Origin of the sequence: Microbacterium sp. 22296, from assembly GCF_052045385.1 — a bacterium.
Lineage (GTDB): Bacteria > Actinomycetota > Actinomycetes > Actinomycetales > Microbacteriaceae > Microbacterium.
In genome coordinates this window covers 1-56,963 of sequence record NZ_JBQEOS010000001.1, presented here as the reverse complement: position 1 = coordinate 56,963, position 56,963 = coordinate 1, and the positions used below count along the sequence as shown (strand labels likewise).

Annotated in this window: 53 protein-coding genes, 1 tRNA gene and 3 rRNA genes (1 of these 57 running past the window's edge); 21 read left to right on the top strand and 36 right to left on the bottom strand. The window is 68.6% G+C overall.

All coding sequences use genetic code 11. The features are described 5' to 3' along the window. Positions 1-328: the 5' portion of an RNA polymerase sigma factor gene (locus ACTJJP_RS00285; RefSeq protein WP_440773072.1), read on the bottom strand. Its footprint begins 206 nt before the window's first position; only the first 328 of its 534 coding nucleotides appear in the window; its start codon is at positions 326-328; the stop codon falls past the left edge of the window. 211 nt (positions 329-539) lie between these two features. Here ACTJJP_RS00285 and ACTJJP_RS00280 point away from each other — a divergent pair, with 211 nt between their 5' ends. Then, entirely contained in the window at positions 540-1,250 is a 711-nt protein-coding gene (locus tag ACTJJP_RS00280) for a CHRD domain-containing protein (RefSeq protein WP_440773071.1), read from the top strand. Positions 1,251-1,444: 194 nt separating this feature from the next. Then, on the top strand, positions 1,445-1,903 hold the full coding sequence (locus tag ACTJJP_RS00275) for a class F sortase (protein WP_440773070.1): 459 nt from the start codon (positions 1,445-1,447) through the stop codon (positions 1,901-1,903). A 15-nt stretch (positions 1,904-1,918) separates the two neighbouring features. Here the strand turns inward: ACTJJP_RS00275 and ACTJJP_RS00270 are convergent, their stop codons facing one another. From ACTJJP_RS00270 to ACTJJP_RS00260, 3 genes are read right to left on the bottom strand one after another with little or no spacing between them, the layout of a single operon-like run. Beyond that, the gene (locus ACTJJP_RS00270) at positions 1,919-2,533 is read right to left on the bottom strand and encodes a response regulator transcription factor (protein WP_440773069.1); all 615 of its coding nucleotides are present in this window, start codon (positions 2,531-2,533) and stop codon (positions 1,919-1,921) included. Then, positions 2,530-3,918, bottom strand: a complete 1,389-nt coding sequence (locus ACTJJP_RS00265) for a sensor histidine kinase (RefSeq protein WP_440773068.1) — start codon at positions 3,916-3,918, stop codon at positions 2,530-2,532. The genes ACTJJP_RS00270 and ACTJJP_RS00265 overlap by 4 nt, the downstream gene beginning before the upstream one ends. Then, positions 3,919-4,443 carry a hypothetical protein gene (locus tag ACTJJP_RS00260; protein WP_440773067.1) on the bottom strand — a complete coding sequence of 175 codons (525 nt, stop codon included), beginning with the start codon at positions 4,441-4,443 and terminating at the stop codon, positions 3,919-3,921. It abuts the gene before it with no gap. Positions 4,444-4,616: 173 nt separating this feature from the next. On the opposite strand from ACTJJP_RS00260, the gene ACTJJP_RS00255 reads away from it, so the two are divergent. The 3 genes from ACTJJP_RS00255 (at position 4,617) to ACTJJP_RS00245 (ending at position 6,178) form a co-directional block, all read left to right on the top strand. Next, entirely contained in the window at positions 4,617-5,471 is an 855-nt protein-coding gene (locus tag ACTJJP_RS00255) for a hypothetical protein (protein ID WP_440773066.1), read from the top strand. Between the two features lie 164 nt (positions 5,472-5,635). After that, positions 5,636-5,869, top strand: coding sequence for a hypothetical protein (locus ACTJJP_RS00250; RefSeq protein WP_440773065.1), 234 nt, complete (start codon positions 5,636-5,638; stop codon positions 5,867-5,869). A gap of 30 nt (positions 5,870-5,899) precedes the next feature. Further along, entirely contained in the window at positions 5,900-6,178 is a 279-nt protein-coding gene (locus tag ACTJJP_RS00245) for a hypothetical protein (protein ID WP_440773064.1), read from the top strand. A gap of 270 nt (positions 6,179-6,448) precedes the next feature. Here ACTJJP_RS00245 and ACTJJP_RS00240 read toward each other — a convergent pair whose 3' ends face one another. The 3 genes from ACTJJP_RS00240 to ychF all read right to left on the bottom strand — a co-directional run bounded on the left by ACTJJP_RS00240 (position 6,449) and on the right by ychF (position 8,891). Beyond that, on the bottom strand, positions 6,449-6,715 hold the full coding sequence (locus ACTJJP_RS00240; RefSeq protein ID WP_440773063.1) for a hypothetical protein: 267 nt from the start codon (positions 6,713-6,715) through the stop codon (positions 6,449-6,451). A 376-nt stretch (positions 6,716-7,091) separates the two neighbouring features. Further along, a complete protein-coding gene (locus tag ACTJJP_RS00235) occupies positions 7,092-7,796 on the bottom strand; it encodes a hypothetical protein (RefSeq protein WP_440773062.1) in 705 nt (234 codons plus the stop codon). Positions 7,797-7,817: 21 nt separating this feature from the next. Continuing rightward, the gene (ychF, locus tag ACTJJP_RS00230) at positions 7,818-8,891 is read right to left on the bottom strand and encodes a redox-regulated ATPase YchF (protein ID WP_440773061.1); all 1,074 of its coding nucleotides are present in this window, start codon (positions 8,889-8,891) and stop codon (positions 7,818-7,820) included. Between the two features lie 371 nt (positions 8,892-9,262). On the opposite strand from ychF, the gene ACTJJP_RS00225 reads away from it, so the two are divergent. After that, positions 9,263-9,856, top strand: coding sequence for a 3'-5' exonuclease (locus ACTJJP_RS00225; RefSeq protein ID WP_440773060.1), 594 nt, complete (start codon positions 9,263-9,265; stop codon positions 9,854-9,856). A gap of 55 nt (positions 9,857-9,911) precedes the next feature. Further along, the gene (locus ACTJJP_RS00220; RefSeq protein ID WP_440773059.1) at positions 9,912-11,249 is read left to right on the top strand and encodes a DNA recombination protein RmuC; all 1,338 of its coding nucleotides are present in this window, start codon (positions 9,912-9,914) and stop codon (positions 11,247-11,249) included. 24 nt (positions 11,250-11,273) lie between these two features. On the opposite strand, the gene ACTJJP_RS00215 is transcribed toward ACTJJP_RS00220, so the two are convergent. Together ACTJJP_RS00215 and glpX are read right to left on the bottom strand one after the other, a co-directional pair. Next, on the bottom strand, positions 11,274-11,486 hold the full coding sequence (locus ACTJJP_RS00215; protein ID WP_055953550.1) for a hypothetical protein: 213 nt from the start codon (positions 11,484-11,486) through the stop codon (positions 11,274-11,276). Positions 11,487-11,884: 398 nt separating this feature from the next. Next, positions 11,885-12,874 carry a class II fructose-bisphosphatase gene (glpX, locus tag ACTJJP_RS00210; protein ID WP_440773058.1) on the bottom strand — a complete coding sequence of 330 codons (990 nt, stop codon included), beginning with the start codon at positions 12,872-12,874 and terminating at the stop codon, positions 11,885-11,887. Between the two features lie 177 nt (positions 12,875-13,051). On the opposite strand from glpX, the gene fbaA reads away from it, so the two are divergent. Further along, positions 13,052-14,080, top strand: a complete 1,029-nt coding sequence (fbaA, locus tag ACTJJP_RS00205) for a class II fructose-bisphosphate aldolase (RefSeq protein WP_440773057.1) — start codon at positions 13,052-13,054, stop codon at positions 14,078-14,080. A 295-nt stretch (positions 14,081-14,375) separates the two neighbouring features. Here the strand turns inward: fbaA and ACTJJP_RS00200 are convergent, their stop codons facing one another. From ACTJJP_RS00200 to ACTJJP_RS00180, 5 genes are read right to left on the bottom strand one after another with little or no spacing between them, the layout of a single operon-like run. Continuing rightward, the gene (locus ACTJJP_RS00200) at positions 14,376-14,921 is read right to left on the bottom strand and encodes an MOSC domain-containing protein (protein ID WP_440773056.1); all 546 of its coding nucleotides are present in this window, start codon (positions 14,919-14,921) and stop codon (positions 14,376-14,378) included. 53 nt (positions 14,922-14,974) lie between these two features. Further along, positions 14,975-15,676 (bottom strand): zf-HC2 domain-containing protein, encoded by a 702-nt coding sequence (locus ACTJJP_RS00195; protein ID WP_440773055.1) that lies wholly within the window; start codon positions 15,674-15,676, stop codon positions 14,975-14,977. Continuing rightward, entirely contained in the window at positions 15,673-16,185 is a 513-nt protein-coding gene (locus ACTJJP_RS00190; RefSeq protein WP_440773054.1) for a sigma-70 family RNA polymerase sigma factor, read from the bottom strand. The genes ACTJJP_RS00195 and ACTJJP_RS00190 overlap by 4 nt, the downstream gene beginning before the upstream one ends. 59 nt (positions 16,186-16,244) lie before the next feature. Continuing rightward, entirely contained in the window at positions 16,245-16,817 is a 573-nt protein-coding gene (locus ACTJJP_RS00185) for a DUF6264 family protein (RefSeq protein ID WP_440773053.1), read from the bottom strand. Then, positions 16,814-17,875 (bottom strand): 4-hydroxy-3-methylbut-2-enyl diphosphate reductase, encoded by a 1,062-nt coding sequence (locus ACTJJP_RS00180; RefSeq protein ID WP_440773052.1) that lies wholly within the window; start codon positions 17,873-17,875, stop codon positions 16,814-16,816. The genes ACTJJP_RS00185 and ACTJJP_RS00180 overlap by 4 nt, the downstream gene beginning before the upstream one ends. A 141-nt stretch (positions 17,876-18,016) precedes the next feature. On the opposite strand from ACTJJP_RS00180, the gene xseA reads away from it, so the two are divergent. From xseA to ACTJJP_RS00145, 7 genes are read left to right on the top strand one after another with little or no spacing between them, the layout of a single operon-like run. Continuing rightward, positions 18,017-19,429, top strand: coding sequence for an exodeoxyribonuclease VII large subunit (xseA, locus tag ACTJJP_RS00175; RefSeq protein ID WP_440773051.1), 1,413 nt, complete (start codon positions 18,017-18,019; stop codon positions 19,427-19,429). Positions 19,430-19,439: 10 nt separating this feature from the next. Then, positions 19,440-19,667, top strand: a complete 228-nt coding sequence (locus ACTJJP_RS00170) for an exodeoxyribonuclease VII small subunit (RefSeq protein WP_183420116.1) — start codon at positions 19,440-19,442, stop codon at positions 19,665-19,667. Further along, the gene (locus ACTJJP_RS00165) at positions 19,667-20,299 is read left to right on the top strand and encodes a DUF4245 family protein (protein ID WP_440773050.1); all 633 of its coding nucleotides are present in this window, start codon (positions 19,667-19,669) and stop codon (positions 20,297-20,299) included. Before ACTJJP_RS00170 ends, ACTJJP_RS00165 begins: the two co-directional genes overlap by 1 nt. Further along, complete coding sequence (locus ACTJJP_RS00160) at positions 20,296-20,967, top strand: carbonic anhydrase (protein WP_440773049.1); 672 nt, start codon at positions 20,296-20,298, stop codon at positions 20,965-20,967. Before ACTJJP_RS00165 ends, ACTJJP_RS00160 begins: the two co-directional genes overlap by 4 nt. Positions 20,968-21,001: 34 nt before the next feature. Next, entirely contained in the window at positions 21,002-22,396 is a 1,395-nt protein-coding gene (locus tag ACTJJP_RS00155; protein ID WP_440773048.1) for a class II fumarate hydratase, read from the top strand. Positions 22,397-22,442: 46 nt separating this feature from the next. Further along, on the top strand, positions 22,443-23,858 hold the full coding sequence (locus ACTJJP_RS00150) for a sensor histidine kinase (protein ID WP_440773047.1): 1,416 nt from the start codon (positions 22,443-22,445) through the stop codon (positions 23,856-23,858). After that, a complete protein-coding gene (locus tag ACTJJP_RS00145) occupies positions 23,855-24,511 on the top strand; it encodes a response regulator transcription factor (protein ID WP_440773046.1) in 657 nt (218 codons plus the stop codon). Before ACTJJP_RS00150 ends, ACTJJP_RS00145 begins: the two co-directional genes overlap by 4 nt. Positions 24,512-24,827: 316 nt before the next feature. On the opposite strand, the gene ACTJJP_RS00140 is transcribed toward ACTJJP_RS00145, so the two are convergent. Beyond that, on the bottom strand, positions 24,828-26,189 hold the full coding sequence (locus tag ACTJJP_RS00140; protein ID WP_440773045.1) for a PhoH family protein: 1,362 nt from the start codon (positions 26,187-26,189) through the stop codon (positions 24,828-24,830). 389 nt (positions 26,190-26,578) lie between these two features. Continuing rightward, positions 26,579-27,361, bottom strand: coding sequence for an isoprenyl transferase (locus ACTJJP_RS00135; RefSeq protein WP_440773044.1), 783 nt, complete (start codon positions 27,359-27,361; stop codon positions 26,579-26,581). A 157-nt stretch (positions 27,362-27,518) separates the two neighbouring features. Here ACTJJP_RS00135 and trhA point away from each other — a divergent pair, with 157 nt between their 5' ends. Beyond that, positions 27,519-28,211 carry a PAQR family membrane homeostasis protein TrhA gene (trhA, locus tag ACTJJP_RS00130; RefSeq protein WP_440773661.1) on the top strand — a complete coding sequence of 231 codons (693 nt, stop codon included), beginning with the start codon at positions 27,519-27,521 and terminating at the stop codon, positions 28,209-28,211. 27 nt (positions 28,212-28,238) lie between these two features. Here the strand turns inward: trhA and ACTJJP_RS00125 are convergent, their stop codons facing one another. Further along, positions 28,239-28,514 carry a hypothetical protein gene (locus ACTJJP_RS00125; RefSeq protein ID WP_440773043.1) on the bottom strand — a complete coding sequence of 92 codons (276 nt, stop codon included), beginning with the start codon at positions 28,512-28,514 and terminating at the stop codon, positions 28,239-28,241. Between the two features lie 59 nt (positions 28,515-28,573). On the opposite strand from ACTJJP_RS00125, the gene ACTJJP_RS00120 reads away from it, so the two are divergent. Together ACTJJP_RS00120 and greA are read left to right on the top strand one after the other, a co-directional pair. Then, complete coding sequence (locus tag ACTJJP_RS00120; protein ID WP_440773042.1) at positions 28,574-28,969, top strand: DUF4307 domain-containing protein; 396 nt, start codon at positions 28,574-28,576, stop codon at positions 28,967-28,969. Positions 28,970-29,070: 101 nt separating this feature from the next. After that, positions 29,071-29,562: a transcription elongation factor GreA gene (gene greA, locus ACTJJP_RS00115; protein ID WP_440773041.1), complete on the top strand. Its 492-nt coding sequence runs from the start codon at positions 29,071-29,073 to the stop codon at positions 29,560-29,562. A 317-nt stretch (positions 29,563-29,879) separates the two neighbouring features. Here greA and ilvA read toward each other — a convergent pair whose 3' ends face one another. Both ilvA and ACTJJP_RS00105 read right to left on the bottom strand, forming a co-directional pair. Continuing rightward, the gene (ilvA, locus tag ACTJJP_RS00110) at positions 29,880-31,109 is read right to left on the bottom strand and encodes a threonine ammonia-lyase (RefSeq protein WP_440773040.1); all 1,230 of its coding nucleotides are present in this window, start codon (positions 31,107-31,109) and stop codon (positions 29,880-29,882) included. After that, positions 31,106-32,296: an AI-2E family transporter gene (locus tag ACTJJP_RS00105; protein WP_440773039.1), complete on the bottom strand. Its 1,191-nt coding sequence runs from the start codon at positions 32,294-32,296 to the stop codon at positions 31,106-31,108. Before ACTJJP_RS00105 ends, ilvA begins: the two co-directional genes overlap by 4 nt. A 71-nt stretch (positions 32,297-32,367) precedes the next feature. On the opposite strand from ACTJJP_RS00105, the gene ACTJJP_RS00100 reads away from it, so the two are divergent. After that, on the top strand, positions 32,368-33,609 hold the full coding sequence (locus tag ACTJJP_RS00100) for a winged helix-turn-helix domain-containing protein (RefSeq protein WP_440773038.1): 1,242 nt from the start codon (positions 32,368-32,370) through the stop codon (positions 33,607-33,609). Between the two features lie 37 nt (positions 33,610-33,646). Here the strand turns inward: ACTJJP_RS00100 and ACTJJP_RS00095 are convergent, their stop codons facing one another. The 11 genes from ACTJJP_RS00095 to ACTJJP_RS00045 form a co-directional block, all read right to left on the bottom strand. Then, positions 33,647-34,216, bottom strand: coding sequence for a LemA family protein (locus tag ACTJJP_RS00095; RefSeq protein WP_440773037.1), 570 nt, complete (start codon positions 34,214-34,216; stop codon positions 33,647-33,649). A 132-nt stretch (positions 34,217-34,348) separates the two neighbouring features. After that, positions 34,349-34,421 (bottom strand) — tRNA-Leu (locus tag ACTJJP_RS00090). A gap of 212 nt (positions 34,422-34,633) precedes the next feature. Beyond that, on the bottom strand, positions 34,634-36,034 hold the full coding sequence (locus ACTJJP_RS00085; RefSeq protein ID WP_440773036.1) for an NAD(P)/FAD-dependent oxidoreductase: 1,401 nt from the start codon (positions 36,032-36,034) through the stop codon (positions 34,634-34,636). After that, a complete protein-coding gene (locus tag ACTJJP_RS00080) occupies positions 36,031-37,380 on the bottom strand; it encodes a S8 family serine peptidase (protein WP_440773035.1) in 1,350 nt (449 codons plus the stop codon). Before ACTJJP_RS00080 ends, ACTJJP_RS00085 begins: the two co-directional genes overlap by 4 nt. Further along, positions 37,377-37,895, bottom strand: a complete 519-nt coding sequence (locus ACTJJP_RS00075) for a DUF501 domain-containing protein (RefSeq protein ID WP_440773034.1) — start codon at positions 37,893-37,895, stop codon at positions 37,377-37,379. Before ACTJJP_RS00075 ends, ACTJJP_RS00080 begins: the two co-directional genes overlap by 4 nt. Before the next feature lie 56 nt (positions 37,896-37,951). Continuing rightward, the gene (locus ACTJJP_RS00070) at positions 37,952-38,548 is read right to left on the bottom strand and encodes an FtsB family cell division protein (RefSeq protein ID WP_440773033.1); all 597 of its coding nucleotides are present in this window, start codon (positions 38,546-38,548) and stop codon (positions 37,952-37,954) included. Between the two features lie 238 nt (positions 38,549-38,786). After that, positions 38,787-40,067, bottom strand: a complete 1,281-nt coding sequence (eno, locus tag ACTJJP_RS00065) for a phosphopyruvate hydratase (protein WP_285136926.1) — start codon at positions 40,065-40,067, stop codon at positions 38,787-38,789. Positions 40,068-40,359: 292 nt separating this feature from the next. Next, complete coding sequence (locus ACTJJP_RS00060) at positions 40,360-41,037, bottom strand: O-methyltransferase (protein ID WP_440773032.1); 678 nt, start codon at positions 41,035-41,037, stop codon at positions 40,360-40,362. A 31-nt stretch (positions 41,038-41,068) separates the two neighbouring features. Further along, positions 41,069-42,022 (bottom strand): cytochrome c oxidase assembly protein, encoded by a 954-nt coding sequence (locus ACTJJP_RS00055; RefSeq protein ID WP_440773031.1) that lies wholly within the window; start codon positions 42,020-42,022, stop codon positions 41,069-41,071. Further along, on the bottom strand, positions 41,961-42,875 hold the full coding sequence (locus ACTJJP_RS00050) for an SGNH/GDSL hydrolase family protein (protein ID WP_440773030.1): 915 nt from the start codon (positions 42,873-42,875) through the stop codon (positions 41,961-41,963). The genes ACTJJP_RS00055 and ACTJJP_RS00050 overlap by 62 nt, the downstream gene beginning before the upstream one ends. Positions 42,876-43,010: 135 nt before the next feature. Beyond that, entirely contained in the window at positions 43,011-44,453 is a 1,443-nt protein-coding gene (locus ACTJJP_RS00045) for an MFS transporter (RefSeq protein ID WP_440773029.1), read from the bottom strand. Between the two features lie 126 nt (positions 44,454-44,579). Here ACTJJP_RS00045 and ACTJJP_RS00040 point away from each other — a divergent pair, with 126 nt between their 5' ends. Continuing rightward, positions 44,580-45,437 carry a helix-turn-helix transcriptional regulator gene (locus tag ACTJJP_RS00040; protein ID WP_440773028.1) on the top strand — a complete coding sequence of 286 codons (858 nt, stop codon included), beginning with the start codon at positions 44,580-44,582 and terminating at the stop codon, positions 45,435-45,437. 24 nt (positions 45,438-45,461) lie between these two features. Here ACTJJP_RS00040 and hisS read toward each other — a convergent pair whose 3' ends face one another. Further along, positions 45,462-46,709 (bottom strand): histidine--tRNA ligase, encoded by a 1,248-nt coding sequence (hisS, locus tag ACTJJP_RS00035; protein WP_440773660.1) that lies wholly within the window; start codon positions 46,707-46,709, stop codon positions 45,462-45,464. A 161-nt stretch (positions 46,710-46,870) separates the two neighbouring features. Further along, entirely contained in the window at positions 46,871-47,488 is a 618-nt protein-coding gene (locus ACTJJP_RS00030) for a MazG family protein (RefSeq protein WP_440773659.1), read from the bottom strand. Positions 47,489-47,963: 475 nt separating this feature from the next. Between ACTJJP_RS00030 and ACTJJP_RS00025 the strand changes: the two genes are divergently transcribed. After that, entirely contained in the window at positions 47,964-50,636 is a 2,673-nt protein-coding gene (locus tag ACTJJP_RS00025; RefSeq protein ID WP_440773027.1) for a phosphoenolpyruvate carboxylase, read from the top strand. Between the two features lie 92 nt (positions 50,637-50,728). Here the strand turns inward: ACTJJP_RS00025 and ACTJJP_RS00020 are convergent, their stop codons facing one another. The 4 genes from ACTJJP_RS00020 to ACTJJP_RS00005 all read right to left on the bottom strand — a co-directional run bounded on the left by ACTJJP_RS00020 (position 50,729) and on the right by ACTJJP_RS00005 (position 56,800). Next, on the bottom strand, positions 50,729-51,328 hold the full coding sequence (locus ACTJJP_RS00020; protein WP_440773026.1) for a gamma carbonic anhydrase family protein: 600 nt from the start codon (positions 51,326-51,328) through the stop codon (positions 50,729-50,731). 192 nt (positions 51,329-51,520) lie between these two features. After that, positions 51,521-51,637: ribosomal RNA gene (gene rrf, locus ACTJJP_RS00015) — 5S ribosomal RNA — on the bottom strand. A gap of 104 nt (positions 51,638-51,741) precedes the next feature. Then, positions 51,742-54,852, bottom strand: a 23S ribosomal RNA gene (locus ACTJJP_RS00010). Positions 54,853-55,278: 426 nt separating this feature from the next. Then, positions 55,279-56,800: ribosomal RNA gene (locus ACTJJP_RS00005) — 16S ribosomal RNA — on the bottom strand. The 16S, 23S and 5S rRNA genes sit together here, the layout of an rRNA operon. Positions 56,801-56,963 lie beyond the last annotated feature (163 nt).

Below are 56,963 nucleotides of genomic sequence, written 5' to 3'. Positions count from 1 at the left end.
GGCGCTCGAGCGGGTCGATGGCCTCGGCCGCCCGGCTTTCGAGCTCGGCGTTGTCGCCGATGAGGGGAAGGCGGGCGCGTGTGCGGAGCGCGTCGACCACGACGTTGCGTGCGATCGAGAACAGCCAGGTTCGTTCGGATGCCGTGCGGGGATCGAAACGATCGCGCGCTCGCCACGCCCGGAGAAACGTCTCCTGCACGCAGTCCTCGGCGAGAGGACGGTCTCGGAGGGCGTTGACGGCGTAGCCCAGGAGGGCGGTGCCGTTGTCGTCGAATGCGCGGCGCAGGTCGAACCCGGCTGCGGCGCCCGGTCCTCGAGACGCGCGCATCCGCATCTCCCTGCTCTGGCCGGTGGACCCCGTCACGTGCGTCGTCCTCTCCGAGGGTAACCGTCGCGGTCGACGGTCTGTGGGTGTGTACGTCCCCGACGGCGCCGGTGTTCACCGTCGCGGAAAATCCGCGTGGATGTGAACGCACGCCCCCTCGCGGTCGTACACACCCGCAACCGGACGTTCCGCGTCCCGATCGAAAGGCACGACGATGACGAAGAAGACGTACGCCCGCCCACTGACGATCGGCGCCCTCGCCGGTGTCGCCCTGTTGACCGTCGGGCTCCCCGCCCACGCCGAGACGGAGGTGGCCGAGCCCTCGGAGTTCACGAGCGCGTTCACGGTCATGGCGACACCGGATCAGGTGATCAACAACGACGGTGTCGCAACCCCCGGCCAGAGCGGCGCCACCGGGACGTTCACGTTCCGCATCAACTCCGACCAGGAGATCATCTGCTACGACATCCGTCTCGAAGGCGTCACCGGCGACTACCAGAGCCCCGCGAAGACGGCGACGCACATCCACCAGGCGGCTGTGGGTCAGCCCGGGCCGCCGCGCATCGCCTTCCCCAACCCCGCGCCGGTCGGAGACGGCCCTCGTACCTCGTCGGGATGCCTGCAGGGACCTTTCACCACCGGCGTCGTCGCGAACGGAGCCGACACCGGCGACGGGTTCTCGCTGAAGCAGATCGAGGCGAACCCCTCCGGCTTCACCGGAGACTCCCACACCGTCACGTCACCCGCGGGCGTCGTGCGCGGTCAACTCTCCGCGATCCCGGTCGGCGGCGTCGACACGGGCGCGGGCGGTGCGGCCGCATCCGGCATCCACCCCCTCGCCGCGACGGCCGCCGTCGGCGGGGTCGGACTGCTCGCCGCCGGCGCCGTGATGCTGCGTCGTCGACACGGATCCGCGACCCGGTGAGTTCGACACCGCGCGGTGCGCGACCGTCCACCCCGCGCGGGTGGTCGTCGCGCGCCGCGTGCGTGCTGATGGTGGTCGCAGGGGTCTGTGCCGGGTGCGCGAGTCCGCCCGCTCCGGCAGCATCCCCTCCCGCCGCAGGCACAGCGACCTCCGTGCCCGCCCCGCCGCCGGTCTCGGTGCCACCGACCGCCGCTGTGCCCGACGCCGCCCCGGTATCCCCGCCCGTTCGCGTGGTCATCCCCGGACTGGACCTCGACGAATCGCTGATCGAACTCGGCCTCGCGCGCGACGGCTCCATGGAGGTCCCGGCCGATTACGACGAGGTCGGTTGGTTCACCGGTGGGGGGCGGCCCGGGGGGTCCGGTCCCACCGTGATCGCCGCGCACGTCGATTCCCCCACGGGCCCCGCGGTGTTCCAGCGGCTGGACGAGGTCGCCGTGGGAGACGTCATCCAGGTGCACGATGCCGAGGGCGAGATGCATGTCTATCGCGTCGTCGAGACCGCGGATTATCCCAAGGCGGCCTTCCCGACAGCGCGCGTGTTCGGGGCGACGGCGCGCGATGAATTGCGCGTCATCACGTGCGGCGGTGTCTTCGACCGCGATGCCGGGTCGTATCTCGACAACCGGGTGGTCTTCGCCGAGCGGGAGTGACCGGGTGTCGCGGCATCACCCGGGGAGGTGATCACGCGCCCAGAGTGCCGCGCTCGTGCGGTCGGCGACGCCGATCTGACGGAAGATGCTCCCGAGGTGGGCCTTGACCGTGCGCTCGGTGATCCCCAGCGCCGCACCCACGTGCTTGTTCGCCATCCCGCTGGCCACGAGACGCAGCACCTCCTCTTCGCGGACGCTCAGGCCCGTGCCCTCCTCGACCGCATCGGGCAGCAGGGCTCCCGCGACGCGTGCGTCGAACGGCGCGTGCCCCTCGTGGACCGCGCGAACCGCTCGACGCAGTTCCGCCGGTTCGGCGTCTTTCAGTTGATAACCCGTCGCCCCCGCCGCGATGGCCCGTCGCACGTGGTCCCGATCGCCGAACGACGTCAGAACCAGCACCCGGATGCCGGCGGAGGCGGCGCGCACCGATCGGGTCGCCGTGACGCCGTCCATGACGGGCATCGAGAGGTCCATGACGACGACGTCGATGTCGGTCTCGCCGACGGCGGCGATCGCCTCCGCGCCATTCGCCGCCGTCGCCACGACCGCGATGTCTCCGTCGGCGCGGAGGACCGAGGCCAGTCCCTCGCGCACCATGGAGTGGTCGTCGACGACGAGGACGCGGATCATGCGATCTCCTGCTGGGATTCTCGGGCGGGGACGCGCAAACGCCACCGCGTCCCCCTTCCCGGGGCGGTCGCGAGGGCGAGTTGGGCCCCCGCGTCGGCGGCGAGGTCTCTCAACACGCGCGTGCCGAGATGACCCTCCACCGGCGGGTGCCGGACGACGGCCCGATCGAACCCCGGGCCGTCGTCGCCGACGCACAACTCGACGGCGTCCGCATCGCGGATGATCGAGATCGTCACCGCGCAGGGCGCAGCGTGCGCGACGGCGTTTCGCAGGGCCTCCTGCGCGACTCGGTACAGGAGCCGTTCCTGCGTCTCGGTCAGATCGTCCAGCGGGGTGTGGACATCCAGGGCGACGGCCACCCCCCGAGAGCGCGCGGTGGCCGCGAGGTCGTGCAGGGCGGACGCCAAGCCCGCCGTCCCGAGGCTCTCGGGGTAGATGTCCACGAGCAGCGATCGCAGCACCCGCACGTTCCCTCGCACCGCCGCCGCGACCTCGCGCATCCGCGTCGCCGCGTCGGGTTCGCCGCGGCGGTCCGCCTCGACCGCCGCGCTCTCCGCGCCGTAGCTCGTTGCCACGAGCTCTTGGACCGGCCCGTCGTGCAGCGTGCCCGCGATGCGTCGCCTTTCGGCATCCGACGCCTCGACCGCCCGTTCGAGCAACTCGGCACGGCGGGACTCCGCACCGCGGAGCTGGCGCAGCAGCGTCCACACGATCGGGGCCGTGAGCACGACGAGCAGGAGCAGGCTGCTCGTCGTGACACCCGCGAATCCGCGCCACAGTTCCGCCGACCGCGCGGCGACGGGCTCGTAGGGGTAGTACGCCTCGAAAAGCACCTGCTGGCCGTTCGGCGACCACATCGGCCGATACACCTCGAGCAGACGCGCGCCGCTTTCGAACTCGTTCTCGTCCTCCGATAGATCCGACACGGCCGCCCGTGTGGACGGCGTCGACAGGGCCTTGCGCTGGGCGTCTTCGAGAGCGAAAGTACGCCCGATCAGTCGCGGATCGTCGGCGTAGAGCACTCGACCGTCGGGGCTCCAGACCTTCACACGGATCACGTCGTCACGCAGGATCTGGGCGCGCACGATCGCGTCGAACGACTCGACCGCGGCGGGTTCGCCCGCGGCGAGCGCGTCGGACAGCATCGGCCGCACGACCGCTTCGGCAAGGACGTTCGTCACCTGCGCGGCGTCGTTGACGGCTTCGCGCTCGGCGAGCCACTGTGCGGCGAACCCCGCGAGCACCGCCACCGCCACCACCACGGCCGCGAGTCCCGCGATCAGACGCGCGAGAACCGCCCTCGTCGACAGGCGAGGCGTGGCCGGCTGTGCGGGGCGGGCCGCGACGAGCACCTCCCACGACGCAGGTGCGGTATCGGACGCCACTCAGTCGTCTCCCCCGTGGCCGCCGTCGTCGCCGCCGCTGTGCGAGGCGTCGTCACGACCACCGTGACCGCTGTCGTCGGCCGCTCGGCTGTCGGGGCTGCCGTCGTCGGCGCTGGCATCATCGGTGCCCCCGTGTGCACCGCTCCCGCCGGATCGTTCGTCGGTCGAGGAGGTGTCGTCCGCTGAATCGGCGCCGTCGGTGGGGGCCACGGCCGGATCGCGACGGTCATCTCCGGGCTCCACACGGTGGTCACGCAGTACCTGGCCGCCGGCGTCGTCGCCGGAGGTAACGGCATCCGCTCCATCGTCCGTACGACCGTTCTCGACACGCTCGCCGCCGCCGTCGTCGTTCGCGCCGGGGGTCGCAGGAGCGGTCGGATCGGTCACGACGACGCTCGTCGACGCCGGAGTCGGCGCCGGGAGGGGCACTGATTCGGCGAAGGACGCGTTGCCCCACAGCCCCAGGACCGCGGGCAGCGCAGCGACCAGCAGAGCACCCGCCCCGATGAGATAACGCTTCTTCATGTCAACCGTCCTTGCGCCCATTGTCACCCGCGAGCCGCGCGGGATCTCTCCACTGTGCGCGAACCGTCGCACACGGTCCATCGGACCTTGGTCGTAGTACCAAGGTCGCATTGCCCCGGCCACGGGCGCGGCCCGACGGTGGGATCAGCTCACTCCGACGAAACGAGGCACTCATGAGCAGCAGCACTCTGACCCGCACGACGGCGATCGTCGCGGCCGCCCTGGTCGCGGCATCCGGTGTCCTCTTCCCGGCCGCCGCGCAGGCGAAGACGACCTCGACGGGCGGCGATTACGCCGTCACCGTCAACGGCACGACCTACAACCCTGAACCCGGCAAGGACGCGAAGGTGAAGGGCCTCGCGGTCTCAGGCTCCATAATCGTGTCGGGGCGCAACAACCGCTTCACGATCGATCCCGCGACCCTCGGCGTGTACGACTACACCCTCACCGGCGCGGCCGACACGCAGCGCATGGTGACGACCCCCACCGTCGTCTTCGCCTCGAAGGTGCCGACCCTCACGGCTGCACAGCGGTCGGGAACGCGTCTGTCGAGCCTGGAAGTGCGCGACGACGCCGTCGTCGCCATCTTCACCACCGCCGCCGGCAAGCTCAAGATCCAGGCGAAAGACGGCGCTCAGGGCGGCATCTTCCAGATGGAGCCCGAGTTCGCGGCCCCCGTCGAGCTCGTCCACACCCTCGGACCGGGCCTGTACTACTTCGTGAACCAGTACACCGGCAAGATCAACTTCGGCAACGGAGTGGATGCGGTCGCCTCCGGTCCCGACGCCCACCAGATGCTCCTCGGCAAGGACAGCCCGCAGGTCGCGACCAAGACCTTTCAGGATGCGACGGTCACCAAATGGACGGTCGCGTCGGGCGGTCGCATGGGCGGTGTCCTCGGGGAGGATGCCATCGAGCTCTCCGCCGGCGCGACCAACTGCACGAGCCAGTGCCAGGCGCAGAACCGTATCAACGGCTCGCTCCCCGTGCCCCCGAACCCGTCGAACCCGACGCCCATCGGCGGCTGACCTCTCGCGACGAACCCCCGGTCGAGCGGCCGGGGGTTCGTCGTGTGCGGGCGCCGACGGGCCTCTCCGGTCTCTGCACAACGCCGACAGATCGCGGCTGCTCTTTCGCGAGTCGGCGCGCGATCCGAGTCCGTCGTGAGACGCGGGCGGTAGTCTCACTCGCTGTGACGAAGACTCGCTCGAGGCGATCCCCTGCGTATCATCTGGCGTTCGCGATCGTCTTCACCGCGCTGTTCGTCGGCGGAGCGATCCTCACCTTCGTCGCCGCGCCGCTGTTCGCCCTGACCCCGCTGCAGTGGGGCTTCGCGCTCGTCCTCACGGTGGCGGTGGGACTGTCCGCGGCCTGGGAGCTGCGCTCCCTGGTTCTCGCGCGGAGGTCCCGTAGGCGGCGGCCCTGACGCTCGGCGGCCTCGCCCTACCTTTGAGGCATGACCATGCCAGTGCGCCGAGTGCTGAGCGTCCTTCGTCGGATCTTGACCTGCGCGGTGATCGCGTGTGCCGCGGGCGCGATTATGGGCATCCTGATCGTTCTGATCGGGTGGTTTCCTGGCGCGATGGCGACCTACTCCGCGAACCCGGACTTCATCGACCCACGCGCATCTCTCTTGGCGTGGTGCATCGCGTGGGCAACGGTTTGCGGATCGGCGGGCTTCGTGGTCGGCGTCATCGTCGGTAGTCTTCGGGCCACAGCGTCCCGCTCGGACTGATCCGGCACATCATTCACAGCGACTGCCAAACTCCACCCCGACGCTCCCGTCACCTTCTCGTGAGCTGACCCCCGGTGAGGCGCCATCCCTAGAATGCGAGGCGACTGCGCGTTCCCGCTCTCGACACCGCGAGCAAGCGAACACCCTGACCGATCCATTCCACGTCACCGGTGCCTCCGCTGGACGACTCGCCGTCACTGTAACCATCAGCCCAGGCTGTCTCCTCGGCAGTGAGACCAACCGAGAGGCCTCGTCGTTCATCGCTGGGGTTCAGGGCCCCTCGCGAAAGACAATCCGGCCCGTCGTGGTCGCGAACGCGAAGAACCATGTTCGATGCTCCTGCGTACCCTGCTCGAACTTGCGACGCTTCGCCCGCGTCGGCGTACCTCGCAACACCTCATCGGGCAAAACGTGACCACGACCCTCGGTGGGAGCCATTCGAGAGCCCGAACACCACTCCACCGTCCACGCCACCGTGTCGTCGAGGAGTTCCGCAACATCCTCCCTCGTCAGCGCGCCCTCGGGCCAGTTGTTCATCTCGTGGATTCTCCCCCGACTGTGCGGCCGCGCCGAAACTTCGCAGCAAGCCGTGCCAACGTCACTAGCCTGTCGAAGTACTCGCGAGCGTTCTCGGGCAGGGCAGGAATCGCGCCCTCCAGGCAATCTGCGATCGAGGAGAGTTTCGCGCGTTCCGCGTCCGTCACCTCTCCTCGAAGCGAGGCCACGGCCCACCCGTAGATGTCCGCGTCGGCCATGACAAGATCAAGCCCGTCCACTTCGGCGCCACGCTCGACGGATTCCGGCCAATCTGCCCAGAAGTGAGCGCGCATCGCTCTGCGGAGAACACGAACTTGCGGAGATGCCATTGTCACGTCACATCTGGTCGCTGAAGCGGAACTTCTCCGCATTGTTGTCAAGTGTCAACTGGGAACCGCAAACCGGCCATGCTCACCGCGTCGAATTCGGGCCAGTGACTTCGAATGAACGCAACAAGCTCATTGGGCTCTACCCATTCGATGGCCCACTTCGACCACTCGGTTGCGGTCTCGGCATCCTGCATCCAATAGGAGTCGTCGCACTGGTCCTCATCGGACGTGTTCCACGGCTTGTCGTGGAACTCCCATACCCGGTCTTTCATCGGAACCACCAACACTGCGCGTCCGGCTATTTCGCCGGCCGTCGCCACACCGCCTCCGGTCGAAAGCGTTCGAAGAGGAGTCAGCGGTGTTGTCGAATGACCATCGACCGCGAGTCGCTCACGCGTCGAGGTCGCTTCCGAAGCTTCCATCCAATGGAAGTCGTACCTCCCCCTGTGGGAGTCCGAGCCAGTCCAGTGGAAGAATCCGTTCTGCATCTCTGTCACCGCAGACCACGGCGGGTAGTCCTCAGCGGATCTTTCTCGCGTCCCGTCCGCCCAGACGACGATGTACCACACACACCACTGCTGCCTGAGGGGAGTGAACGGCGACCAGAACCACGAGCGGTCCGTCGCGATGTGCCCCGCAAAGATGCCGTCGCGCGTCAGAACACCCATTCCTTCGTCGAAGACGTCGAGCGATGGGTCCGGGTGAGGCGACTTGACGAACCTCATGAGAATCTGTGCCTTGAAGATGAACAATCGATAGCGGGGCCAGCCCCATCAGTTGTTGAACCGGAACTCCACGACGTCGCCGTCCTGCATGACGTAGTCCTTGCCCTCGAGGCGGGCCTTGCCCTTCGCGCGGGCCTCGGCGACCGAGCCGAGCTCGACGAGGTCGGCGAACGAGATGACCTCGGCCTTGATGAAGCCCTTCTCGAAGTCGGTGTGGATCACACCGGCCGCCTGCGGAGCCTTCGCGCCCTGCGGGATGGTCCACGCGCGCGCTTCCTTCGGTCCCGCGGTGAGGTAGGTCTGCAGGCCAAGGGTGGCGAAGCCGATGCGCGCGAGCTGGTCGAGGCCGGACTCGTCTTGACCGGTGGATGCCAGCAGCTCGGCGGCGTCCTCGGGGTCGAGGTCGATCAGTTCGGACTCGATCTTGGCATCCAGGAAGACGGCCTTCGCGGGCGCGACGAGCGCCGACAGTTCGTCCTTGCGCGCCGGATCGGTCAGCACGGCCTCATCGACGTTAAAGACGAAGATGAACGGCTTCGCGGTGAGCAGGCCGAGCTCGCGGATCGGTGAGAGGTCGATCTTGGATGCCGACAGCAGCACGCCGCGCTGCAGTGCATCTTGCGCGGCCTTGGCGGCGTCGAGCACCGAGGGGTCGAGCTTCTTGCCCTTGACCTCTTTCTCGTACCGCGTGATCGCCTTCTCGAGCGTCTGGAGGTCGGCCAGCTGGAGCTCGGCGTTGATGGTCTCCATGTCGCCGGCCGGGTTTACCTTGCCGTCGACGTGCACCACGTCGTCGTCGGCGAAGCCGCGGACGACCTGAGCGATGGCATCCGCCTCACGGATGTTCGCGAGGAACTGGTTGCCGAGGCCTTCGCCCTCGCTCGCGCCGCGCACGATGCCGGCGATGTCGACGAACGACACCGCTGCCGGCACGAGACGCTCGCTGCCGAACACGTCGGCGAGCTGCTGCAGCCGCGCATCGGGAAGGTTCACGACCCCGACATTGGGCTCGATGGTGGCGAACGGGTAGTTCGCTGCCAGCACCGAGTTCTTGGTCAGGGCGTTGAAGAGAGTGGACTTTCCCACATTGGGAAGGCCGACGATTCCGATGGTAAGAGCCACGGGAGTCCAGGTTACCCGGCTGTCGCCCGCTCGACCGCCCCCGGCTCCTCTCGCTGACGCGCAACGCGCCCCGCGCCGACGCGCCGACATCCTCGTCGCGGCCGATCCGCTGCGGGCTCACGCGACGCACACCCGCCACCGCCGTCGCTTTCCCGCGCTGCGCCGAGCGACGGGCGGACGTACGCGGGACATGACGCAGGAGATCCGACCGGTCCGGGGCGCCGATCCGGCCTCCGTCGCGCGGTGCGACAAGCATCTCCTGCGTTGTGTCCGCCCCGCATCCGCAAACCACTCGCGTCGCCCCGAAACCGGATGCCGCCGACCCCGGCGCGCCTCACCCCCACGACGCGGCGGCGGGTGAGGGTGGATCCGTGGCTCTGGACTTCACCGCGATCGACTTCGAGACGGCGAACTCCAGCGGTGCGTCGGCGTGTGCGGTGGGCCTCGCCCGAGTGCGGGGCGGTCGGGTTGTCGCGACCGCCGCCTGGTTGATCAAGCCCCCGGCGGGACACGACGAATTCGCCCCCGTCAACGTCGGGATCCACGGCATCCAGCCCGCTCACGTGGCGAACGCGCCGTCGTGGAGCGATCAGCTCGCACGCCTCACCGCCTTCGCCGGCGCGGACGTGCTCGTCGCGCACAACGCGGGCTTCGACATGTCGGTGCTGCGGCGGGCCTGCGCCGCGACGGGCGACGAGTGCCCGCCCTACCGTTACCTCTGCAGCGTGCAGATGTCGCGCAAGACGTACGCCCTCGCGTCCTACCGCCTGCCGCTCGTCGCCGCCGAGGCCGGATGCTCCCCCTTCGCGCATCACGACGCGCTCGCCGACGCCGTCGCCTGCGCTGAGATCACCATCGACTGCGCGCGCCGCGCGGGCGTCGACGACGTGCACGCACTGGCCGCGCACCTCGGCGTGCGGGTCTCGCAGATCGCGGTCGAAACGACGGAACGCGCCGTTGCCTGAGTCCTACCGGCGGTGTCTCTCCGGCGATGTCGGAGGTCTGGTGCATTCTCGGAACATGGATGCCAGCACCCCCCTCTTCGTGATCCTCGCCCTCGCCCTCGGCGTCGCCGCCGGATGGTTCGTGGGGTCGTCCCGGGCCTCCGCCCGGGCCGCGGAGGAGCGGCAGTCCCTGGGCTCGCGAGCCGCCGCGGCCGAGACGGCTCGGGCGGGCCTCCAGGCCCAACTCGACCACCAGGTCGCGCTGTACCGAGAACTGGTCGGCCAGTCCCGCGCCGACCAAGCCGCGCGGGAGGAACGGGAGCGACGCGAGCAGACGGTTCTGCGCGCGCTCGACCCGGTGCGCGACACGCTCGATGCGATGCAGCGCAAAGTCGACGGCCTGGAGCGCGACCGCGTGGAGCAGTACTCCGCGCTCGGTGAGCAGTTGCGGCTCTCACGCGAAGCCGACGAAGCGCTCCGCGCCACCACCGAGTCCCTGGCCTCCGCGATGCGCTCCGGCACGACCCGCGGCGTCTGGGGCGAGACGCAGTTGCGGCGGGTCGTCGAGGCGGCCGGCCTGACACGTTACGTCGACTTCGACCTTCAGACGACGATCGCCAGCGACGCCGGCGCGGGCCGCCCCGACATGGTGGTGCGCCTCCCCGGGGGCAAGGCCCTCGCGGTCGATGCCAAGGTCCCCCTCGACGCCTACCTGCAGGCGAGCGCCATCGCCGTCACGGCCGCTGGCGAAGAAGGAGCGCGGCGCGCGGCTCTCCTCACGAAGCACGCGCGCGCCGTGCGCGCCCACGTCGACGCCCTCGCCAAGAAGGCCTACTGGGCGGGACTTCCGACGAGCCCGGAGTTCGTCGTCTGCTTCCTGCCGAGCGAGTCGTTGCTGGCATCCGCGCTCGACGAAGATCCCGCCCTGCTCGACTACGCGTTCACGCGTCGAGTCGCCCTCGCCTCTCCCGTCAACCTCTGGGCGGTGCTGAAGACCGTCGCCTTCACCTGGACACAGCAAGACGTCTCAGACGAGGCGCGCACGCTCTTCGCGCTGGGCACCGAGTTGTACGACCGGGTGGGTGTCCTCGCGAGCCACGCGGGCGACCTGCGCCGCGCCATCGAGCGCACCGTCGACAGTTACAACAAGTTCGCGGGGTCACTCGAGACGCGAGTGCTCGTCACCGCGCGCAAGTTCCCCGGGATCGACGAGACGAAGCTCGATGTGGTCACGGCCCCGGGCGCTCTCGATGCCGTCCCCCGACGGTGGACAGCGCCAGAGATGCTCGATCTGGAGTCCGACCCGCCACGCACGTCGGTCACGGCGACGGAGCAAGCCGCCCCGTTGCCGCAGCTTCCGGGAGCAGACCTCGGCCACGTACGCGAAAGGGCCGGTCTGGCGGATGACGCCTGACCGGTACGACGGCGAGCCCGCGGCTCAGGCGCCGCCGGGCACCCAGCTGAGCAGGCTGATGACCGCGGCGGAAACGCCGACGAAAGCGCCGACCATCCACCATGCGCTGACTTCATGGCCCTCGGCGCGGCGCACGCGCAGCAGCACGTCGGGGCGGCGGGCCGGGTCGACGGCGCTGGCGATGACCGCCTGAGCACCTGTCTGAGGTGCGGTCTGATTCGTCGGAGCTGTAGTCACGGACGATCCCCCTTCGGGTCTCGGAAGCACACAGCGTCGCCGTTGACACCACTGATGATTCTGCCAGAGTCCTCGCGACGTACCGGTCACGCTTGCGTCACGACACGCCCGGCTCTCCCTGCAGGCCGCATCCGTCCTCGCGCCGGCTTAACAGTCGGAGCCGCACCGGCTCAACAGTCGGAGCCGCGCCGGCTCAACAGTCGGAGCCGCACTGGCGCATTACAGCCCCTCGCACCGACCCGCCGCACCCGCTCCCTCACCTCGTCCGCCGCTCCGCTCGGCGCCCGCCACGTCACGGCGAAACGGCACCCCGCCGACGCCCGGCTGCCCGTGGGCTACCGACGTGTCGGCGTGATGCCGTCTCGCGAGATCCCTCGCTCAGCCCGGAGGGGCGAGCGTCACAGCCACTTCGACGTGAGGTGCTCCGAGGTGATGCGGCGAAGCGTTCCCGAGGCACCGCGAAGCACGACACTCTCGGTGTAGATGAAGTCGCCCTCGCGACGGACGCCCGCGACGAGCTGGCCGTCGGTCACGCCGGTCGCGACGAAGATCGTGTTCTTGCCCTTCACCAGACCGTCGGCCTCGTAGACCTCGCCGTCGACCTGGAGTCCGGCGTCCCGGCCCTTCTGCTTCTCGTCGTCGGTGCCCGGCCGCAGGACGCCCTGGATGTGACCGCCGAGCGCCTTGATCGCGCAGGCGGTGACGATCCCCTCGGGGCTGCCGCCGATACCGACGCACATGTCGGTGCGGGCGTTGTGACGGGCGGCGTTGATACCGCCGGCCACGTCGCCGTCGCTCATCAGACGGGTGCCGGCTCCGGCCTCGCGGATGTCGGCGATGAGCTGCTCGTGCCGCGGACGGTTCAGCACCGACACGACGATCTCGTCGACGGGCTTGCCGAGCGCCTTGGCCAGAAGACGGATGTTCTCCCCGATGGGGAGGCGGATGTCGACGACGCCCACGCCCGCGGGACCGGTCACGAGTTTGTCCATGTAGAACACGCTCGAGGCGTCCAGCATGGTCCCCTGGTCGGACACCGCGATGACCGACAGCGCGTTCTGGCGACCGGCGGCGGTCAGCGAGGTTCCGTCGATCGGATCCACGGCCACGTCGCACTGGGGGCCGCGGCCGCTGCCCACACGCTCCCCGTTGTAGAGCATGGGGGCGTTGTCTTTCTCGCCCTCGCCGATGACGATCGTTCCGTCGAAGTCGACGGTGCTGAAGAAGGCGCGCATCGCGTCGACGGCCGCACCGTCGGCGGCCTCCTTGTCGCCTCGACCGATGAAGGGCACGGCGCGGATGGATGCCGCTTCCGTCGCCCTCACCAACTCCAGAGCCAGGTTGCGGTCGGGGTGCAAAGGGCTCATATCGGCAGTCAGGCTCACCATGGGGCCACTGTATCCAGCGGAGCGGCGACAATCGCGGGATTTCACCGCTTCGAAGGCGAAGGAATCGCGCTTCTTAACGATTCGGCAGAAGTGGCTGGTTCCTGTCGCGCACACCACGTCACGATCCGACGCCTTCGCTAGGCTGACGGTGTCCCGACAACACCAAGGAGCACCTCCATGCCCGTCGCTACCCCTGAGCAGTACGCCGACATGCTCGACCGCGCCAAGGCCGGCAGCTTCGCGTACCCCGCGATAAACGTCTCGAGCTCGCAGACCATCAACTCGGTGCTCCAGGGCCTGACCGAGGCCGGCTCCGACGGCATCCTGCAGGTCACCACCGGTGGCGCCGACTACTTCGCCGGCCACACCGTCAAGGCCCGCGCCACCGGCGCCCTCGCCTTCGCCCGGTACGTGACCGAGGTCGCCAAGAACTACCCGATCACCGTGGCCCTGCACACCGACCACTGCCCCAAAGACGCGCTGCCCGGCTTCGTCCTCCCCCTTCTCGAGGCCTCCGAAGAAGAGGTCAAGGCCGGCCGCAACCCGATCTTCCAGTCGCACATGTGGGACGGCTCGGCCGTTCCCCTCGATGAGAACATCGACATCGCCGCTGACCTGCTCCCCCGCATGAAGAACATCAACGCCATCCTCGAGATCGAGGTCGGCGTGGTCGGCGGCGAAGAGGACGGCGTCCAGCACGAGGGCTCGAACGACGCCCTGTACACCACGGTCGCCGATGTCACGAAGGCCGTCGAGCGCCTCGGCCTCGGCGAGAACGGCCGCTACATCTCGGCCCTCACCTTCGGCAACGTGCACGGCGTGTACAAGCCCGGTGGCGTGAAGCTCCGCCCCGAGCTGCTCGGCGAGATCCAGGAGGGCATCGCCGCGCACTTCGGCACCGGCCCCAAGCCGCTCGACCTGGTGTTCCACGGCGGCAGTGGCTCGACCGACGACGAGATCGCGCTGGCCGTCGCCAACGGCGTCGTGAAGATGAACATCGACACCGACACGCAGTACGCCTTCACGCGCTCGATCGCGGGCTACATGTTCTCGAACTACGAGGGCGTGCTGAAGCTCGACGGCGAGGTCGGCAATAAGAAGCAGTACGACCCCCGCGCCTGGGGCAAGGTCGCCGAATCGGCGATGGCCGTGCGCGTGGTCGAGGCCACCAAGCAGCTGGGCTCGTACGGTCACTCGCAGAGCTGATCGACCCCGCTCCCTCGAACGCCCCGGTCTCCGTGCCGGGGCGTTCGTCGTTTCCGGATGCCGCGGCCCGAGCCCGGGCCGCGCGACGCACCCGCCGTGCACAATGGCGGCTCGGCTCGGGGACACGCCGGTGCCGCGCCGCCGCGAACGACGTGTCCCCGAAACACCCCGCCGCCGTGCCCGGCACCCCGCCTCGGGCGACCGGATCCGGCGCCGCCCGAACGGCGTCTTCCCGAAACACCCCGCCGTTGGGCTCCGTACCGACTCGGACAGCGGGATGCCGAGACCCGGCGCCTCAGCTCCGGTACATCTCGAGCACCGTCTGCGCCCTCTCGGGCACCGACACCACCTCGATGGCATCCCCTGCCCGGACGTCACCGGCGCGGCGCACGCGCAGATAGGCGCCGAGGCGACCCTCGTCGGAGAACCGCTTGCCCCACCCGCGCGCCGCGGAGCCGCCGACCCACCGCGCGAACGTCGCGCAGGGGGTGCGGGGCATCGTCACCTCCACCTCGACGGTGTCGCCGATGCGCCAGATCTCGCCGATGCGGGCGCCGTTGACGTCGAGCCCCTCGACGCGGAGGTTCTCCCCGAACCACCCCGCGTCGAGGTCGCGACCGAGCTCGCCCTCCCAGAAGGCGGCATCCTCCTGGGCGTAGGCGTACACGGCCTTGTCGGGACCGCCGTGGTGTTTCCGGCTCGCCTGCACGTCGGCGCGGACGCCCAGCTTCCCCACGCGGACGGCGCCCTCGATCGGGCGCTTGTCGATGGCGGTGACGCCGACGGATCCGGCATCCGGATGCAGGGTGCGGACGGCGCAGACGGCGACGAGACGTGGCATGCGTCGATGCTAATCGTCCGCGTGAGGGACCTTCTCCGCGCCGCGGCCGCGACTCAGGGCGTGTCGAACGTCCGCCGCATCACGACCCGATCGCCGTCGACCGTGCGGATTTCGACAGCGTCGATGTCCGCCGTGGCGAGGTCGGTGCCGGCGCTCAGCTCGGTCGTCGAACCCGGGCCGGCACGCCAGGTCGACAGCAGGCTCGTCGAGCCCGCGTCGTCGGTGACCGCGAGGGCGTAGGGCCAGCCCCCGGGCGGTGCGTCGAGCACCTGTCCCGTGTACTGGCACACCAGGTCGATGCGTGTGCCCCAGGGCACGGAGGTGAGCTTGACCGACGCTTCGAGCGGTGCGCCGCCGACGTCGTCGAGGGCGTAGACCGCCCCCGACGGCTGCACCGCTCCGGTCACCGCCATGACACTCGGCACGGCGATCGCGAGCAGGGCGACGGATGCCGCCAGCGTCCACGCCGTGATACGGCGCGCGCGCCGCCGACGCGCGGTTTGCACGAAGCGGCCCCGCAACGACGGGTGGGGCACCGCAATCGGCACCGGGTCGGTCGACTCCCCCACGGCGCGCGCCCGCTCGACGGACAGCCGCGACAGCAAGCCGGCGGTCGGCGCGAGTTCGGCGACGGCCGCGCGGCACTCGGCGCACACGGCGAGGTGCGCTTCGAACTCCGCTCGATCCGAAGCGCTCAACGCTCCGAGGACGTACGCGCCGTCCGAGGCGGACAGGCGCTCGTGATCGGGGGTCATCGGGTCACCCCTCTCTCCTGCAGTGCGAGCCGCAGCGCGCGCACCGCGTAGTGCAGACGCGACTTCACGGTCCCGGCGGGGATGCCGAGTTCCTCGGCCGCCTGGGCGACGCTCCGGCCGCCGTAATAGGCGCTGACGATGACGGCGCGGTGGTCGGGGGTGAGGGTGGCCAGCGCTTCCTCGACGAGCAGCGCGTCGAACATGGCATCCGTGTCGTCGTCACGCACTCGTTCGGGCAACTCGTCGACCGGCAGTTCGTGACGACGCCGGGCGCTGCGCGCCTCGTCGATGACGATGTTGCGTGCGACGGTGTACATCCACGATCGCAACGACGAGGGATCGTCGCTCATCACCCGCGGCGTGCGCCAGGCGCGCAGGAGCGTTTCCTGCACCACGTCGTCGGCGCCTGCATGATCGCCGGTCAGGCTGACGACGTAGCGCCACACGGGAACGGCGTGCGCGTCGTACAGTGCCGTCAGCTGAGCGTGATCGTCCCGCACCACTGCCATCCCCTCTCCGCGTCTCGAGTGACCCTCACCGGAGAACACGGGATGCCGGCCCGCGCGGTTCAGTCCGGGACGCTGCCCATGATGGCGGTCATGAACTGCGGGTCGCCGACGAGGGCGAGGGTGACGCAGACACCGGCGATCAGCGCGGTGGCGACGAAGCCCGCGATCGGGATCCAGAACGCGATGCGCCCACGCCGCAACCGGCGCCAGGTGAGCAGGGCGGTGAGCAGCCATCCGATGCCGTAGACGAGGGCTGCGGCCGCACCCCAGACGTAGCCCGCCTGCAGGTTCGTATAGGTGGCGTCGACGCCCAGCACGCCGGCGGCCGACTCGGCGTAGCGCGGGAAGTCAAGGAGTTGCACGATGGTCGACACCGTGGAGACGAGCCCGTACGCCAGAAGGCCACCCGTGATGATGCGGTCCCACAGCGGTCCGCGCAGAGCCCCGGGTCGGGGACCGGCGGCGGGTGCGGGCGTCGGCTCAGGCTGCTCGGGCTGCGGGGCGACGCCGGCGTCGAGCGCCTCCGTCACCTCGGGCCGCTGAATGCGCGCGCGCTGCTCCTCGGGCGTGGCGTACTCGCCGTACTGCGGGCGCGGCCGGGCTGCAGGGTTCTCGGACGACGCGTCGCTCACGCGCTGCTCCGACCGCCGAGCGCGCGGCTGTCGCGCTGGCCGTTGGCATCCTGACGCAGCTCTTTGGGCAACGAGAAGATCAGGTCCTCCTCGGCGGTTCGCACCTCTTCGACGTCGCGGTAGCCGGCGCCGGCGAGTTCTTCGAGCACCTCGGTGACGAGCACCTCGGGCACGGAGGCGCCGCTGGTCACGCCGACGGTCTGGACGCCCTCGAGCCACTCCTGCTTGACCTCGTCGACGTAGTCGACCCGGTAGGCCGCCTTCGCGCCGTACTCGAGCGCGACCTCGACGAGGCGGACGCTGTTCGAGGAGTTGGCGGAGCCCACCACGATCACCAGATCCGCGCCGACGGCGACCTTCTTGATCGCGACCTGGCGGTTCTGCGTGGCGTAGCAGATGTCGTCGGAGGGCGGGTCCTGGAGCTGCGGGAAGCGCTCGCGGAGGCGGCGCACGGTTTCCATCGTCTCGTCGACCGACAGGGTGGTCTGCGACAGCCACACCACCTTCGACGGGTCGCGCACCTCGATCTCGTCGGCGTGCTCGGGCGAGTTCACGACGGTGACGTGCTCGGGGGCCTCGCCGGCCGTCCCCTCGACTTCTTCGTGGCCCTCGTGACCGATCAGGAGGATCTCAAAGTCGTCGCGCGCGAAGCGCACGGCCTCGCGGTGCACCTTGGTCACGAGGGGGCAGGTGGCGTCGATCGCCTGGAGTCCTCGATCGGATGCCGCGGACACCACGGCGGGCGACACGCCGTGGGCGCTGAAGACGACGTGGGAACCCGCGGGCACCTCGTCGACCTCTTCGACGAAGATGGCGCCCTTCTTCTCGAGCTCGGTGACGACGTGGATGTTGTGCACGATCTGCTTGCGCACGTACACCGGGGCGCCGTAACGCTCGAGGGCCTTCTCGACGGCGATGACCGCGCGATCGACGCCGGCGCAGTATCCACGGGGTGCAGCCAGCAGCACCTTCTTGCGCCCGTCGACGGGGATATCCTGGAGCCGCCCGCGTCGACCCGGGATGCGGGGAACGGGCAGGTGCACGGCAGGTGAGCTCACCCCGCGATTCTACCGGGGTGCCCCTGGGCGCCGGCCGAACCTCCCCCACCGAGAGCCGCATGGATACGATGAGCCCCCTTCCGCCCGAGACCCTCCCGTCTCACGCGCCTTCCGCCGACGACGCGCATCCGAGCGAGTGACATGACCTCCTTCCAGCCCGAGACCGTCGCGGGGCAGGCACCGCCCGCAGACAGCGTGCACCCGCGCGATTCCCGCACCGACGCCCCCACCTCGGTCTCCCGCCTGAACGACACGATCCGCGGCTTCATCGAGCGCTGGGGGTCGGTGTGGGTCGAGGGCGAGATCACCTCCTTCAACCGCCGCGGCGGCAATGTGTTCGGGCGTCTGAAAGACCTCGGGACCGAGTCGACGGTGGCGTTCCGCATCTGGTCGAGCACGCTGAACCGCCTCCCGAAAGACCTCAAGGTGGGCGACCACGTCGTCGCGTGCGTCAAGGCCGACTATTTCCCCCGCACCGGCGACTTCTCCTTCTCGATCTCGGCGATGCGCCACGTCGGTCTCGGCGAGCAGCTCGAGCGCCTCGAGGCCCTGCGTGTGCAGCTGCGCTCAGAGGGCCTCTTCGACCCGGTCCGCAAGAAGAAGCTGCCCTTCCTCCCCCATTGCATCGGCCTGATCACGGGCGAGAACTCGGACGCCGAGAAAGACGTGCACCGCAACGCCGAGCTGCGGTGGCCGCGGGTGCGTTTCCGCACGACGCACGCCGCCGTGCAGGGTGAGCGGTGCGTACCGGAGACGATCGCGGCTCTGAAAGCGTTGGACGCCGACCCCGACGTCGACGTCATCGTGATCGCCCGCGGCGGCGGCGACCCGCAGACGCTGCTCGGTTTCAGCGACGAGCGGCTGCTGCGCGCGGTGGCCGCGGCATCCACTCCGATCGTCAGCGCGATCGGACACGAGAACGACCGCCCCCTGCTCGACGACGTCGCCGACGTCCGCGCCTCGACACCCACGGATGCCGCGAAGCGCGTCGTCCCCGACGTCAGCGAGCAGCGGGCGCTGGTGGCGCAGCTGCGCGCGCGATTGACGGGCCGCCTGACCCAGCGCGTGCTGCACGACATCGCGCAGCTCGAGCAGGTGCGCTCGCGTCCCGCACTGCGAACGCCCCACTCGATGCTCACCGCGCGGGTGCAGGAGCTGTGGATGCTGTCCAACCGCGGCCGCGACATCGTCGACCGCCGCATCGAGGGTGAACGGCGCCGCACGAGCGAGCTCGGCGCCGGGCTCCGCGCGCTCTCGCCCCTGGCCACGCTGGCACGCGGATACGCGATCGCGCAGCTCGCCGACGGTTCGGTCCTGCGTGACGCGGCCGACGCCCCGGTAGGCACGGTTCTGCGCCTCACGGTCGAACAGGGCAGCGTCGCCGCCCGTTCGGACGGTGCCGTCCCCGACGTCGTCGCACACGGCGCGGCGCGTGCGACCAGCGTCGGCGATACGCTCCCGGATGCCGCCCGGGACCCCGACGCCCCGGCATCCTCCGACCGACCCCTCGACGCCGAGGCAACCGGCGACGGGGTGTCGGCGGGTCCCGCCTAGAATGGATGCCATGACCGCGACGACCCCCGGCTCCGCCGCCGACGTCGCGTCCCTCTCGTTCGAGCAGGCTCGCGACGAGCTCGTGCGCGTCGTCGCCGAGCTCGAGCAGGGCGCACCGACGCTCGAAGAATCGCTGGCCCTCTGGGAGCGCGGCGAGAAGCTGTACGCCCGGTGCGAAGAGTGGTTGCTCGGGGCGAAACGCCGACTCGACGCCGCCCGCGGCGAAGGTGACGAGTGATGGCCCGCGTCGTCGCGCACCTCGGTCGCCCCGAGACCCCGCAGGAGACGGCCGACCGCAAGGCCGAGTCCTCGCGCCGGTACCGCTCGAGCAAGACGTTCCGCAATCTCATCGCGGCGCTGCTCGTGATCGTCGCGGTCGTCATCGTCGTCATCGCCGCAGTCCCCCGGGGCGAACCGGCACCGCGGCCCGCGCCCGACGTGCCGGCACTGGCCGCCGATCTCGAAGTCGAACGCGGGCGGCCCGTGCTGTCGCCCTCCCTGGGCGAGGGGTGGCGTGTCAATCAGGCCACCGTCGAGGGCGTCGGAGGAACCGAGGCGTGGACCATGGTCTACGTCCGCTCGGGAGAGTCGGGCTTCCTCCGCGTCGCGCAGGGGTTCGACGCCGATGAGGCGTGGGTCGGTCAGGTGCTCGACGGCACCCGCAGCACCGAGACCACCGAGATCGACGGCATCACCTGGAACGTGTACCGGCCCGCCAACCCGTCGGGCACGGGGAACATCGATTACGCCCTGGCCGCGCCGGCCGGCCCCGACTACGTGCTCGTCTACGGCGACGCAGCCCCCGAGACGGCGGCCCTGGCGGCCGCATCCGTCACCGACCAGATCGAGCAGTTGAGAGAGGTCCCGTGAGCGAGCGCATGACCCCCCGTCAGGTGTGGCAGCAGATGGTGGAGGGGAACCAGCGTTTCGTCGCGGGTGCCCCCGCCCACCCCCGGCAAGACGTGGAGCGTCGCGCCGAGCTCGCCAGCTCCCAGCACCCGACCGCGGCACTGTTCGGCTGTTCGGACTCGCGTCTGGCCGCCGAGATCATCTTCGACGAGGGGCTCGGCGACCTGTTCGTGGTGCGCAACGCCGGCCAGGTCATCTCCGACTCGGTCATCGGCAGCCTCGAGTACGCCGTGGGCGTGCTCGAGGTCCCGCTCATCGTGGTGCTCGCGCACGACGCCTGCGGCGCTGTCGGCGCGGCCATCGACAGCACCGGCCTCGACGCCCCGACCCTGCCGGCCTACATCTGGCGCCAGATCGCCCCCATCGTGCCGGCCGTGCGTCGCGTGCAGCGGGCGAGCGCGGTCGACGGGCGCCTTCCCGAGCACGTCGACCCCGAGCAGGTCGGCCGGGAGCATCTGCGCCACACCGTGGCCGAGTTGCTGCGCGCCTCCGAACTCATCAGCGAGGCCGTGGCCGAGGGCCGCACCGCCGTCGTGGGCGCCAACTACCGACTCGACGAGGGAGAAGCGTTCCCCGTCGTCATCGTGGGCGACGTGGTCGACGAACGCGTCGAAACCGCCCGCAGCTGAGAACCACCGAACACCGACCTGGAGGAACGACGACGTGACCGACATCGAGTACCGCATCGAACACGACACCATGGGCGAGGTGCGGGTACCCAAGGAAGCCCTCTACGCCGCGCAGACGCAGCGCGCCGTCGAGAACTTCCCCATCTCCGGGTCCGGACTCGAGTCGACGCAGATCGCCGCCCTCGCGCGCATCAAGAAAGCTGCCGCCCTCGCCAACAAAGAGCTCGGCACTCTCGACGGGCAGATCGCGGATGCCATCGCCCAGGCCGCCGACGAGGTCGTCACCGGTCGCCACGACGCGCAGTTCCCCGTCGACACCTACCAGACCGGCAGCGGCACCTCGTCGAACATGAACATGAACGAGGTGCTCGCGACGCTGGCGACCGGCATCCTCGGTTCGACCGTTCACCCCAACGACCACGTGAACGCCTCGCAGTCCTCCAACGACGTCTTCCCCACCTCGGTGCACATCGCCGTCACCCAGGCCCTCATCACCGACCTCATCCCCGCTCTCGAGCACCTCTCGGTGGCCCTGGAGACCAAGGCCCAGGCGTGGAAGGGCATCGTGAAGTCGGGTCGCACCCACCTGATGGATGCCACCCCCGTCACCCTCGGCCAGGAGTTCGGCGGCTACGCACGGCAGATGCGTCTCGGCATCGAGCGCGTGCGGGCCGTGCTCCCCCGCGTCGGCGAGGTCCCCCTCGGCGGCACCGCGGTCGGCACCGGCATCAACACCCCCCTCGGCTTCCCCCAGAAGGTCATCGAGCTGCTCGCGGCCGAGACCGAGCTGCCCATCACCGAGGCGCAGGACCACTTCGAGGCGCAGGCCAACCGTGACGGCCTCGTCGAGGCATCCGGAGCGCTCCGCACCATCGCGGTCTCACTCACCAAGATCAACAACGACATCCGCTGGATGGGGTCAGGACCGAACACCGGTCTCGGCGAGTTGCACATCCCCGACCTGCAGCCCGGATCCTCGATCATGCCCGGCAAGGTCAATCCGGTCGTCCCCGAGGCGACGCTCATGGTCTGCGCCCGCGTCATCGGCAACGACGCCACGGTCGCGTGGGCCGGCGCGTCGGGCTCGTTCGAGCTCAACGTCGCCATCCCGGTCATGGGGACGGCGCTGCTGGAGTCGATCCGCCTGCTCTCGAACGCCATGCGGGTGCTCGCCGACAAGACCATCGACGGCCTCGAGGCCAACGTCGCCCGCGCCGAGGCCTTCGCCGGCATGTCGCCGTCGATCGTGACGCCGCTGAACAAGGTCATCGGCTACGAGGCCGCCGCGAAGATCGCCAAGCACTCGGTCGCCAAGGGCATCACCGTACGCGAGGCCGTCATCGACCTCGGTTACGTCGAGCGAGGCGAGATCACCGAAGAGGTGCTCGACGCCAAGCTCGACCTGCTGTCGATGACGCACCCCGGCTGAGCACTCCACGCACGTCCACGACGCCGAGGCGCGCCATAATCGGAGGATGAGCCCCGCGACGAGACCCGTCTCGACGCGCGTGCGACTTCTCGGCGCGATCCTCGGCGTCGTGCTGCTCGGCATGATCCTCGCCGGTGGCGTCACCTTCCTCGTGCAGAGCGATCGCGTGATCGCCAACGCCGAGCGCCAGCTCGACGGCTTCGTCTCGACGGTCTCCGCGAGTAGTCAGGATGCCGCCGACCTCGTCGCCGCGGCAATCCCCGGCCGCACCGACGGCACGCTCGCCCTCGCCGAGACGCAGGTGCTCGCCGCGACGCCGTCGCCCCCGGGCCTCCGCCTGGCCGATGACGCCGAGCTGGTGGCATCCCTCGCCGGGGTCGTGGCCGAGGGGCGTCTCACGGGTCGCCTCGACAGCGATCAGGGCCCCCTCCTCTACGCCGCCGTGCCCGCACGCGGCGGGACCGTCGTGCAGGTCATCTCGGTCGACCAGCGGATGGAGCTCGTCACCCTCTCCACCACCACGTACGGCATCACGGCGCTGGCGGTGCTGATCCTCATCGGCGTCGCGGGGTACTTCGTCACCGGCCGCCTGTTCTCGCCGTTGCGGCGTCTGCGCGCCACCGCCGACGCGATCACGATCGACGACCTGGGCACGCGCCTGCGCGCCCGCGGCAACGACGAGATCTCGGATCTCACGACCTCGGTCAACTCCATGCTCGACCGCCTCGCGATGTCGGTCGATGCCCAGCGCCAGCTGCTCGACGATGTGCGGCACGAGCTGAAGACGCCGATCACCATCGTGCGCGGCCACCTCGAGATGATGGATCCCGCCGACCCGCACGACGTCACCGAGACACGCGACCTCGGCATCGCCGAGCTCGACCGCCTCTCCCGCCTCGTCGACGACATCGACGCCCTCGCCGACATCGAGACCGGTGCGCTCTCGGATGCCGTCATCGACGTCGGAGCGCTCACCGACCGCGTCGCCGAACTCGCGGGAGCGATCGCGGGACACACCTGGAGCGTCGAGCAGCGCGCCCGCGCGCGCATCCGCGGCGACGCCGACCGTCTCGTGCAGGCCTGGCTCCAGCTCGCCGACAACGCCGCGAAGTACACCCCGGAGGGCAGTCCCATCGAGATCGGCAGCTCCGTCGACGACGGCACCGCCCATCTGTGGGTGCGGGACCACGGTCCCGGCATCCCCCCGGCGGCCCGCCATCGCGTGTTCCGCCGCTTCGACCGTCTGTCCACCCGTCGCGGCGTCGAGGGTTCGGGCCTCGGTCTGTCGATCGTGGATGCCATCGCCAAGGCCCACGACGGGCACTGCGCCGTCGTCGACACCCCCGGCGGCGGTGCCACGGTCGTACTCCACATCCCCGTGGCCGGTGCGCAGACGCCGGCGCAACTGCCCACGCCCGTGCGCGCGGGCGACGTCGTCATGCAGAGAGAGGCAACCGGATGACCCGCATCCTCATCGCGGAAGACGAGGAGCGCATCTCCTCCTTCGTGGCGAAGGGGCTGGAGTCCGCGGGCTACCAGACGCTGATCGTCGACGACGGTGCCGAGGCGCTCGACACCGCTCTCGCCGGCGAGGTCGACCTGGTGCTCCTGGACGTGGGGCTCCCCACCCTCGATGGCTTCGAGGTGCTCCGGAGCCTCCGCGGCCAGGGGTCGACGATCCCGGTCATCATGCTCACCGCGCGCACCAGCACGCGCGACACGGTCGACGGTCTCGACGCCGGGGCCAACGACTACGTCTCGAAGCCCTTCAAGTTCGACGAGCTGCTCGCGCGCGTGCGCTCGCGGCTGCGCGAGCCGGTCACGGTGGGCTCGATGACGATCGGCCACGGCGACGTCACCCTCGACATCCTCGCCCGGCGGGCGACGGTCGCCGGCCGTGAGATCGACCTGAGCGCCCGCGAGTTCGCGCTCGCAGAGGAGTTCCTCCGGCACGCCGGACAGGTGCTCAGCCGCGAACAGCTGCTCAGCCGCGTCTGGGGCATGGATTTCGACCCGTCATCCAACGTCGTCGACGTCTACGTCCGGTATCTGCGCGCGAAGGTCGGGTCGGGGCACATCGTCACGGTGCGAGGGGCCGGCTATCGCTGGGAGTGAGTCCCCGTGCACCGGCGCCCGAAACCCCGAAAACCCCCGGCGGGGGGCACCGGGGGCTTCTGGAGAGACGCGTCCGGTGGTCTTCCGGCTCACCCGAAGAGCGGTGACCTGCGCGTGACGTGTTCTCTTGTTTCCATGGGGGAACCGCCGAGGCGGTGACGAAGTCTCCTTCGTCGACGTGTTCTACTCTGGCGGGTCTTCGTGAGAGACCGGGGAGCCGAAGATGAGAAACCTCTCATCTCCGGCGGCCGTCGCCTCATCGACGAGGGGCCGGGATGCCNTGCCACGGCATCCCGGCCCCTCGCTCCGTCGTGTCCTACGACAGCTCGCCGGCCTCCAGCAGCTCGGTCACCAACGCCGCGATGGCGGAGCGCTCGGACCGCGTCAGGGTGACATGGCCGAAGAGGCCGTGACCCTTCAGCGTCTCGATCACGGATGCGACACCGTCGTGGCGCCCGACACGCAGGTTGTCGCGCTGACCGACATCGTGGGTCAGCACCACGCGGGAGTTCTGCCCGATGCGGCTCAACACGGTCAACAGCACGTTGCGTTCGAGCGACTGCGCCTCGTCGACGATGACGAAGGCGTCGTGCAGCGACCGACCGCGGATGTGCGTCAGCGGCAGCACCTCGAGCATGCCCCTCGCGAGCACCTCCTCGAGCACGTTGCCCGAGACGACCGAACCGAGCGTGTCGAAGACCGCCTGGCCCCACGGCCCCATCTTCTCGGCCTGGTCGCCCGGGAGGTAGCCGAGCTCCTGTCCACCGACCGCGAAGAGGGGGCGGAAGACGATGATCTTCTTCTGCTGCTGTCGCTCCAGCACGGCTTCCAGCGCCGCACACAGGGCCAGGGCCGACTTGCCGGTTCCGGCTCGCCCGCCGAGCGAGACGATGCCCACCTCCGGGTCGAGCAGCAGGTCGAGCGCGATGCGCTGCTCGGCCGACCGGCCGTGCAGACCGAACGCCTCGCGGTCGCCGCGAACGAGACGGTACTCGCCCTTGCCGGTGACGCGGCCGAGGGCGGAGCCGCGCTCGGAGTGGATGACGAGACCGGTGTTGACCGGCATGCCCTTCACCGCGTCGCTGACGGCGACCTCGGTCTCGTACAGGTCGGCGAGGTCGTCGCCCGACACGTCGATCGAGGCGATTCCCGTCCACCCGGAGTCCATCGCCTGCTCGGCGAGGTACTCCTCGGTGTTCAGGCCGAGGGATGCCGCCTTGACGCGCATCGGCAGGTCCTTCGACACGACGGTCACCTCGGCGCCGTCCTTGGCGATGTTCATCGCGACGGCGAGGATGCGGCTGTCATTACCTCCCGTACGCATCCCGGAGGGCAGCACGCTGGGGTCGGTGTTGTTCAGCTCGACGCGGAGGGAGCCGTTGTCTCCGACGGCGACCGGGAAGTCGAGACGGCCGTGCTCGACGCGGAGCTCGTCGAGGTGGCGCAGAGCCTGGCGGGCGAAGTACCCGATCTCGGGGTCGTGGCGTTTGCCTTCGAGCTCCATGATCACGACGACGGGGATCACCACCGCGTTCTCGGCGAAGCGGAAGAACGCCCGCGGGTCGCTCAAAAGGACGGAGGTATCCAGGACATACGTGCGCAGGGCCTGATCGGCGCCCGCTTCGGACTCTGTGCTCTCGACGACGCGACGCTGGTCGTACGGTGCTCGTGTAGCCACAACCCACTCCCGACCCGGGTGCTGCACCCGGTTGTCACGAGTCGACCTGTGGGTCACGAGTCGCAATCCGAAGGCCGACTCGATCGGACTCCGTGTCCGATGTCCTCACCGTACGACGCTCCGAGAGCGGTGAGGGTCGTTAACACGCCGCGAATATGACGAGTTCGTGAACACCTCGGGCGCGCGGCCCATCGTCCGAAAGTAGTTCGGTGGACGCCGCCGCATCCGACCGAGCGAGGGGCAGACCCTTCGGCGGGCTCGACCGTCCCCGCATCCTCGCGCTGTCGGCCGCGCGCCGCGGGGACTCGCGCGGCGCCCCGAGCCTTTGCGCCGGCTCGAAGTCCGGCCGCGTTCGAGACGGGCGGCCGCGCTCGTCCCGGCCGCCGGGCCTACTGCCCGAAGCGCCGGTCGCGCGCGCCGAAATCGCGAATGGCCCGCAGGAAGTCGACCTCCCGCAGGTCGGGCCCGAGGGCCTCGACGAAGTAGAACTCCGAGTGCGCCGACTGCCACAGCAGGAAGTCGCTGAGACGCTGCTCCCCCGAGGTGCGGATGACCAGATCCGGATCGGCCTGACCGCCCGTGTACAGGTGCTCGCCGATCTGCTCGGGAGTGAGACTCGCGGCGAGCTCCTCCAGGGAGCCGCCCGACTCGTCGTGCTTGGCGATGATGGAGCGCACGGCATCGACGATCTCGCTGCGGCCCCCGTAGCCGACCGCCAGGTTAACGTGCAGGCCCTTGTGACCTCGCGTGCGTTCGGTGACCTCGTGGAGCACCTCGGCGAGCTCGGGCGGCAGTCCGTGCGCACGCCCCACGTGCTTCACCCGCCAGTTCGGCTCGTGCGACAGCTCCCGAGCGAGTTCGGCGATGATCTCGAGCAGGTCCTGCAGCTCTTTGCTCTCGCGCTTGACGAGGTTGTCGTTGGACAGCAGGTACAGCGAGACCACCTCGATGCCGAGGTCGTCGCACCATCGCAGGAACTCGTGCATCTTCGCCGCGCCGGCACGGTGGCCGTGGGCGGCGCTGTCGTATCCGAGCTGGCGCGCCCAACGACGATTGCCGTCGATCATCATCGCGACGTGATGCGGCACCGTCGCGGGCATGCGGCGGCGAAGGCGTGAGATGTACAGACGATAGAGGGGGCCCCGCCCCTCGTTCTTCCACACGCGCGCCACCCGGATACGCTACCGCGTCCGACGGGCGCCGCACGGCGGGTTCGACGGTGACGACGACCGGACGACGGGTGAGCGCCGGCGGCATGTTCCCCCCGGAGCATGGGAGCGGACGTAGTGTCGAGGTGTGACACGCCCGACGCCCGCAGACGGCCCCGAGATGCCCCAGCTTCCCCTGATCGAGGCCGGAGCGGTGGGCGCTGCGGCCGAGCTGAAGCCGACGTGGCGCGGGTGGATCCATGCGGGTACCTTCCCCGTCGCGATCGCCGCGGGCATCGTCCTGATCGCGCTCGCGCAGGGCGGCCCCGCCAAGTGGGCCTCCGCCGTCTTCATGGCGACCTCCATGCTGCTCTTCGGCAATTCGGCGCTCTACCACCGCTTCCGCTGGAAGCCGAGGACGCTGGCGGTGCTCAAACGCATCGACCACGCCAACATCCTGCTGCTCATCGCGGGCACGTACACGCCGATCGCGGTGCTGGCTCTGCCGACGCCGAAGACCGTGCTGCTGCTGTCGATCGTGTGGGGCGGGGCCCTGCTCGGCATCCTGTTCCGCGTGTTCTGGATCAACGCGCCGCGCTGGCTCTACGTCGCGCTGTACCTCGCGCTCGGGTGGGCGGCGGTGATGTACCTCGGCGACCTGCTCGCGGCGAACGTCGCGATGATGGTGCTCGTCGTCGTCGGCGGGTTGCTGTACACCGCGGGGGCGATCATCTACGCGATGAAGAAGCCCAACCCGTGGCCCGGCCACTTCGGGTTCCACGAGATCTTCCACGTGTGCACCGTGCTGGCCTTCCTGTGCCACTGGACGGCGTGTCTGCTCATCGCGCTCCAGCCCGCCTATCACGGCGGCTGAGCACGGGGTCCAGCGCGGAGCCCGCCGTCAGCGGCGCGGCGGAGTGGGGTCGATGTCCTCGTCGTCGGTCTCGCTGGCCGCGGCCGCCGCGCGTGCCTGCTCTTCGGCATCCAACTCGGCGTTCACCTCTTCGCGGTAGCGTCCGCGACGGATGCGGCGCAGCATGTCGAACACGAGGAGGAACACCGCGATCGCGATGAAGGCGATCGCGGCGAAACCGAGCGGGCCGGGGGTGACGATGGACTCATCGGGGGTCACCGCCGGTGACGGCGTGGTCGCGAGGGCGACGATCACGGGGAGCATGGAGTCCTTCGGTGCGGGAGCGCGTAGCCTGGAACTCCAGCCTAAAGCCCGGGGAGACCATGACGACGCAAGAGCTGCTCGACGACCGCTACGGGCGCACGCGCTCCCCGCGGCGGCGCCTCCTCGGCTGGTCGATCGTCGCCGTGCTGGCCCTCGGCGCGATCGGCTACCTCGGCTGGACCACCGTGGCCGGCAGCGCCGGGTCGGTCACCGCGACCGACACCGGGTTCTCGATCACCGACGACCGGTCCGTCACGGCGACCTTCCAGATCACGGCGCCCGTCGGCCAGCCCGTCGCGTGCGCTCTCGAAGCCCGCGACGAAGAGCACGGCACGGTCGGGTGGCGGGTCGTGGAGTACCCGGCATCCGAGGACCGTTCGCGGGCCTTCACCGAGACCATTCCCACGCTCTCGTTGGCCACGACAGGTTTTGTCAACGCCTGCTGGGTGCCGTAAACTCGCGGGATCACGACGCGCCCCGGCTCGATGCCGGGGCGTTCGACATATGCCTGGCGGTTCCGTGCGACCGCCGCTCGCCCCTCGAAGAAGGAGGACCCGTGTCCAACGACGCTCAGGTGACGTTCCTCACGCAAGACGCATACGACCGTCTCCACAACGAGCTGGAGCACCTCTCGACCACGGGTCGCGAAGAGATCGCCAAGCGCATCGAGTCCGCTCGCGAAGAGGGCGACCTGAAAGAGAACGGTGGCTACCACGCCGCGAAGGACGAGCAGGGCAAGCAGGAGGCGCGCATCCGCACGCTCCAGCAGCTGCTGAAGGACGCCAAGGTCGGCGAGGCCCCCGAGAGCCACGGCGTCGTGGAGTCGGGCACCGTCGTGACCGCCGTCGTCGCGGGCGGCGAAGAGAAGTTCCTCCTCGGCAACCGCGAGATCGCGGCCAACTCCGAGCTCGACGTGTACAGCGAGGCGTCGCCGCTGGGTGCCGCCATCCTCGGTCTCAAAGAAGGCGACAAGGGTTCGTACACGGCCCCGAACGGCAAAGAGATCGCGGTCGAGATCGTCAAGGTCGAGACGTACTCGGGCCAGTAAGCCCCCTCGCTCGCGAGCCGCTCACCGCAAGGNGCGTTTCCCGCCGCGAACTATCCCCACGATCAGCGCCGCCCGCGCCCGACGCGCTTTCCGTGCACAGCCTCCGCGATGCGCACTACCTCAGTCCGATTGCCGCGCACGCAGCCGACCTCATGCACATCACGGAGTTCGTGCACGCCGCCGACACCAGTCATGGTCGTGAGCCGGCGACGCCACGCGACTCCGCCCCGCCCACGTCTCGGCCCGGCTCACGCGCGCTGCGCAGCGACAGCGATGCTATGCACCCGCGCGCATTCGCACGGTGCCCCGGAGTAGCGTCAGTCGGGGACGACGGTCGCGACGAACCCGGCCTCTTCCAGCGTGGCGATCACCAGGGCGCGGTGCTCGGCTCCGCGCGTCTCGACGCTCAGCTGCAGGATCACCTCGCTGATCTGCAGACCTTGTCCGTGGCGGGTGTGGAGCACCTCGATCACGTTCGCGCCGACACCGGCCAGCAGCTCCGACACGCGCGCCAGCTGTCCGGGGCGATCGGGCAGCGGGATGCGCAGCGACATGTAGCGACCGGATGCCGAGAGCCCGTGCGCCACGACCCGCTGCAGCAGGAGCGGGTCGATGTTTCCTCCCGAGAGAATCGTGACGGTGGGGCCGCTCGCGGTGACCTTGCCGGCGAGGATCGCGGCCACGCCGACGGCACCGGCGGGCTCGACGACCTGCTTCGCACGCTCCAGCAGCACGAGGAGCGCGCGCGCGATGTCGTCTTCGGTGACGGTGACGACCTCGTCGACGTACTGACGGATGAGCTCGAACGGCAGGTCGCCGGGACGGGCGACGGCGATACCGTCGGCGATGGTCGGTGTGGTGGGAACCTGCATCGGATAGCCGGCGGCCAGCGACGACGGGTAGGCGGCGGAGTTGTGCGCCTGCACGCCGATGATGCGCACCTCGCGCCCCTCGGCGGCGGCGCGGGCCTTCACGGCCGCCGCGACACCGGCGGCCAGCCCTCCCCCGCCGATGCCGACGATCACGGTCTCGAGGTCGGGCATGTCTTCGACGAGTTCCAGGCCGAGGGTTCCCTGGCCCACGATGATGTCGCGGTGGTCGAACGGGTGGATCAGCACGGCGCCCGTGCGCTCGGCGAATTCCGCGGCGAGGCGCAACGGAGTCTCGACAGTCGCCCCCTCGAGGATGACTTCGGCGCCGTACCCGCGCGTGGCGAGGAGCTTCGGAACGGGCACGCCCAGCGGCATGAAGATGGTCGCGGCGATATCCAGCTGCTGCGCCGCCAGTGCCACACCCTGCGCGTGGTTTCCCGCCGACGCGGCGACGACGCCGCGGGCGCGCTCCTCGGCGGTGAGGCGTGACAGGCGGTAGGTGGCTCCGCGGATCTTGAACGAGCCGGTGCGCTGCAGGTTCTCGAGCTTGAGGTTGACCGGTACCCCGAGCAGCTCGCTGAGGTGCAGCGATTCATCGAGGGGGGTGCGCGTGATGATGCCGCGCAGAGCCTGCGCGGCATCCTCGAACTCGGCCAGGGTGGGAGTGTCGTTCATGATCTCCTTGCGCGTTCGCGCGGGACGGTCTGCCAGATGAGATCTCGGGATGCCAGGGCTTCGCCCTGGTGCTGCCACGCCTTCGAGGCGAGGTACACGGCGACGACGTTGACGAACGCCGCGAGCGGCACGGCGAAGAGCGCGCCGGCGATGCCACCGATCATCGCGCCGCCGGCGACGACGAGCACGACGGCCAGCGGGTGCACCTTCACCGCGGAGCCCATCAGGATCGGCTGCAGGACGTGACTCTCGACCTGCTGCACACCCAGGACGACGATCAGCATGAACAGGGCGATGAGAGGGCCGTTGTAGACCAGCGCGATGAACACCGCGAGAGCGCCCGTCGCCACCGCCCCGACGAACGGGATGAACGCGCCGAGGAAGACGAGCACGCCGATCGGGATGGAGAGCGGGACGCCGAGCAGGAACGCGCCGAGACCGATGCCGACGGCATCGATGGTGGCGACAAGCAGCTGCGTGCGCGCGTAGCTCTTCACCGTCCGCCAGCCGGCACGGCCGGCGCCGTCGACGGCGGGGCGGGCGACACGGGGGAAGAGCCGAGTCGTCCACCGCCAGATGCCGCCGCCGTCGGCGAGCAGGCAGAGCAGGATGAACAGCGTCAGCAGCACCCCTGTGGCCACGTGGCCGAGGGTCGTGCCGATGGCGAGGGCTCCCGTCCACAGCACCTCCGCCTGCTGCTGCAGGAAGGTGCCGGCCTGCCGCAGACCATCGTCGATCTGCTGGGCGCTGAGGTGGAGCGGCCCGTCGATGAGGTACTGGCGGAACTGCTCGACCGCCTGTGCGGTGCGCTCGCGCACCGACCCGAACTCGCGCGTGATCTGCCACACCGCGAGCCAGACGAGCCCGGAGATGATGGCGATCGTCCCCAGCACCGTCACGATGATCGCGAGCCACTTCGGCCAACGGTGCCGCAGCAGGAACGAGAACCCTGGCCATACCAGCGCCGTCACCAGGATGGCCACGAGCAGGGGGATCACGAGAAGCTTCAGCTGGATGACGACGAACACGACGACGGCGAGAGCCGCCGCGATGACCAGCAGGCGCCATGCGTAGGCGGTGGCCTGACGCAGCCCGGGCGGGACCGGAGGCTGGAGGTCGCTGGAGACGGTGCGACGTTTCAGGGCGTCGAGGAACGACCCGCGATGCTCGGGATCGGTTCCACTCATTGGGCAAGCCTACCGCCGCCCTGCGCCGTCGTCCGCGGACGGTGTCGGTGGTCGCGGCTACCGTGAGGAGCATGACGACGACCCTCCGTCGCGCCGAGGCGCGCCGCATCGCCCTCGCCGCTCAGGGCTTCGCCCGCGCGCGCCCCTCTGCGGTCGGCACGCGCCAGATCACCGCCGCGTTGCACCGCATCCGCGTCCTGCAGATCGACTCTGTCAACGTCTTCGCCCGCTCGCACTACATGCCTCTGTTCGCCCGCCTCGGCCCGTACGACACCGCGCTGCTCGACAGGCTGGCGTTCTCACGCCGGCCGACCTGGGTCGAGTCGTGGGCGCACGTGGCATCCCTCGTCTCGGTCGACGATTGGCCCCTGCTGCAGTTCCGACGCGACGACATGCGCCGCAAGTACGGTCACGACGCGTGGGCGGAGGCGAACCAGCCCCTGCTGCAGTGGCTCCGCGACGAGTTGTCCGAGCGTGGGCCGCTGCGTCCGGCTGAGATCGACCACGATGCCCGCAGCGGCACCCGCGGCGCGTGGTGGGGCTGGGACGACGTCAAGAACGGCCTCGAGCGATTGTGGTTGTTCGGCGATGTGGCGATCGCCGGTCGGCGCGGGTTCGAACGTCGCTACGCCCTGGCGTCGGACGTGCTGCCCGCTTCCGCGCTCGAGACGACGGTTCCGCGCGCCGAGGCGATCACCGAGCTGGTGCGCCGCGCCGCCGTCGCCTACGGGATCGCCACGGCGTCCGACCTGGCCGACTACTGGCGGATCCGCGATCGGCCCGCCGTGATGACCGGGATCCGCGATCTCGTCGACGCCGGCGAATTGCTCCCCGTCGAGGTGGAGGGGTGGCAGATCGCGGGCCGTCCTGCCAGGGCCTGGGTGCACCGAAACGCCACCCGCCCCCGAAAGGTCGATGCCGCGGCGATCCTGTCGCCCTTCGACCCGGTGGTGTGGTTCCGCGACCGTGCCGAGCGACTGTTCGACTTCGACTATCGCATCGAGATCTACACTCCCGCGCCGCAGCGCCGGTTCGGGTACTACTCGCTGCCGGTCCTCGTCGGTGACGACATCGTCGGCCGACTCGACCTCAAGGCCGATCGCGCCGCGAGCGCCCTGCGCGTGCAGTCGGCGTGGTGGGAGGCCAGCGCGTCGGCGGATGCCGCCGAGCGTATCGCCGCGGAGCTTCTCGCCGCCGCGCGCTGGCAGGGGCTCGAGACGGTGACCGTATCGCGGTGGGGCGACGCCGCCGACGCCCTCGCCGGCGCCCTCGCGGCGGAGCGGCACGAGCATCCCGACGGCCGGTCGAACTGACGCGCCCCCTCCGCCGGAGCGAAGGGGGCGCGTTCGGTCAGAACTGCACGCGGGGTGGTTCCGCGATCGCGGCGCCGTCGATGACCTCGAAGAACTCGCGTTCGTGGAAGCCGAGCTGGCGGGCGAACAGGTTGTTGGGGAACACCTTGATCTTGGTGTTCAACTCTCGGACGCCTCCGTTGTAGAACCGGCGGGACGCCTGGATCTTGTCCTCGGTGTCGACGATCGCGTGCTGCAGCTGCAGGAAGTTCTGGCTCGCCTGCAACTGGGGGTACGCCTCGGCGACGGCGAACAGCGACTTCAACGCCTGCTGCATGTGCCCCTCGGCGATACCGGCCTCGGCGGGGCTCTGTGCCGACAGCGTCTCGGCGCGAGCCCGGGTGACGTTCTCGAACACGGCCTTCTCGTGCGCCGCGTATCCCTTCACCGTCTCGATCAGGTTGGGCAGCAGGTCGGCGCGTCGCTTGAGCTGCACCGTGATGTCGCTCCACGCCTCGTCGACGCGCACGTTCAGCGCGACGAGGGCGTTGTAGGTGGCCCAGAGGTAGATGCCCGCGATGACCAGGATGCCGACGATCACAAGGACCGGTACGAGCCACTCCCACATAAGTCCCCACACTTCCGTTCGAGAGATTGCTCTTCAGTGTAACTACGGGGTGGGGCGGGTACCGGATGGTGCTGAGGACTCCCAGGGGATCTGGATCGAGTCGACGGCGCACCCGGTGGGCGAGTGCTCACGTACCCCCGGTGGGACTCGAACCCACACTGAAGCGATTTTAAGTCGCCTGCCTCTGCCGTTGGGCTACGGGGGCCCTGTTCCACCGTATCGCGAGGCGGCTCCGGCCCGTCGTGGCCCAACCCGCGGATTCCCGGGGCGGACACACACCGGCCCCGGATGCCGCGGCCCCGTGTGTCGACCGGGCACGCCGCCTAACGGCGCGCGGCCCCCGGCCTCTGGGATCGGCATCCGGAGAACGACGAGACCCCCGCACCCAAACGGGTACGGGGGTCTTGAAAGCACCGGTTACTTCGCGGCGACCGGCTCGGCCTTCTTCTCGGCCGGGGCGGGAGCATCTGCCGCGGGGGCCGCGGGACGCGGGCGAGCGGCGAACTCCTCGAACGCGGCGCGCGGCTGCTGCACGGCCTCGAGCGACACGACCTCGCGGCCGTGGACGAAGTTCTGCATCCAGTCGCCGATCACGCGGAACTTGCGCTCCCACGTGGGCATGGCCAGGCCGTGGTAGCCGCGGTGGGCGAACCAGGCGATCAAACCGGTCAGGGCGATGTTGCCCGACTGGAACGCGCCGTTGTACAGGCCCAGACCGGCGACGGCACCGAGGTTCTTGTGGAAGTACTGCTTGGGCTCCTCGCCGCGCAGGACCGCCACGATGTTCTTCGCCATGAGCTTGCCCTGGCGCACCGCGTGCTGGGCGTTGGGGACGCAGAAGCCACCGACACCACCGCCCGACAGGTCGGGCACGGCCGAGACGTCGCCAGCGGCCCAGGCACCCTGGACGATGTCCTCGTCGGTGCCGACGCGCAGGTCGGGACGCGTGCGGATGCGGCCGCGCTCCTCGACGGGCAGGTCGCTGCCGCGCACGACGGTGGGGTTCGCCATCACGCCGGCAGTCCAGATGATGAGGTCGGTCGGCAATTGCTCGCCCGTCGAGAGCTCGATCACGCCGTCGACGGCGCCCTTGACCTGCGTGTCGAGGTGCACGAACGCACCCTTCTTGGCCAGGTCGGCGAGCACCCATTCGCTCGTCTTCTGCGACACCTCGGGCATGATGCGGCCCATCGCCTCGATGAGGTGGAAGTGCGTGTCGTCGAAGGTCAGCGTGGGGTACTGCTTCAGCAGCGACGAGGCGTAGGCGCGCAGTTCGGCGAACACCTCGATGCCGGCGAACCCGCCGCCGACGACGACGACGGTCAGCAGACGGTCGCGCTCGGGACCGGCGGGAAGCACCGAGGCCTTGTCGAAGTTCGAGGTGAGGCGGTCACGGATGGCGACGGCCTCTTCGATGGTCTTCAGGCCGATCGCGTTGTCGGCGATGCCGGGGATCGGGAAGGTGCGCGAGACGGCACCGGCGGTCACGACGATCTGGTCATAGGACTGCTCGAAGGTCTCGTCGCCCGCGATCGGGGTGATCGTCGCCGTCTTGGTCTCGTGCGAGATGCCCGTGACCTTGCCGGCGATGACAGTGGTGCGCTTGAGGTGGCGGCGGAGGCCCACCACGACGTGGCGCGGCTCGATCTCTCCCGCGGCGACCTCCGGCAGGAACGGCTGGTACGTCATGTACGGCAGCGGGTCGACGAGCGTCACTTCGGCTTCGCCTCGACCGAGGAGCTTCTCGAGCTTCCACGCGGTGTAGAAACCTGCATAGCCCCCACCGACGATGAGGATTCTGGGCACGGTAGTGGTCACGATGGGAGGGACTCCTCGTTAGTGATGCGGCTCGGCTCGCGGGAGATGCGTGCCTGTCGGGATCGCCGGGCAGCAGCACTGACGCCGAGCGCAATCATTATAGCGGCCAGCGTGGCAGCGCCGAGCGGCAACGACCCGTAGAGCACGCTATCGCGCGACGGCAGCAGAGGCGAACTCGCTTGCGCCGCCGATTCGACGGGTGGGAGCGGCGGGATGGTGACCGGGCTCGCGCTCGGCGCGGGCGCGGGCTCGGCGTCCGCTCTGCGGTAGAGGCGGATCCATTCCTTCAGGCTCCCCAGCGGATTCTCGCTCACGGTCGCGACCGGGCTCGACGACACTGCTCTCGCGGCATCCACCAAGCCGTAGCCGTACAGTTTGTCGGGCGTGGTCGATGCGCCCGCGGCTGGCTTCGCCGTCTGGATCAAGCGGTTGAGGACGTTGTCGGCGTCGAGTTCGGGGTGCGCGGCACGCACCAGCGCGGCGATGCCCGCGACGATCGGCGCCGCGCCGCTCGTGCCGTTCCACTGCACCAGGCCGCCGTCGGCGGAGACGCCGATCAGCCGCTCGCTGGGGGCGGAGAGGCCGATCGTGATGCCCTGCGTCGACGCACTGTTGCTGGCGGCGCCACTCGGGTCGACCCCGCCCACGGCCAGGACACCGGGGATCGTGGCGGGCGCGCCGACCCGGTCGGTGCCACTTCCCCGGTTGCCGGCCGCCACCACGACGACGACGTTCTTGTCGAAGGCGTACTCGAACGCCTCGTCCCAGCTGCGGTCCCAGTCGAGGGTGTTCGTCGTCAAGGAGAGGTTGATCACGGTGGCGCCGTTGTCGACGGCCCATTTCATGGCCTCGGCGATCTGCTCGGTGAATGGCTTCGACGTGGTCGCGCCGAAGCCGACCGAGATCGACAGCAGTTCGGCCTCGGGCGCGACGCCGATCATGCCGCGGCCGTTGCCGGTGCCGCGGGCGGCGGCGAGCGAGGCCACCCAGCTGCCGTGGTTGGCATCCACCGCACCGACCGGGGTGCGCCCGTCGGGCGACCCGACGCCCGAGACGTCGATGCCGCCGACGACGGCACCGCTGAACTCTGAGGGTCCGCGGCCGATGCCGGTGTCGATGATCGCGATCTTCTGCCCGGCCCCGCGCGTGGTCTTCCACGCCTCGCGGACGCCGTACTGATCGAGCCAGTACTCGGCCGCGCGCACCGAGTCCGTCGGATCCTCGGCGACCGGTCCGGCCGGTGCCTGCGGGGGCGTCGTCGACGCCGGCAGGACGGGTGTCGCCGTCGCGCCCGTCAGCACCGCCACGAGGATGACGGATGCCACGGCGACGACGACGCGCTTCATCCGCCGGTCCCGGGGCTCTCGCACTGGCAGCGTTCGGGCGACCACGTACCGCGCTCCAGGGCCCGGTCGCCGATGGGGTTCACGCCCGGGCCGGCCGCCAACGCGTGGCCCGCGAGGGCGTGCAGGCATTTCACGCGGGTGGGCATGCCACCGGCCGAGATCCCCGCGATCTCGTCGGGTTCACCGTAGGCGGCCCGGTCGCGCAGGTAGGACCGGTGCGCCGCCTCATACTGCTGCTGCAGTTCCTCGCTCTCGGCGAGCTCGTCCGAGAACTCCTTCATGACGTGCCCGGCTTCGAGCACCGACATCGCCGCGGTCGCGGCCGGATGGGTGAGGTAGTAGAACGTGGGGAACGGGCTGCCGTCGTCGAGACGGGGCGAGGTCGCGACCACCGTCGGATTACCGCACGCGCACCGGGCGGCGATGCCGATGACTCCGCGAGGAACGCGTCCGAGCTGCGCCTTCAGCACGGCCAGATCGGCGTCGGATGCGGGGGGAAGAGTTGCGGTAGTCATCGCTCCCAGGGTACCCGGCCCCTCCGTCACACGTCGGAAGTGCGGGACGGATGCCGTCAGGGTGCGGGAGCGTCGGGCGCGGGCGTCGGATCGGGCACGCCGATCGTCGGCACGGCGACCTGGGCCGCACCGGACGCGGTGACCGAGCGCACGAGCTGCGCCATCCAGTCCGTACGCGTCTGACCCACGTCGCCGCTGACGTCCTGCTGTTCCTGCGGCGTCGCCGACGCGGGCAGGTCGTTGTCGATGAGGTAGACGACCTCACCAGGAAAGGTGTAGCCGAGGCGCTCGCGCGCTTGCGTGCGGATGTACGCGGGGTCGGACCACCGGTCGCGCTGCATCTGCAGGTCCTCGACGTCGGACTGGCTGATCTCCACGGCGCTCTCGAGCGCCTGGATCTGCTGACGCTGGTCCATGTACGTCCCCACCGTGGGCACGAGCACGAAGGTGCCGAGCACGACCAGCCCGAGCATGATCACGACGAAGCCCGAGACCCGCACACGGCCGAGCCAGTCGCGCACGTCCACGCGGCGCTCGGCCACCGACGACCGCGGCGGACGGTCGTGCCGGGCGGTCGGCGCACGCTTCGGCGTCTTCCCCGACTTCGGAGCCGCGGATGCCACGGGGCGGGGAGGCAGAGTCGGTCGTTCCACGACGCCTCCCTTCGTTCCCTGCGCGCTGCCTGCTGCGATGTCGACCAGGCCGCAGGCGAGTCTACGTCGCGACTCCGGGGCGCTCCGGGGACGCGCCGGGGGCTCGGCGTCCGCTCAGACGGGTCCCGTCACCGGAAGGCACGGCGGGACCGCGCCCGCGGGCTGTGCGGCATCGCGAGCACCGGCCAACGAGGAGGGAGGGGAAGCCTGACGGCTCCCCCTCCCTCGGATCGAACGATCAGCCCTTGAAGCGGGGGAACGCCGAGCGGCCCGCGAAGACCGCGGCGTCGCCGAGGTCTTCTTCGATGCGGAGCAGCTGGTTGTACTTCGCGACGCGCTCGCTGCGCGCGGGGGCGCCGGTCTTGATCTGACCCGCGTTGACCGCCACGGCGAGGTCGGCGATGGTGGTGTCCTCGGTCTCACCCGAGCGGTGCGACAGCATCGAGGTGTAGCCCGAGCGGGTGGCCAGGTTGATGGCGTCCAGCGTCTCGCTCAGCGTGCCGATCTGGTTGACCTTCACGAGCAGCGAGTTTGCGATGCCGAGGTCGATGCCCTTCTGCAGACGCTGGGGGTTGGTGACGAACAGGTCGTCGCCGACGAGCTGGACCTTCGAACCGATCGCGTCGGTCAGCTTCTTCCAGCCGTCCCAGTCGTCCTCGGCGAGCGCGTCCTCGATCGTGACGATCGGGAAGTTGGCGACGAGGTCGGCGAAGTAGTCGACGAGCGTGTCGACGCTCCACTCCTTGCCCTCGACGGTGTACACGCCGTCCTTGAAGAACTCGGTGGCGGCGACGTCGAGACCGACGGCGATGTCCTGACCGGGGGTGAATCCGGCCTTCTCGATCGCGCGGATGAGGAAGTCGAGGCCCTCGCGGTTGCTGGGCAGATCGGGGGCGAACCCGCCCTCGTCGCCGAGGCCGGTGTTGTAGCCGGCGGACTTCAGCTCGCCCTTGAGGACGTGGTAGACCTCGGTGCCCCAGCGCAGGGACTCGCTGTAGGTGTCGGCGCCGATGGGCGCGAGGAAGAACTCCTGGAAGTCGATGCCGTTGTCGGCGTGCTCGCCACCGTTGATGACGTTGAACAGCGGCACGGGCAGCAAGTGCGCGTTGGGGCCGCCGAGGTAGCGGAACAGGGGCAGGTCGGCGCTGTCGGCGGCGGCCTTGGCGACGGCGAGCGAGACGCCGAGGATGGCGTTGGCGCCGGTGCGCGACTTGTTCTCGGTGCCGTCGGTCTCGATGAGGATCTCGTCGATGATGCGCTGCTCGCTGGCCTCGACGCCCTCGATGGCGGGCCCGAGCTCGTCGACGACGGCGGCGACGGCCTTGAGCACGCCCTTGCCGCTGTAGCGGCTCTTGTCGCCGTCGCGCAGCTCGTAGGCCTCGAACGCGCCGGTGGACGCGCCGGAGGGGACGGCCGCCCGCTGGACGATTCCGTCGTCGAGGAGCACCTCCACCTCGACGGTCGGGTTACCGCGCGAATCCAGGATCTCGCGCGCGTTGACAGCCTCGATAAGTGCCACGAAGGACTCCTCGTTGGTTCTGGGGAAAGAGGGCGGAGCGTCGTCGGTCCGTCGTCGAGTCTAGTGATCTCGGTCGGCGGGCGTTGGGCCGGGTTACGCCGGCACGCGAGCGCGAGGTGGCTGAGCTTGTCGAAGCCGCCGGTGTACGCGGGTTCCGGTCCCTTCGACAGGCTCAGGGACCTCACCACGCTCAGGGACCTCACCGCGCTCAGGGGCCTCACCGCGCTCAGGGGCCTCACCGCGCTCAGGGACCTCACCGCGCTCAGGGACCTCACCGCGCTCAGGGACCTCCTCAGGCTCCGGCACTTGCCACGGGGTCCACCACGATCGCGAGCGCCATGCCGTCCCAGCCCTTGCGGTCGAGGGTCTGCAGGGCGGTGGCGTCGAAGCGGGGGTCGGCGCCGAGCATCTCGACGCCGCGCCGCGCGCCCTGCACCTTGGTGTCGGGGGTCTCGGCGTCGGCGACCTCGCCGGCGCGCACGACGTTGTCGAGCACGACGACCGTGCCCGGGCGGCCCAGACGCGCGGCCCAGTCGAGGTACACGGTGTTCGACTCCTTGTCGGCGTCGATGAAGACGAGGTCGAACGGCTCGCCGCCGGCGAGGGTCGGCAGCACGTCGGCGCCGCGTCCGACGCGGATCTGGACACGGTCCGAGACCCCGGCTCGTTCGAGATTGGCGCGGGCGAGGTCGGCGTTGGCCGGCTCGGCTTCGATCGTGACCACCAGACCCTCCGCACCGACGGCACGGGCGAACCAGATGGTCGAGTATCCGCCGAGGGTGCCGACCTCGAGCACTCGGCGGGCTCGGGCGATGCGGGTCAGCAGATGCAGGAACTTCGCATTGACCGGGGCCACCTCGATCGCCGGGAGACCGGCGTCGTGCTGCGCCCGCAGCGCGGCGTCCAGGGTGGGGTCGCCCCCGATCAGCGTGGTGGTGAGGAAGGCGTCGACGTCGTCGTGGGTGGGCACGATCCCAGCCTGTCGGCGGGGGCCGCGGGGGTCAACGCTCTCCGCGGAGGTGCGCGCGGGTCATCTCGGCGTACTCCTCGTCGGACAGGTCGTCGAAGCCCCTCGCCTCGACCCGATCGCTGCGCATCCACCGGATCATCAGCAGCACCAGGATCGGCACGTCGGCGAACTCGGCGATGAACCAGATCCAGTCGCCGGCGAGGTGCTGGTCGTGCAGCATCGACGGCCACCACGACGCCGCCCGCGTGGCATCCGGGATCAGACCGAGGACGGTGTCGTTCAGGCGCATCAGCAGACCCGGGACGGAGTCGATCAGCAGCTCCACGAACGCCAGCAGGAACTCGATCGCGATGAAGGTGCCGGAGTGCACGGCGCCGAGCGCCATCATCGGCAGCACCATCGCCAGCCCGACCACCGGGACGACGATGCCGAGCGACGCCTCGACCACCGGGTTCACGCGCAGGACGCCGGCGAGCGGCGTGAGGAACACGCAGAACACCGCGGCGATGACGACGGTGGCGACCATCGCGTTGCCGAAGATGCGGGTCACGCGTGCCGAGAGGACGCGATCGATCACGGCTTCTCCCCCGGCTCGGGCGAGGAGATCCAGGGGGCGACCCGCGGCGATACCGGCGGGCACCGCGAAGATCAGCAGCGCGATGCGGGTCGAGAAGGCCCACCGCAGCTCCGAGGAGTACACCCCCAGGAAGCCGAGCTCGATCACGGCGTACGGGAGCAGACCGATCGCGAAGAAGCCGATCGTGCGGCGCATCGGCCAGCGCGGACCACGACGGTTCGCCCGAGCGACGCCGAACAGGTACGCGACGGATGCCACGAGGAGCACGCCGAGCGTGATCGGATCGGCGCGCCAGGTGCTGAGGAAGATATCGATGGGAGGCGTGCGAGAAAAATAGATCCGGCGGCTATGCGCGAGGTGGGGATTCCCGAGCAGGACCGTGCGGTGGCGGGCTCCGCCGCGGTGCACGCGGAGGGCTCGGCCGTGCGCTCTCCGAAGAGTCCTCCACGGGCTCTTCCGTCGACCGTGGGGGCGGGGACTCCAGCACCGCCAGCACGGCCGGGAGCAGCGCCTCCGCCGTACGCCGGTATCCGAGGGCGCTCGGGTGGAAGCGGTCGACGCTGAACATCTCGTCGGGACTCTCGGCGAAGACCGGGCCCACCGCCCGCGAGAGGGCGACGACGCGCCCACCGGCGCGATGCACCGCGGCGGCCTGAGCGGCGGCCAATTGCCGTGACGAGCGCGCGGCGAGCGCGCGCAGGGGCTGCGGGATCGCCCGGAGCGTCCCCAGATCCGGACAGGTGCCGACCACCACCGGGATGCCGTCGGCCCGCAGCGCACGCACGACCCCCTCGAGTTGCTCCGCCGACCGGGACGCCGGCACACGGTGCGTCACGTCGTTGCCGCCCACGACGATCAGCGCGGCGTCGGCGCGATATCCCGCCGGGAGCGAGGCGATCTGCGCCGCGAGGGCGGACGTCTCGGAGCCCACCACGGCGGCCGTGCGCAGGCGTACCGGCCGCCCCGCTTCTCGCGCGATTCCTTTCGCGAGGCGGGCGCCGAGCGTGTCGCGACGATGGCCGGCGCCGAGACCCGCCGCGATGGAGTCGCCGAGAAGGAGGAGCTCCACAGGCTCCCCGGGGTGTTTCTTGCGCCGCCACACGCGGTCGGCGTCGAGAGCCTGCTCGCCGAGGGGTTTGCCGATACGGCGGCGGGCGATGGCGGCCTGTCGGGCGATGAGAGTGCGCATCCCCACGGCTCCCGCTCCCACGAGCGCCACGACCGAGGCCGCGGCCAGGGTCACCGGTCGAGACGAGCGCATCCCCCGATGACACCGGCCCGCGGTGAACGCCGGGTGGCCGGGCTGTGACACGGGGGCGACCGCCGGCTCCCGGCATCCCGTGAATGCCGGCGCGGAGCGAGCGATCGCGGGGCGGGTGACGCCGCGGAACGCGGCTCACGCGGCGCGGCGGCTCCGTGCGCGCAACGCGACCGCGAGTGCGAGTACGGCCACCGCGAGCACGACGTCGAGGGCGAGTCCCGCCAGCAGTTCGGCGCGGCCGCCGACGCCGGTGAGGGTCACGACCCCGCCGATCACGATCACGCCGAACGACAGGGCGAGCTGCTGGGCGGTGCTGAACATCCCGCCCGACAGTCCGGCGGCCTCGACCGGTACCTCGCGGACCACGAGCTGGGTCAGCGGCGAGAAGATCAGCGCTTGGCCCGCTCCGAGCAGGATGAGCGCGGGCTGCAGCCAGACGCCGACGTCGGTTCCCCACGCCAGGACGAGGGTCACGGCCATGCCGATGAGCGCGACGATCTGCAGCGAGACGCCGAGCACCAGTGTCGAATCCCCCAGCCGACTCTGCACGCGCGCGACCGTGAGAGAGACGCCCGCGAACACGACCGCGAAGGGCAGCAGAGCCATGCCGGCCTCGAGCGAGGTCAGCCCGCCCGCCTCCACCGCGCGGGGGAAGACGTACAGCAACGCCGAATACCCCGCGAAGAAGAGCCCCGCGGCCAGGAGCCCCAGCTGCAGAGGGCGCAGCCGCAGCACGCTCGGCGGGAGCAGCGGCACCCGACCCGCGCGCTCGATCGCGTTCTGGTGCCTCCACATCGCCGTCAGCGACACCGCCGCGATCACCAGCGCCGCCGCGACGGGCCACGACCAGTTCCAGACCGGCCCGAACGTCAGCGCCACGGACGCGGCCAGGATGCCGAGCCCCAGCGCGGCGGTGCCGACCAGGTCGATCGCGACGACCTCGTGCGCGCGTGAGCGCGGAGCGAGCGGGGCCAGCGAGATCGCGGCTGCGGCGATGAGGGCGACGACCACGAACACGGCGCGCCAGCCCTCGACGGGGCCGAACGACAGCGCCGCGAGGGCTCCGCCAGCGACCTGACCGACCGCGGCGCCGATGCCTCCGCTCGCCCCGAACGCGGCGATCGCGCGGGTGCGAGCGGCGCCCTGCGACGTGGCCTGGATCGTCGCCAGCACCTGCGGTGTGCACAGGGCCGCGCCGACGCCCTGCACCACCCGGGCGGCGATCAGCGTCTCGATCGAGGGCGCGAGCGCGCAGGCGAGCGCCGAGACGAGGAACAGACCCATTCCGATGACGTACAGGCGGTGCCGCCCGAAGCGGTCACCGAGTCGGCCGCCGAGGATGAGCAGGACGGCGAAGGGGATGCCGTACCCCGCGATGACGAGCTCGAGCGAGACGTCACCCGCGCCGAAGCGCTCGCGCAGCGTCGGCAGGATCACCGTCACCGCGTTGAAGGCGAACGTGCCGACGCCCGGGCCCAGCAGGAATCCGAGGTATCGCCAGGTGGCCACGTCGGTGAACGCGCCCGGGCCGATCGGCACCGGGGCGGTCCCCGTCGCGGGGTGTGCGGAGGTCGTCATGGTGCCAGCATGGAGCCCGGGGCATCCTGGTACCAGGAGTGCGCTCATCCTGGTACTGCGAGCACTCCCCACCGTCGCGCGCGATGTCGCACGGCGAATCTATGATCTCGGGAAGGAAGGGATGCCGTGACTCGATCCGATGACGTCCGCGCCGAGTTCGCGGGGTTCCTGCGCAGCAGACGCGCGCGGTTGCGCCCCGCCGACGTGGGGCTCCCGGAGGGAACGCGTCGCCGTGTCGCCGGCCTCCGCCGCGAAGAGGTCGCTCAGCTCGCCGGCGTCGGCCTCACCTGGTACACCTGGCTCGAGCAGGGCCGCCCGATCGCGGCCTCCACCCAGGTCGTCGCCGCCATCGCCCGTGCGCTGCGGCTCAGCGACGACGAGCGCGACCACCTCTTCGCCCTGGCCGACCTCCCCGTGCCGGACCGTGAGGCGCGAGTGTGCGTCGGGGCCGCCCACCTCGACCTGCTCGAGAAGCTCCTGCCCTATCCCGCGGCCGTGCAGACCGCGCGCTTCGACATCCGCGCGTACAACCGCGCCTACCGCTACCTCTTCGACGACCTCGACGAGATGCCCGCCGACCGACGCAACTGCGCTGTGCTGCTGTTCACCGACTCCGAGTGGCAGCGTTCGCACGTCGACCTCGACCACGCCCAGCGTCGCATCGCCGCGCGTCTGCGCGCCGCGTACGGCCGCCACCACGAAGAGCCGTCGTGGCAGCGGTTCATCGCCGAGCTCGAGGAGCAGTCCCCGCGCTTCGCCGAGCTCTGGCGCCTGGGCGACGTCGGCGGCGAGCGCAACGCCGACAAGCACCTCGTGCACGCCCGCGTCGGCGAATTGCACCTCGAGATGTCGAGCCTGTGGATCGACGACGGCCTCGGCTCGCGCGTGGTGTGGTTCTCGCCCCGGGATGCCGAGACGGCAGCGCGCCTGGAACGCCTCGCGGCCGAGAGTCCCGCCGAGGCGTTGATCAGCGCGGTGGCGTGACCCGACCCCGGCGGTCGGACCCGCTCAGTCGAGAGGCTTCAGTTCGAGGGTCTCGACCGTGGTGCCGGCGTTCACGCTCGCGAACGACGAGTAGCCGTCAGCCGCCGAGCGCTCGAGCAGCGCCTTCATGTTCTTGGCCCGCTGCTCGACGCGCACGCGCGCGCCCCGCGCCACGAGGTGGGCCTTGAGGGCGAGCAGTTGAGGGAGAGCCACATCGCGGTCGTGCACGAGCACGATGGACCGCTCGCCGTCAGCATCCGTGTCGGGAAGCAGGTCGACGAGTCGCTCGAAACCGATCGAGAAGCCCACGGCCGGCACCGGCTGACCGAGGAACCGCCCGATCATCCCGTCGTAGCGACCGCCCCCGCCGAGGGAGTAGTCGACGCTCGGGTGGGCGAGTTCGAAGATCGTGCCGGTGTAGTAGCCCATGCCCCGCACGAGGAACGGGTCGAACACGAGGGGCGCCTCCGCACCCCGGGCGGCCGCGACGGTCGAGCCGAGGTCGACCAGGTGGGCGACGACCTCGTCGGGGATGCCGTCGGGCAGCGCCGCGCGAATGCCGGCCTCGTCGAACGACGGGGAACCCGCGGGACGCTCGAGATAAGCCGCGAACGCGTCGACGGCATCTGCGCCCGCGCCACGGTCGCGCAGTTCCGTCACGACGCCGGCCGGGCCGATCTTGTCGAGCTTGTCGATCGTGATGAGCACCCCGGGGCGCTCGGCGGGGGCGAAGCCGAAGACGTCGAGCATCGCGTCGAGCAGACGGCGGTCGTTGACGCGGATCGAGCCGCCCTCCAGCCCCAGGGCGTCGAGCACGTCGAGGCTCGCCGTCATGAGCTCCGCCTCGGCGCGGGCGGAGGGGTCGCCGATCACGTCGATGTCGCACTGCACGAACTGGCGGTAGCGACCCTTCTGCGGGCGCTCAGCGCGCCACACGGGCGCGATCTGGATCGCCCGGAACACCGTCGGAAGCTGGGCGCGGTGCGTGGCGTAGAAACGCGCGAGCGGCACCGTCAGGTCGTACCGCAGGCCTAGGTCGGCGAGGGCGGCCGGATCATCGGCCGCGGCCCGGATTCCCTCGGCATCCATCCCCCGCTTCAGGATGCTGAACGACAGCTTCTCGTTGTCGCCGCCGATGCCGGCGTGGAGCCGGTCGTAGTCCTCCATGACGGGCGTCTCGATCTCGTCGAACCCGTGAGCGCGGTAACGCTCGCGGATGACGGCGAGCACGCGCTCGCGACGGGCCTTGTCAGCGGGGAGGAAGTCGCGCATGCCGCGCGGCGGGTTCACGGATGCCACGGATCCATTGTTCCAGGCTCCCGGCGGTACCCCGCGCGGGCTCGAGTTCACACGTTCCGCACGAGACCACTCGTTCCCGCCCCACCGCCTCGTATCGCCTCGTCCCGATCGTGTGCCCTCGCGGGTCGCGGAGATCAGCCGACCGAAGAGACCGCGTCCCCCTCCGCCGCGCGCACGTCGGTACGCAGCGTCCGGAGCCGCTCACGCAGAGCGCGTTCGGCATCCCAGCCGTGCTCGCGAGCGAACTGCACCAGCGTCAGCAGCGCATCGCCGAGTTCGGTCTCCGTCTCAGGATCAGCGAGGTGGTGCGAGGGGGCGGACACCCCGACCTGCGCCGCCTTGCCCACGAGCTTCTGCGCGAGGGCGAGCGAGGGCATGTGCTCACTCACGCCGTCGAGCACGCTCGTGCGCTCTCGCTTCTCGGACGCCTTCGCGGCGTTCCAGTGGACGAGCACCTCTTCCGGTGTGGATGCCACGGCGTCCCCGAACACGTGCGGATGCCGGCGCACCATCTTCTCGGTGAGCCCCCGCGCGACGTCGTCGATGTCGAACGGCTCGTCGGCATCACCCGATGCGATCTCGGCGTGGAACAGCACCTGCCACAGCAGGTCGCCGAGTTCTTCCCGCAAGTCGGATCGTGTTCCGGTCTCGACCGCGTCGATCACCTCGGCGCTCTCCTCGACCAGATAGGGCACGAGGTCGCGATGGTCGATCTGCTGCGTCCACACGCACCGTTCGCGCACGGCGCGCATGGTGGCGGCGGCCTCTCGCAGGGCGTCGTCGCTCACGGGATCTCCTTCCGCGACCCGCGGCGCCCGGCATCCACCGGTCTGCGGGAAACGCTCCCCCGAGTATGCCTCGCGTGCTGCTTCCTCCGGCGAGCCGAGTCGGATCCGGGGCTGCCGCAACCCATCCCGCGCTCGTGGCGGACCCCGCTGGCGCGACGTGCACACCGGATCACGGCGGGCCGCCGCGCGGGTTTCTTCCGCTCGAAGAGTCTCCGTGTGTCGAGACGAACCCGGGAGCGCCCGCCGCCGACGTCGGAAAAGTTCGCTCGGAGATCCGGCCTCGGTCGTGCACCGATCGCGATCCGTCCCCCAGACCGGAGAATCTCCGCCGCGCGGCGCGCCACCGAAGCCGCCCCACGGCTCCTCCCTACGCCCTCTACGGGGACCAGCTCGCCGACGTGTCATCTGCGCGCAACGCGACGCGGATAATCTTGGCCGTGTGCGTGATCTGACCCCGACCGAGGCCATCGACCTCGTGGGCCGCTTCGAAGCCGGCCAAGAGCTCCCCGAGCAGATGCGTGCCGACGTGCGCCTGCTCGGATCATTGCTGGGCCGTGTTCTCCGGGAGAGCGGCTCCCCCGGCCTGTACGACGACGTCGAACGACTGCGTTCGGCGACGATCCAGGCCTACACCGACGAGACGTCCGCCGCATTCGAGCGGGCGGCGGCCATCGCCGACGACTTCTCGATCGAACGGGCCGACGAAGTCGCCCGTGCCTTCACGGCGTACTTCCATCTCGTCAACCTCGTCGAGGAGCACCAGCGCGTGCGCGTCCTGCGCGAGCGCGGTGACCAGCCCTCCCGCAGCGGGATCCCCGACACGATCGCCAGCGCCTTCGAGCGGCTGTCGAGCGAGGTCGGCGAAGAGACCGCCCTCGCGCGTCTCCAGGCCCTGCGCTTCCACCCGGTCTTCACGGCTCACCCCACCGAGGCTCGACGCCGGGCGATTTCGACGAGCATCCGACGCCTGTCGGAACTTCTCGGCGAACGCGACGGGGCGGGCGAGAACGCGGCCGAGACGCGCCGCACCGAGCGCCGCATGCTGGAAGAGATCGACACGCTCTGGCGCACCGCGCCCCTCCGCCGCGAGAAGCCGTCTCCCGTCGACGAGGTGCGCTCGGTCATGGCCGTCTTCGACGAGACGCTCTACACGGCCGTACCGCACGTCTACCGCCGCATCGACGACATCCTCCAGGGCGAGAACGCGGGTTCTCGCGCGCCCATCGTGAAGCCGTTCGTCCGGGTCGGTTCATGGGTCGGCGGAGACCGTGACGGCAACCCGTTCGTCACGGCATCAGTAACCCGCAAGGCAGCCTCGATCGCGAGCGAGCACGTTCTCCTGGGCCTCGAGCGCACCGCGCTCCGCGTGGGACGGGGTTTGACCCTGGATGCCGGCACCACCCCGCCCAGCGACGCTCTCGTTGCGCTGTGGCACCGCCTCCGTGCCGCCGACGAGGACGCAGCAGCAGAGATCGCGGAGCGCTCCCCCGAAGAGCCGCACCGTCGGATCCTGTTGCTGCTCGCCCGGAAGATCGCCGCGACCCGCACTCGAAACGCCGATCTGGCGTACCGCGACCCCGAACACCTGCTCGCCGATCTGCGAACGGTGCAGAATTCCCTCGTGGCCGCCGGCGCCGCGCGGCAGGCGTACGGTGCGCTGCAGAGACTGGTGTGGCAGGTCGAGACGTACGGCTTCCACCTCACGGAACTCGAGGTCCGCCAGCACTCCGCGGTGCACCGCAAGGTCCTCGAGGAGCTTCGCGCCGGCGGGCAGCGCAGCGAACTGACCGACGAGGTGCTCGAGGTCTTCCGCTCCATCGCCTACGTGCAGGAGCGCTTCGGACCCCGCGCGGCCGGACGCTACATCGTCTCGTTCACGCAGTCGGCCGAGGACCTCGCGAACGTGCACGAACTCGCCTTGCACGCGATGGGCCCGGGTGAGACGCTCCCCGTGCTCGATGTGATCCCACTCTTCGAGACCTTCGCCGATCTGCAGGCGGCTCCCGGAATCCTCGCCGAGATCATCACGCACCCCTCGTTCGTCAGTCGGCTGGATGCCACCGGGCGCCGCCTCGAGGTCATGCTCGGCTACTCCGACTCCTCGAAGGACGTCGGCCCCGTCGCCGCAAACCTCGCACTCTACGAGGCCCAAGCGCAGATCTCGACCTGGGCTGCGGCCGAGGGCATCGAACTGACGCTCTTCCACGGCCGCGGTGGCGCGCTCGGTCGAGGAGGCGGACCCGCCAACTCGGCCATCCTCGCCCAGCCGCCGCACTCGGTCGATGGTCGCTTCAAACTCACCGAGCAGGGCGAGGTCATCTTCGCCCGCTATGGCGATCCCGACATCGCGATGCGCCACATCGACCAGGTCGCGGCGGCGGTGCTCACGGCGTCCTCCCCCTCCATCGAGCGGCGCAATCGAGGTGCGGCCGACGCCTTCGCGGATGTCGCCCGCACGATGGACGTGGCCTCGCGCGAGCGCTTCTTCGCCCTGGTGAAGGCCCCCGGCTTCGCGCCGTGGTTCGCCACGGTCACGCCGATGGAGGAGCTCGGGCACCTGGCGCTCGGTTCGCGTCCCGCGCGCCGAGGTCTGTCGGTCGAGTCGCTCGAAGACCTCCGCGCGATCCCGTGGGTGTTCTCGTGGACGCAGGCGCGGATCAATCTCGCGGGGTGGTTCGGTCTCGGCACGGCACTCGACGCGGTCGACGACGAGCAGCGTCTCCGCGAGGCCTACGAGCAGTGGCCGTTGTTCCGCACGATGATCGACAATGTCGCGATGAGCCTCGCCAAAGCCGACGAACGTATCGCCCGACGCTACCTCGCGCTCGGCAACCGAGATGACCTCGCTCAACTCGTCATGGACGAGATGCTCCTCACTCGCTCGTGGGTCGAGCGCATCACGGGCGGTGACCTGCTCGGCAACAAGCCCGTTCTGCAGCGAGCCGTGAAGATGCGCAGCCCCTACGTCGACGCCCTGTCGCTCCTGCAGCTGCGGGCGCTTCGCGCCCTCCGCGATGCGTCGCCCGAGTCGGAGATCCCGGATACCGAGCAACAGCGTCTGCTGCTGTTGTCGGTGAGCGGTGTGGCGGCGGGCCTGCAGAACACAGGTTGAGTCCCCGTCGAACCCGTGACGCGCCGTCGCCCGAATGGGTGGCGGCGCGTCGCCGTTTCCGAAGCGTCGACGGCGTTAGTCGACACGAACCGTCAGTCGAGACGACGGTCGGACGAATGACGGGCCAGGCTGCGGCCATAACGCTCGGTGAGCTGCACCATCAGATCGGGAGTCTCGCGGTCGAGTCCGAACACGTAGCCGGGGAAGTCGAGCTCCTTCTGAGCAGCCCAGATCTGCTCATGACGGTCCGGCGGCAGGATGAGCAGCGGGTCGCCGACCGCCACCCATGAGATCGGAACGACGGTGCCCCTCGGCAGCACGGTGCGCACGTGGACGACGGCATTGATGCGGACCTCACTGCGATCGCCGATCTGGGCTCCGTTGAACACCCGGGTGCCGGTGGCGAGGAACACCTCAGCACCGATGTCGGCGCCCGCGACACTCGCCATCGGACCGATGAGGGTGTGCCGCCCGACATGCACCGCGTGAGTGGAACTGGCCCGAACGAGGGCGTTCTCCATCACGATGGTGTTCTCCCCCAGGACGACGGGACTGCCCTCCGCCGTGACGACCGCACCGTGGAGGACCTGACACCCCGCCCCGACCGTCACGTCTCCGCTGATGACGGCCGTAGGCGCGACGACGGCATCGGGATGGATACGGGGATCGGCCCCGAGGTGGCTGAATCGCATGGCGGAGTCCTTCCATCGATGCGGTCAGCGTAGCGCCGACCCTCCGGCCGAGCGACGGTGAACGTGCAGCCGGGTACGACGGTGCGCTGGTGTGGACCCACGGGGGTGGGGATCACGCACCAGCGCATCGTATTCGTGCCCGTAAATGCGAAATGGCCACCCAGCGTTGGGTGGCCATTTCGACTAAAGGAAGTCCGGCGGTGTCCTACTCTCCCACAGGGTCCCCCCTGCAGTACCATCGGCGCTGAGAGGCTTAGCTTCCGGGTTCGGAATGTGACCGGGCGTTTCCCTCTCGCTATGGCCGCCGAAACACTATTGATGTGTTCGTAAACCAACAACGATATTTCATTGTTGTGTTGTTCTCGACCGTACATCGAGAACCACTCAGTGGACGCAAGCACCAAAAACGGTGTGTTATCAAGTCATCGGCTTATTAGTACCGGTCAGCTTCACGTATTACTACGCTTCCACATCCGGCCTATCAACCCAGTAGTCTGGCTGGGAGCCTCTCACCCGTAAAGGGTATGGAAGTCTCATCTTGAGGCCGGCTTCCCGCTTAGATGCTTTCAGCGGTTATCCATCCCGAACGTAGCTAATCAGCGGTGCTCCTGGCGGAACAACTGACACACCAGAGGTTCGTCCAACCCGGTCCTCTCGTACTAGGGTCAGATCCTCTCAAACTTCCTACGCGCGCAGCGGATAGGGACCGAACTGTCTCACGACGTTCTAAACCCAGCTCGCGTACCGCTTTAATGGGCGAACAGCCCAACCCTTGGGACCTACTCCAGCCCCAGGATGCGACGAGCCGACATCGAGGTGCCAAACCATGCCGTCGATATGGACTCTTGGGCAAGATCAGCCTGTTATCCCCGAGGTACCTTTTATCCGTTGAGCGACAGCGCTTCCACAAGCCACTGCCGGATCACTAGTCCCGACTTTCGTCCCTGCTCGACCTGTCAGTCTCACAGTCAAGCTCCCTTGTGCACTTACACTCGCCACCTGATTGCCAACCAGGTTGAGGGAACCTTTGGGCGCCTCCGTTACATTTTGGGAGGCAACCGCCCCAGTTAAACTACCCACCAGGCACTGTCCCTGAACCGGATCACGGTCCTAAGTTAGATATCCAGAGTGACCAGAGTGGTATTTCAACAATGACTCCACACTCACTGGCGTGAATGCTTCACCGTCTCCCACCTATCCTACACAAGCCACACCGAACACCAATACCAAGCTGTAGTAAAGGTCACGGGGTCTTTCCGTCCTGCTGCGCGTAACGAGCATCTTTACTCGTAATGCAATTTCGCCGAGTTCGCGGTTGAGACAGTTGGGAAGTCGTTACGCCATTCGTGCAGGTCGGAACTTACCCGACAAGGAATTTCGCTACCTTAGGATGGTTATAGTTACCACCGCCGTTTACTGGGGCTTAAATTCTCAGCTTCGCCTTGCGGCTAACCGGTCCTCTTAACCTTCCAGCACCGGGCAGGCGTCAGTCCGTATACATCGTCTTGCGACTTGGCACGGACCTGTGTTTTTAGTAAACAGTCGCTACCCACTAGTCTCTGCGGCCACCACACCCTTTCGGAGCAAGTCCTAATAAGTGGATGGCCCCCCTTCTCCCGAAGTTACGGGGGCATTTTGCCGAGTTCCTTAACCACGATTCTCTCGATCTCCTTGGTATTCTCTACCTGACCACCTGAGTCGGTTTGGGGTACGGGCGGCTTGAACCTCGCGTCGATGCTTTTCTCGGCAGCATAGGATCACCCACTTTTTATCCGCATCGTGTCTCAGCCTCAATGACTCCCGGATTTGCCTAAGAGTCGGCCTACGCACTTGCACCAGGACTACCATCGCCTGGCTTGGGCTACCTTCCTGCGTCACACCTGTTAATACGCTAACCGCACCAGCATGGGGTCGAGCGTTCGCCAAGACGGCTTCACCCCGAAGGGATCCATCCATTCCTGGTTAGGACTCTTAGCACCACTGGATTAGCTTGGGCGGTTCTTCGCCGGTACGGGAATATCAACCCGTTGTCCATCGACTACGCCTGTCGGCCTCGCCTTAGGTCCCGACTTACCCAGGGAAGATTAGCTTGACCCTGGAACCCTTGGTCTTTCGGAGGACGTGTTTCTCACACGTCTTTCGCTACTCATGCCTGCATTCTCACTCGTGTAGCGTCCACGGCTGGGTCACCCCGCCGCTTCACTCGCCACACGACGCTCTCCTACCCATCAACACGGCTGGACCACGAAGGCCTACCAAAAATGTCAATGCCACAACTTCGGTGGCGTGCTTGAGCCCCGTTACATTGTCGGCGCGGAATCACTTGACCAGTGAGCTATTACGCACTCTTTCAAGGGTGGCTGCTTCTAAGCCAACCTCCTGGTTGTCAAAGCAACTCCACATCCTTTCCCACTTAGCACGCGCTTAGGGACCTTAGTTGGTGGTCTGGGTTGTTTCCCTCTCGACTATGAAGCTTATCCCCCACAGTCTCACTGCTGCGCTCTCACTTACCGGCATTCGGAGTTTGGCTGACGTCAGTAACCTTGTAGGGCCCATCGGCCATCCAGTAGCTCTACCTCCGGCAAGAAACACGCAACGCTGCACCTAAATGCATTTCGGAGAGAACCAGCTATCACGAAGTTTGATTGGCCTTTCACCCCTATCCACAGCTCATCCCCTCAGTTTTCAACCTAAGTGGGTTCGGTCCTCCACGACGTCTTACCGTCGCTTCAACCTGGCCATGGATAGATCACTTCGCTTCGGGTCTAGGACACGCGACTGAATCGCCCTATTCAGACTCGCTTTCGCTACGGCTACCCCACTCGGGTTAACCTCGCCACGTATCGCTAACTCGCAGGCTCATTCTTCAAAAGGCACGCTGTCACCCCTACTAAGGAGGCTCCAACGGTTTGTAAGCAAACGGTTTCAGGTACTATTTCACTCCCCTCCCGGGGTACTTTTCACCTTTCCCTCACGGTACTTGTCCGCTATCGGTCATCTGGGAGTATTTAGGCTTATCAGGTGGTCCTGACAGATTCACACGGGATTTCTCGGGCCCCGTGCTACTTGGGATACTCTTCACGCCAAGAACAGGCATTTCGACTACGGGGTTCGCACCCTCTATGACCGGCCATTCAAAACCGTTCGTCTATACCCTCTTGTCACGTCGACTGCTCGGCAGAACAATCAGAAAAGTCCCACAACCCCCAACGTGCAACACCTGCCGGCTATCACACACGCTAGGTTTAGCCTCTTCCGGTTTCGCTCGCCACTACTCACGGAATCGCTTTTGCTTTCTCTTCCTGTGGGTACTGAGATGTTTCACTTCCCCACGTTCCCTCTACCCGCCCTATATATTCAGGCGGGAGTCACCAGGTACGCACGCGCCCTGGCGGGGTTTCCCCATTCGGACACCCTCGGATCAAAACTCGCTTATCAGTTCCCCGAGGCTTATCGCAGATTGCTACGTCCTTCTTCGGCTCCAGATGCCAAGGCATCCACCGTTTGCTCTTAAAGACTTGAAATCACATGAGTTGAATCGTCAAAAAATTGACTAATGATCTTTAAGATCATCTTCACGACACAAACCCGAAGGCTCATGTCGAAGATGCTCGCGTCCACTGTGTAGTTCTCAAAGTACGGGCGGAACCCACCCCAGCCACCGAAACACCGGCACCAGAACAGGCCCAAGAGGAACAAACACCAACCACACCAGTCCGAAAACCAACGCGATCAGCGCCCGGCCCCTCAGGACCCAACAGCGTGCATGTGACAGAAACTTCGAACCCGGATCATTCCAGTGGCAAGCCACGTACTAAACCCAGAAACATCGTCCCCGACACCCAGTCAAATGTTCCACCCATGAGCTACCAGCAACACACATCCGGTGTTGAACTGGCGCCTGGACACCCACAATCCCGAAAGACCATGAGATGCCAGATGCTCCTTAGAAAGGAGGTGATCCAGCCGCACCTTCCGGTACGGCTACCTTGTTACGACTTAGTCCTAATTACCGATCCCACCTTCGACGGCTCCCTCCACAAGGGTTGGGCCACCGGCTTCAGGTGTTACCGACTTTCATGACTTGACGGGCGGTGTGTACAAGACCCGGGAACGTATTCACCGCAGCGTTGCTGATCTGCGATTACTAGCGACTCCGACTTCATGAGGTCGAGTTGCAGACCTCAATCCGAACTGGGACCGGCTTTTTGGGATTCGCTCCACCTCACGGTATTGCAGCCCTTTGTACCGGCCATTGTAGCATGCGTGAAGCCCAAGACATAAGGGGCATGATGATTTGACGTCATCCCCACCTTCCTCCGAGTTGACCCCGGCAGTATCCCATGAGTTCCCACCATTACGTGCTGGCAACATAGAACGAGGGTTGCGCTCGTTGCGGGACTTAACCCAACATCTCACGACACGAGCTGACGACAACCATGCACCACCTGTTCACCAGTGTCCAAAGAGTCCCGTATTTCTACGGTGTTCTGGTGTATGTCAAGCCTTGGTAAGGTTCTTCGCGTTGCATCGAATTAATCCGCATGCTCCGCCGCTTGTGCGGGTCCCCGTCAATTCCTTTGAGTTTTAGCCTTGCGGCCGTACTCCCCAGGCGGGGAACTTAATGCGTTAGCTGCGTCACGGAAACCGTGGAATGGTCCCCACAACTAGTTCCCAACGTTTACGGGGTGGACTACCAGGGTATCTAAGCCTGTTTGCTCCCCACCCTTTCGCTCCTCAGCGTCAGTTACGGCCCAGAGATCTGCCTTCGCCATCGGTGTTCCTCCTGATATCTGCGCATTCCACCGCTACACCAGGAATTCCAATCTCCCCTACCGCACTCTAGTCTGCCCGTACCCACTGCAGACCCGAGGTTGAGCCTCGGGATTTCACAGCAGACGCGACAAACCGCCTACGAGCTCTTTACGCCCAATAATTCCGGATAACGCTTGCGCCCTACGTATTACCGCGGCTGCTGGCACGTAGTTAGCCGGCGCTTTTTCTGCAGGTACCGTCACTTTCGCTTCTTCCCTGCTAAAAGAGGTTTACAACCCGAAGGCCGTCATCCCTCACGCGGCGTTGCTGCATCAGGCTTCCGCCCATTGTGCAATATTCCCCACTGCTGCCTCCCGTAGGAGTCTGGGCCGTGTCTCAGTCCCAGTGTGGCCGGTCACCCTCTCAGGCCGGCTACCCGTCGACGCCTTGGTGAGCCATTACCTCACCAACAAGCTGATAGGCCGCGAGCCCATCCCAGACCGAAAAATCTTTCCAAACATGACCATGCGATCACATCTCATATCCAGTATTAGACACCGTTTCCAGCGCTTATCCCAGAGTCCAGGGCAGGTTGCTCACGTGTTACTCACCCGTTCGCCACTGATCCACCAAGCAAGCTTGGCTTCACCGTTCGACTTGCATGTGTTAAGCACGCCGCCAGCGTTCATCCTGAGCCAGGATCAAACTCTCCGTAAAAGAAAAAAACCACAACACCGGGAAAACGATGCCGCAGCGAGTTCGAAACTGACCAAAGAGAAAACATCATTACTGACGAATCCATAATGCCAACCCCCGGAAGGGCTGGTCTTTGATCCAAAGGAATTTCTCGCAATCCAACAAAAGTCAGACCGACGAGGAA

Excerpts from the sequence above, each read along its gene's own strand:
- ACTJJP_RS00105 (WP_440773039.1), bottom strand. The coding sequence starts at position 32,296 with ATGAGTGGAACCGATCCCGAGCATCGCGGGTCGTTCCTCGACGCCCTG.
- ACTJJP_RS00100 (WP_440773038.1), top strand. The coding sequence starts at position 32,368 with ATGACGACGACCCTCCGTCGCGCCGAGGCGCGCCGCATCGCCCTCGCC.
- ACTJJP_RS00220 (WP_440773059.1), top strand. The coding sequence starts at position 9,912 with ATGGATGCCAGCACCCCCCTCTTCGTGATCCTCGCCCTCGCCCTCGGC.
- ACTJJP_RS00020 (WP_440773026.1), bottom strand. The coding sequence starts at position 51,328 with ATGCGATTCAGCCACCTCGGGGCCGATCCCCGTATCCATCCCGATGCC.
- trhA (WP_440773661.1), top strand. The coding sequence starts at position 27,519 with ATGCCCCAGCTTCCCCTGATCGAGGCCGGAGCGGTGGGCGCTGCGGCC.
- ACTJJP_RS00270 (WP_440773069.1), bottom strand. The coding sequence starts at position 2,533 with ATGATCCGCGTCCTCGTCGTCGACGACCACTCCATGGTGCGCGAGGGA.
- ACTJJP_RS00255 (WP_440773066.1), top strand. The coding sequence starts at position 4,617 with ATGAGCAGCAGCACTCTGACCCGCACGACGGCGATCGTCGCGGCCGCC.
- hisS (WP_440773660.1), bottom strand. The coding sequence starts at position 46,709 with ATGCGCGACTTCCTCCCCGCTGACAAGGCCCGTCGCGAGCGCGTGCTC.
- ACTJJP_RS00095 (WP_440773037.1), bottom strand. The coding sequence starts at position 34,216 with ATGTGGGAGTGGCTCGTACCGGTCCTTGTGATCGTCGGCATCCTGGTC.
- ACTJJP_RS00120 (WP_440773042.1), top strand. The coding sequence starts at position 28,574 with ATGACGACGCAAGAGCTGCTCGACGACCGCTACGGGCGCACGCGCTCC.
- ACTJJP_RS00145 (WP_440773046.1), top strand. The coding sequence starts at position 23,855 with ATGACCCGCATCCTCATCGCGGAAGACGAGGAGCGCATCTCCTCCTTC.
- ACTJJP_RS00240 (WP_440773063.1), bottom strand. The coding sequence starts at position 6,715 with ATGAACAACTGGCCCGAGGGCGCGCTGACGAGGGAGGATGTTGCGGAA.
- xseA (WP_440773051.1), top strand. The coding sequence starts at position 18,017 with ATGACCTCCTTCCAGCCCGAGACCGTCGCGGGGCAGGCACCGCCCGCA.
- ACTJJP_RS00080 (WP_440773035.1), bottom strand. The coding sequence starts at position 37,380 with ATGAAGCGCGTCGTCGTCGCCGTGGCATCCGTCATCCTCGTGGCGGTG.
- ACTJJP_RS00125 (WP_440773043.1), bottom strand. The coding sequence starts at position 28,514 with ATGCTCCCCGTGATCGTCGCCCTCGCGACCACGCCGTCACCGGCGGTG.
- ACTJJP_RS00190 (WP_440773054.1), bottom strand. The coding sequence starts at position 16,185 with ATGGCAGTGGTGCGGGACGATCACGCTCAGCTGACGGCACTGTACGAC.
- ilvA (WP_440773040.1), bottom strand. The coding sequence starts at position 31,109 with ATGAACGACACTCCCACCCTGGCCGAGTTCGAGGATGCCGCGCAGGCT.
- ACTJJP_RS00050 (WP_440773030.1), bottom strand. The coding sequence starts at position 42,875 with ATGCGCTCGTCTCGACCGGTGACCCTGGCCGCGGCCTCGGTCGTGGCG.
- ACTJJP_RS00195 (WP_440773055.1), bottom strand. The coding sequence starts at position 15,676 with ATGACCCCCGATCACGAGCGCCTGTCCGCCTCGGACGGCGCGTACGTC.
- ACTJJP_RS00170 (WP_183420116.1), top strand. The coding sequence starts at position 19,440 with ATGACCGCGACGACCCCCGGCTCCGCCGCCGACGTCGCGTCCCTCTCG.
- ACTJJP_RS00075 (WP_440773034.1), bottom strand. The coding sequence starts at position 37,895 with ATGACTACCGCAACTCTTCCCCCCGCATCCGACGCCGATCTGGCCGTG.
- ACTJJP_RS00245 (WP_440773064.1), top strand. The coding sequence starts at position 5,900 with ATGACCATGCCAGTGCGCCGAGTGCTGAGCGTCCTTCGTCGGATCTTG.
- glpX (WP_440773058.1), bottom strand. The coding sequence starts at position 12,874 with ATGGTGAGCCTGACTGCCGATATGAGCCCTTTGCACCCCGACCGCAAC.
- ACTJJP_RS00165 (WP_440773050.1), top strand. The coding sequence starts at position 19,667 with ATGGCCCGCGTCGTCGCGCACCTCGGTCGCCCCGAGACCCCGCAGGAG.
- ACTJJP_RS00280 (WP_440773071.1), top strand. The coding sequence starts at position 540 with ATGACGAAGAAGACGTACGCCCGCCCACTGACGATCGGCGCCCTCGCC.
- ACTJJP_RS00150 (WP_440773047.1), top strand. The coding sequence starts at position 22,443 with ATGAGCCCCGCGACGAGACCCGTCTCGACGCGCGTGCGACTTCTCGGC.
- ACTJJP_RS00260 (WP_440773067.1), bottom strand. The coding sequence starts at position 4,443 with ATGAAGAAGCGTTATCTCATCGGGGCGGGTGCTCTGCTGGTCGCTGCG.
- fbaA (WP_440773057.1), top strand. The coding sequence starts at position 13,052 with ATGCCCGTCGCTACCCCTGAGCAGTACGCCGACATGCTCGACCGCGCC.
- ACTJJP_RS00200 (WP_440773056.1), bottom strand. The coding sequence starts at position 14,921 with ATGCCACGTCTCGTCGCCGTCTGCGCCGTCCGCACCCTGCATCCGGAT.
- ACTJJP_RS00030 (WP_440773659.1), bottom strand. The coding sequence starts at position 47,488 with ATGCGCGCCGTGCGCGAACGGTGCGTGTGGACGCAGCAGATCGACCAT.
- ACTJJP_RS00045 (WP_440773029.1), bottom strand. The coding sequence starts at position 44,453 with ATGACGACCTCCGCACACCCCGCGACGGGGACCGCCCCGGTGCCGATC.